The sequence below is a fragment of the Streptomyces sp. NPDC012888 genome, assembly GCF_042900645.1.
GTDB lineage: Bacteria > Actinomycetota > Actinomycetes > Streptomycetales > Streptomycetaceae > Streptomyces.
This window is the reverse complement of the sequence record NZ_JBIBBM010000004.1, coordinates 331202-376473: the sequence shown is the minus strand read 5'-3', so window position 1 is coordinate 376473 and position 45272 is coordinate 331202. Positions and strand designations below refer to the sequence as shown.

The 45272-nt window shown below is 74.1% G+C and carries 49 protein-coding genes; 28 read left to right on the top strand and 21 right to left on the bottom strand.

Annotation, left to right across the window (positions count from 1 at the left end; translation table 11 throughout):
* The first annotated feature begins 384 nt into the window (after positions 1–384).
* On the top strand, positions 385–1815 hold the full coding sequence (locus tag ACFY61_RS09150) for a peptidoglycan binding domain-containing protein (RefSeq protein ID WP_389468979.1): 1431 nt from the start codon (positions 385–387) through the stop codon (positions 1813–1815).
* A 181-nt stretch (positions 1816–1996) separates the two neighbouring features.
* On the opposite strand, the gene ACFY61_RS09145 is transcribed toward ACFY61_RS09150, so the two are convergent.
* Positions 1997–2809: a tetratricopeptide repeat protein gene (locus tag ACFY61_RS09145; RefSeq protein ID WP_389468978.1), complete on the bottom strand. Its 813-nt coding sequence runs from the start codon at positions 2807–2809 to the stop codon at positions 1997–1999.
* On the bottom strand, positions 2806–3762 hold the full coding sequence (locus ACFY61_RS09140; RefSeq protein ID WP_389468975.1) for a GNAT family N-acetyltransferase: 957 nt from the start codon (positions 3760–3762) through the stop codon (positions 2806–2808). The genes ACFY61_RS09145 and ACFY61_RS09140 overlap by 4 nt, the downstream gene beginning before the upstream one ends.
* Positions 3763–3902: 140 nt before the next feature.
* Here ACFY61_RS09140 and fdxA point away from each other — a divergent pair, with 140 nt between their 5' ends.
* Positions 3903–4232 (top strand): ferredoxin, encoded by a 330-nt coding sequence (gene fdxA / locus ACFY61_RS09135; RefSeq protein ID WP_214935234.1) that lies wholly within the window; start codon positions 3903–3905, stop codon positions 4230–4232.
* Between the two features lie 93 nt (positions 4233–4325).
* The gene (gene dapC / locus ACFY61_RS09130) at positions 4326–5420 is read left to right on the top strand and encodes a succinyldiaminopimelate transaminase (RefSeq protein WP_389468973.1); all 1095 of its coding nucleotides are present in this window, start codon (positions 4326–4328) and stop codon (positions 5418–5420) included.
* A 119-nt stretch (positions 5421–5539) separates the two neighbouring features.
* Here dapC and ACFY61_RS09125 read toward each other — a convergent pair whose 3' ends face one another.
* Both ACFY61_RS09125 and ACFY61_RS09120 read right to left on the bottom strand, forming a co-directional pair.
* The gene (locus ACFY61_RS09125; RefSeq protein WP_389468971.1) at positions 5540–5815 is read right to left on the bottom strand and encodes an ATP-binding protein; all 276 of its coding nucleotides are present in this window, start codon (positions 5813–5815) and stop codon (positions 5540–5542) included.
* Between the two features lie 165 nt (positions 5816–5980).
* Positions 5981–6940, bottom strand: a complete 960-nt coding sequence (locus tag ACFY61_RS09120) for a hypothetical protein (protein WP_389469314.1) — start codon at positions 6938–6940, stop codon at positions 5981–5983.
* Between the two features lie 77 nt (positions 6941–7017).
* Here ACFY61_RS09120 and dapE point away from each other — a divergent pair, with 77 nt between their 5' ends.
* Both dapE and ACFY61_RS09110 read left to right on the top strand, forming a co-directional pair.
* Complete coding sequence (gene dapE, locus ACFY61_RS09115; RefSeq protein ID WP_389468969.1) at positions 7018–8097, top strand: succinyl-diaminopimelate desuccinylase; 1080 nt, start codon at positions 7018–7020, stop codon at positions 8095–8097.
* A gap of 64 nt (positions 8098–8161) precedes the next feature.
* Positions 8162–8917 (top strand): TIGR00730 family Rossman fold protein, encoded by a 756-nt coding sequence (locus tag ACFY61_RS09110; RefSeq protein ID WP_389468967.1) that lies wholly within the window; start codon positions 8162–8164, stop codon positions 8915–8917.
* Between the two features lie 25 nt (positions 8918–8942).
* Here the strand turns inward: ACFY61_RS09110 and folP are convergent, their stop codons facing one another.
* Positions 8943–9803, bottom strand: a complete 861-nt coding sequence (folP, locus tag ACFY61_RS09105; RefSeq protein WP_389468964.1) for a dihydropteroate synthase — start codon at positions 9801–9803, stop codon at positions 8943–8945.
* A 100-nt stretch (positions 9804–9903) separates the two neighbouring features.
* On the opposite strand from folP, the gene ACFY61_RS09100 reads away from it, so the two are divergent.
* Genes ACFY61_RS09100 through ACFY61_RS09090 form a run of 3 tightly spaced genes read left to right on the top strand, consistent with a single transcriptional unit; the run spans position 9904 to position 11452 of the window.
* Positions 9904–10260 (top strand): DivIVA domain-containing protein, encoded by a 357-nt coding sequence (locus ACFY61_RS09100; protein WP_389469312.1) that lies wholly within the window; start codon positions 9904–9906, stop codon positions 10258–10260.
* A gap of 17 nt (positions 10261–10277) precedes the next feature.
* On the top strand, positions 10278–10901 hold the full coding sequence (locus tag ACFY61_RS09095) for a DNA-3-methyladenine glycosylase I (protein WP_389469309.1): 624 nt from the start codon (positions 10278–10280) through the stop codon (positions 10899–10901).
* Positions 10892–11452, top strand: a complete 561-nt coding sequence (locus tag ACFY61_RS09090; RefSeq protein ID WP_389468962.1) for a 1,4-alpha-glucan branching protein — start codon at positions 10892–10894, stop codon at positions 11450–11452. Before ACFY61_RS09095 ends, ACFY61_RS09090 begins: the two co-directional genes overlap by 10 nt.
* A gap of 69 nt (positions 11453–11521) precedes the next feature.
* Here the strand turns inward: ACFY61_RS09090 and ACFY61_RS09085 are convergent, their stop codons facing one another.
* Positions 11522–12325, bottom strand: a complete 804-nt coding sequence (locus ACFY61_RS09085; RefSeq protein ID WP_389468959.1) for an enoyl-CoA hydratase/isomerase family protein — start codon at positions 12323–12325, stop codon at positions 11522–11524.
* Between the two features lie 307 nt (positions 12326–12632).
* Between ACFY61_RS09085 and ACFY61_RS09080 the strand changes: the two genes are divergently transcribed.
* On the top strand, positions 12633–12800 hold the full coding sequence (locus tag ACFY61_RS09080; protein ID WP_003966491.1) for a DUF3117 domain-containing protein: 168 nt from the start codon (positions 12633–12635) through the stop codon (positions 12798–12800).
* 164 nt (positions 12801–12964) lie between these two features.
* On the opposite strand, the gene ACFY61_RS09075 is transcribed toward ACFY61_RS09080, so the two are convergent.
* Positions 12965–13627, bottom strand: a complete 663-nt coding sequence (locus tag ACFY61_RS09075; RefSeq protein WP_389468957.1) for an O-methyltransferase — start codon at positions 13625–13627, stop codon at positions 12965–12967.
* Between the two features lie 156 nt (positions 13628–13783).
* Between ACFY61_RS09075 and sigE the strand changes: the two genes are divergently transcribed.
* From sigE to ACFY61_RS09050, 5 genes are all read left to right on the top strand, one after another.
* On the top strand, positions 13784–14530 hold the full coding sequence (gene sigE / locus ACFY61_RS09070) for an RNA polymerase sigma factor SigE (RefSeq protein WP_389468954.1): 747 nt from the start codon (positions 13784–13786) through the stop codon (positions 14528–14530).
* A complete protein-coding gene (locus ACFY61_RS09065; protein WP_389468953.1) occupies positions 14527–15249 on the top strand; it encodes an anti-sigma factor family protein in 723 nt (240 codons plus the stop codon). The genes sigE and ACFY61_RS09065 overlap by 4 nt, the downstream gene beginning before the upstream one ends.
* Before the next feature lie 98 nt (positions 15250–15347).
* Positions 15348–16643 (top strand): S1C family serine protease, encoded by a 1296-nt coding sequence (locus tag ACFY61_RS09060; RefSeq protein ID WP_389468951.1) that lies wholly within the window; start codon positions 15348–15350, stop codon positions 16641–16643.
* Positions 16644–16736: 93 nt separating this feature from the next.
* Positions 16737–17147, top strand: a complete 411-nt coding sequence (locus tag ACFY61_RS09055) for a sec-independent translocase (RefSeq protein ID WP_389468950.1) — start codon at positions 16737–16739, stop codon at positions 17145–17147.
* A 110-nt stretch (positions 17148–17257) separates the two neighbouring features.
* Positions 17258–17932: a hypothetical protein gene (locus tag ACFY61_RS09050; protein WP_389468947.1), complete on the top strand. Its 675-nt coding sequence runs from the start codon at positions 17258–17260 to the stop codon at positions 17930–17932.
* A gap of 99 nt (positions 17933–18031) precedes the next feature.
* Here ACFY61_RS09050 and ACFY61_RS09045 read toward each other — a convergent pair whose 3' ends face one another.
* From ACFY61_RS09045 to ACFY61_RS09035, 3 genes are all read right to left on the bottom strand, one after another.
* Positions 18032–19192, bottom strand: coding sequence for an Mrp/NBP35 family ATP-binding protein (locus ACFY61_RS09045; RefSeq protein WP_389468944.1), 1161 nt, complete (start codon positions 19190–19192; stop codon positions 18032–18034).
* Positions 19193–19235: 43 nt separating this feature from the next.
* Positions 19236–19742 carry a DUF1003 domain-containing protein gene (locus ACFY61_RS09040; RefSeq protein WP_389469308.1) on the bottom strand — a complete coding sequence of 169 codons (507 nt, stop codon included), beginning with the start codon at positions 19740–19742 and terminating at the stop codon, positions 19236–19238.
* A gap of 205 nt (positions 19743–19947) precedes the next feature.
* Positions 19948–21219, bottom strand: coding sequence for a magnesium transporter MgtE N-terminal domain-containing protein (locus tag ACFY61_RS09035; protein ID WP_389468941.1), 1272 nt, complete (start codon positions 21217–21219; stop codon positions 19948–19950).
* A 202-nt stretch (positions 21220–21421) separates the two neighbouring features.
* Here ACFY61_RS09035 and ACFY61_RS09030 point away from each other — a divergent pair, with 202 nt between their 5' ends.
* Positions 21422–22192 carry a hypothetical protein gene (locus ACFY61_RS09030; protein ID WP_389468939.1) on the top strand — a complete coding sequence of 257 codons (771 nt, stop codon included), beginning with the start codon at positions 21422–21424 and terminating at the stop codon, positions 22190–22192.
* 259 nt (positions 22193–22451) lie between these two features.
* On the opposite strand, the gene ACFY61_RS09025 is transcribed toward ACFY61_RS09030, so the two are convergent.
* On the bottom strand, positions 22452–22964 hold the full coding sequence (locus ACFY61_RS09025; protein ID WP_389468936.1) for a hypothetical protein: 513 nt from the start codon (positions 22962–22964) through the stop codon (positions 22452–22454).
* A gap of 18 nt (positions 22965–22982) precedes the next feature.
* Positions 22983–24101 (bottom strand): magnesium and cobalt transport protein CorA, encoded by a 1119-nt coding sequence (locus tag ACFY61_RS09020; RefSeq protein WP_389468934.1) that lies wholly within the window; start codon positions 24099–24101, stop codon positions 22983–22985.
* 268 nt (positions 24102–24369) lie between these two features.
* Between ACFY61_RS09020 and ACFY61_RS09015 the strand changes: the two genes are divergently transcribed.
* From ACFY61_RS09015 to ACFY61_RS09000, 4 genes are all read left to right on the top strand, one after another.
* Entirely contained in the window at positions 24370–24966 is a 597-nt protein-coding gene (locus ACFY61_RS09015; protein WP_389468933.1) for a suppressor of fused domain protein, read from the top strand.
* Positions 24967–25107: 141 nt separating this feature from the next.
* Entirely contained in the window at positions 25108–25743 is a 636-nt protein-coding gene (locus tag ACFY61_RS09010) for a DUF6758 family protein (RefSeq protein WP_389468930.1), read from the top strand.
* A gap of 85 nt (positions 25744–25828) precedes the next feature.
* Complete coding sequence (locus tag ACFY61_RS09005; protein WP_389468927.1) at positions 25829–26695, top strand: PHP domain-containing protein; 867 nt, start codon at positions 25829–25831, stop codon at positions 26693–26695.
* Positions 26696–26824: 129 nt separating this feature from the next.
* Positions 26825–27430 (top strand): MarC family protein, encoded by a 606-nt coding sequence (locus ACFY61_RS09000; protein WP_389468925.1) that lies wholly within the window; start codon positions 26825–26827, stop codon positions 27428–27430.
* A gap of 78 nt (positions 27431–27508) precedes the next feature.
* Here the strand turns inward: ACFY61_RS09000 and ACFY61_RS08995 are convergent, their stop codons facing one another.
* The 3 genes from ACFY61_RS08995 to ACFY61_RS08985 form a co-directional block, all read right to left on the bottom strand.
* Positions 27509–27661, bottom strand: coding sequence for a hypothetical protein (locus ACFY61_RS08995; protein ID WP_389468922.1), 153 nt, complete (start codon positions 27659–27661; stop codon positions 27509–27511).
* Between the two features lie 93 nt (positions 27662–27754).
* On the bottom strand, positions 27755–28612 hold the full coding sequence (locus ACFY61_RS08990; RefSeq protein WP_389468920.1) for an alpha/beta fold hydrolase: 858 nt from the start codon (positions 28610–28612) through the stop codon (positions 27755–27757).
* A 201-nt stretch (positions 28613–28813) separates the two neighbouring features.
* Complete coding sequence (locus ACFY61_RS08985) at positions 28814–30805, bottom strand: DEAD/DEAH box helicase (RefSeq protein WP_389468918.1); 1992 nt, start codon at positions 30803–30805, stop codon at positions 28814–28816.
* A gap of 460 nt (positions 30806–31265) precedes the next feature.
* On the opposite strand from ACFY61_RS08985, the gene ACFY61_RS08980 reads away from it, so the two are divergent.
* Entirely contained in the window at positions 31266–32027 is a 762-nt protein-coding gene (locus ACFY61_RS08980) for a ferritin-like fold-containing protein (protein WP_389468915.1), read from the top strand.
* A gap of 38 nt (positions 32028–32065) precedes the next feature.
* Here ACFY61_RS08980 and ACFY61_RS08975 read toward each other — a convergent pair whose 3' ends face one another.
* From ACFY61_RS08975 to ACFY61_RS08960, 4 genes are all read right to left on the bottom strand, one after another.
* On the bottom strand, positions 32066–32359 hold the full coding sequence (locus ACFY61_RS08975; protein WP_389469305.1) for a hypothetical protein: 294 nt from the start codon (positions 32357–32359) through the stop codon (positions 32066–32068).
* A gap of 129 nt (positions 32360–32488) precedes the next feature.
* Positions 32489–32716 carry a DUF3107 domain-containing protein gene (locus ACFY61_RS08970; RefSeq protein ID WP_389468914.1) on the bottom strand — a complete coding sequence of 76 codons (228 nt, stop codon included), beginning with the start codon at positions 32714–32716 and terminating at the stop codon, positions 32489–32491.
* A gap of 112 nt (positions 32717–32828) precedes the next feature.
* A complete protein-coding gene (locus ACFY61_RS08965; RefSeq protein WP_389468912.1) occupies positions 32829–33470 on the bottom strand; it encodes a TetR/AcrR family transcriptional regulator in 642 nt (213 codons plus the stop codon).
* 159 nt (positions 33471–33629) lie between these two features.
* Positions 33630–33848: a hypothetical protein gene (locus tag ACFY61_RS08960; protein ID WP_389468910.1), complete on the bottom strand. Its 219-nt coding sequence runs from the start codon at positions 33846–33848 to the stop codon at positions 33630–33632.
* 119 nt (positions 33849–33967) lie between these two features.
* On the opposite strand from ACFY61_RS08960, the gene ACFY61_RS08955 reads away from it, so the two are divergent.
* The 7 genes from ACFY61_RS08955 to moeZ all read left to right on the top strand — a co-directional run bounded on the left by ACFY61_RS08955 (position 33968) and on the right by moeZ (position 42062).
* Positions 33968–35002 carry an alpha/beta fold hydrolase gene (locus ACFY61_RS08955; protein WP_389468908.1) on the top strand — a complete coding sequence of 345 codons (1035 nt, stop codon included), beginning with the start codon at positions 33968–33970 and terminating at the stop codon, positions 35000–35002.
* Positions 35003–35009: 7 nt separating this feature from the next.
* Positions 35010–36299, top strand: coding sequence for a DUF3152 domain-containing protein (locus tag ACFY61_RS08950; RefSeq protein WP_389468905.1), 1290 nt, complete (start codon positions 35010–35012; stop codon positions 36297–36299).
* Between the two features lie 174 nt (positions 36300–36473).
* Positions 36474–38018: a glycosyltransferase gene (locus ACFY61_RS08945; RefSeq protein ID WP_389468903.1), complete on the top strand. Its 1545-nt coding sequence runs from the start codon at positions 36474–36476 to the stop codon at positions 38016–38018.
* Complete coding sequence (locus ACFY61_RS08940) at positions 38015–39019, top strand: hypothetical protein (protein WP_389468901.1); 1005 nt, start codon at positions 38015–38017, stop codon at positions 39017–39019. Before ACFY61_RS08945 ends, ACFY61_RS08940 begins: the two co-directional genes overlap by 4 nt.
* Complete coding sequence (locus tag ACFY61_RS08935; RefSeq protein ID WP_389468899.1) at positions 39016–40056, top strand: NAD-dependent epimerase/dehydratase family protein; 1041 nt, start codon at positions 39016–39018, stop codon at positions 40054–40056. Before ACFY61_RS08940 ends, ACFY61_RS08935 begins: the two co-directional genes overlap by 4 nt.
* The gene (locus ACFY61_RS08930) at positions 40044–40799 is read left to right on the top strand and encodes a spherulation-specific family 4 protein (protein WP_389468896.1); all 756 of its coding nucleotides are present in this window, start codon (positions 40044–40046) and stop codon (positions 40797–40799) included. The genes ACFY61_RS08935 and ACFY61_RS08930 overlap by 13 nt, the downstream gene beginning before the upstream one ends.
* An 84-nt stretch (positions 40800–40883) precedes the next feature.
* A complete protein-coding gene (moeZ, locus tag ACFY61_RS08925; protein WP_389468894.1) occupies positions 40884–42062 on the top strand; it encodes an adenylyltransferase/sulfurtransferase MoeZ in 1179 nt (392 codons plus the stop codon).
* Positions 42063–42144: 82 nt separating this feature from the next.
* Here moeZ and ACFY61_RS08920 read toward each other — a convergent pair whose 3' ends face one another.
* Both ACFY61_RS08920 and ACFY61_RS08915 read right to left on the bottom strand, forming a co-directional pair.
* Positions 42145–43698: an alpha/beta hydrolase gene (locus ACFY61_RS08920; RefSeq protein ID WP_389468891.1), complete on the bottom strand. Its 1554-nt coding sequence runs from the start codon at positions 43696–43698 to the stop codon at positions 42145–42147.
* Positions 43699–43816: 118 nt separating this feature from the next.
* The gene (locus ACFY61_RS08915; RefSeq protein ID WP_389468888.1) at positions 43817–44410 is read right to left on the bottom strand and encodes a dihydrofolate reductase family protein; all 594 of its coding nucleotides are present in this window, start codon (positions 44408–44410) and stop codon (positions 43817–43819) included.
* A 68-nt stretch (positions 44411–44478) separates the two neighbouring features.
* On the opposite strand from ACFY61_RS08915, the gene ACFY61_RS08910 reads away from it, so the two are divergent.
* Entirely contained in the window at positions 44479–45072 is a 594-nt protein-coding gene (locus tag ACFY61_RS08910) for a TetR/AcrR family transcriptional regulator (RefSeq protein ID WP_389468885.1), read from the top strand.
* Positions 45073–45272: the final 200 nt, after the last annotated feature.

Below are 45272 nucleotides of genomic sequence, written 5' to 3'. Positions count from 1 at the left end.
GGCCGGGCCGCCCCGGCCCCGGGCCCGGCGGCCCCGGGGCCCGGCCCGGCCGCCCCGGGGGGGGGGCGGGCGCCCGCGCCGGCCCCGGCCCCCGCCGCGCCCCCGCCCCCGGCCCCCGCGGGGGCCCGCCCCGGTCTGCCCACCCGCCCGACCCCGCAGGGCCCCCCGCCCGGCCCGCAGGCCCCGCAGGCCTCCGCCGCGTACGGGCCCGGCCCCGGCGCGGGCGCCCCGGGCCGGCCCGGCGGCCCCGGCGTCGGCGCGCCCGGACGCCCGCCCGCCCCCGCTGCCGGCCCCGGCCCCCGCCCGGCCCCGGCTCCCATGGCCGGGCCCGCCGCCGGCCCCGGCCCCCGCCCGGCCCCGGCCCCGGCCCCCGGCCCGGCTCCCATGCCCGGGCCCGCCGCCGGCCCCGGCCCCGGCCCCCGCCCGAACCCGGCCCCGGCCGCCGCGCAGGCGGAGGAGCCCGCCCTCGGCCCGCGCACCGGAGCCCCCGCCCCGCCCGCGCCCGCCATCGGCGCCCCCGCTCCCGCCCCGGCTCCGGCCCCCGCCGGCCCGGCACAGGGCGGCGCGCCCACCCCGCCGCACGGCAACCCCCTGCCGCCCCCGCCGCCGGGCTCCCAGATCCCCGGCGGTCCCACCGGCGGCCCCGCGTTCGGCGCCATGCCGGTCACCGGCCCGCACACCGACGAGGACACCCGCGCCCTCGCCCCGCGCTGGCCCGGCCCTGAGATGCCGCCCGGCCCGGGCGTGCCCGGCGGCGCCCTCGCCGACCCCCTGGACGGCGTGCCCGCGCCCCGGCCGGTACCGCCGCAGCAGGCCGCCCCGGCACCGCGGCCGGCCCCGGCCGCCGACGCCAAGCCGGCCAAGCCCGCGAAGAAGGGCCGCAACAAGCTGGCCCTCGCCGGCGGCGCGATCGTCGCCCTCATCGGCGTGGCCTACGGCGCCGGGCTGCTGCTCAACCACTCCGAGGTCCCCAAGGGCACCACGGTGTTCGACGTCGACATCAGCGGGACCCGCGAGGAGGCCGTGGCCAAGCTGCAGACCGCGTTCGGCAACCGGGCGAACGCCCCGCTCCAGGTGACCGTCGGCGGCAAGCAGGCCGAGCTCAAGCCGGAGAAGGCCGGCCTGTCCCTGGACAGCCAGACCACCGTCCGCAACGCGGCGGGCAGCGACTACAACCCGGTCACCGTCATCGGCTCCCTCTTCGGCCAGGAGCGCCCTGCCACGCCGGTCATCCCGGTCGACGAGGAGAAGCTGCAGGTCGCCCTCCAGGAGCTGGCCGGCACCTCGGGCAGCGCGGTGGAGGGCACCATCAAGTTCGAACCGGGCAAGGCCGTCGCCGTCCCCGGCAAGGCCGGCACCTCCCTGGACGTGGACGCCTCCGTGGAGAAGGTCACCGAGGCGTACCGCGCCATGGTCGAGACCGGCAAGGCGGTGCCCGTCGAACTGCCGGTGACGGAGAAGGCCCCGACCATCACCCAGGCCGAACTGGACCGGGCGATGAACGAGTTCGCCAAGCCCGCGATGTCCGGGAACGTCACCGTCAAGGCGGGCGACCGGTCCATCCCGTTCGGCCCGGCCAAGTCCCTGCCCAAGATCCTGAGGATGGAGGCGGTCGACGGGAAGCTGGTCGAGAAGTACGACCTGGAGGCGCTGAAGGAGCTCTACGGGTCCGTGTTCGACGGCGTCCTGATCACCCGGGGCAACGGGGAGAAGACCGCGGTCACGCCGCAGGACGTGGCGGGAGTCCTGGGCAAGGCCCTGCGCGGCAAGACGGAGGCGGAGCGCACGGGAGTCATCGAGACCAACCCCAGCTGACCCGCCGCCCCCCGGTGTGGGCAGTCGTTCCGCAGGGGGACGGGGGTCCCCCCGGGCGGAGTCTGGGGGGACCCCCATCCGCCCTGCGGCACGACTGCCCACACGGCGGTGGCCTGGGCCGGGCCGTTGCGCACACGGCGGCGGCCCACGCGGCAGCGGGCCCGGGCCCCGGGCCGGGGGTCTAGTTGAGGAGGGCTCGGGAGGCGCGGGCTTCGGCGCGGATCCGCTCCGCCGCGCCCGAGTCCACCGCCCCCACCACCTCCGCGTACGCGTCGAGTTCCGCCGCCCCCGCCACGAACTCCCCCCGGTCCACCAGCAGCCTGGCCCGGTCGTACCGCAGCGTCGCCGGATGCGCGGGCAGCAGCAGCGACAGCTCCACCGCCCACAGCGCCACCGCCGACTGCTCCGGCCGCGCGGCGGCCCACGCCCGGATGTTGTTGAGGACGCGCAGCACGATGTCCAGCGTCCGGGCCGGCTCCAGCGGGGCGGACTCGGCCAGCGCCGCCGGACCCGTGCCCAGCGCGGCCCCGCCCGCGAACGGGTCCGCGTGGACCCGGTCCGCCGGGTCCCCGAAACCCACCACGAAGTGGCCCGGCAGCGCCAGCCCGTAGACCGGCGCACCGGCCCTCCGGGCCACCTCCATCCAGACCACCGACAGCAGGATCGGCAGCCCCCGCCGCCGACGCAGCACCTCGTGCAGGAGCGAGGAGGACAGCCGTTCGTAGTCCTTGGGGGTGCCGTGGAAGCCCGCCCGGCCGCCCAGCAGCGCGCCGACCGCCGCCGCCCACTCCCGCGGGTCGCGCAGCCCGTACGGGAGCATCCCGGCCAGCCGGTCCAGCTCGATGTCCGCCTCGTCCATGCCCCGTTCGTCCAGCTCGGGGTCGGCCTCCGCGGCCAGCAGCAGGCACAGCCGCGCCAGGTCCGGGCGTTCGGCCCTGGCCTCCGCGGCGAACTCGGCGCGGAAGCGGGAGCCCGGCCCCGGGCCGGCGCTCACGCGTCCGCCCGGAAGTGGTGGTAGGCGTGGTGCGCGGCGAAGCCCATGCCGCCGTACAGGCCGCGCGCGCCGGCGTTGTCGGTCTCCACCTGGAGCCAGGCCGCCGAGGCGCCCTCCTGGAGGGCCCGCCGGGCCATCGCCGCCATCACCGCGGTCGCACGGCCCTCCCGCCGGTGCGCCGGGTCGACCTCGACGGCGGTGAACCCCGCCCAGCGGCCGTCCACCACCACCCGCCCGATCGCCTTGCCCGGCACCGACGCGAACCACACCGAGGGGCCGGCCACCAGCACCCGGAGGGCCGCCTCCGGGTCCGCGACCCGCCCGTAGCCGCCCAGCCAGTCCGCGTCGCACTCCCGGGAGAGCCGTACGCCGGACACGTCCACGTCCGCGTCCGCCACCGGCGCCAGCCCGGCGGTCCACACCTCCGCGGAGAGCTCGCGCACCCAGCCGCGCTCCTCCAGCTCCGCGCAGAGCACCTCCTGGGTGCCGGCCGCGCCCGTGGCCGCCTGCGCGTACGCCGGAAGGTCACGTTCCGCGTACCAGGAGGTCACCCGGGCGAGTGCTTCGTCCAGCGGTATGCCCGGGTCGCCCAGCGGCAGCACCGAGTTGGCCCGGCGGGTGAAGCCGGCCGCGGCCCGCAGCGTCCACTCGCCCAGCGGCTCGCTCTCCAGCGGCTGCCAGGCCCGCGCGGTGACCCGCGCCAGCTCCTCGAAGGAGGCCGCCGGACCGCGCCGACGGGCCGGCGCGGCGGGCACGACCTTGCCCGCCACCAGGGAGGATTCCGGGATGCGGACGGTTTCCCCGCTCTTTCGTGTGATCACGAGCACACCGCCGGTCCATGATGTGAGAACCCCGACCACGTCGGTGAATACGGCGCCCTCGCCCCCGCCGCCCAGGACCCGCCGTACGGACACGCGTTTACCCACGTCAGCCGGGGTGATGCGGATTTCCATCAGCGCTCCAGCAGAGATGTCCACAGCTCTCTAGCCCCTCTTGTTCGGATCGTGGCCGGGAACGGCGATACTAGGTGTGGGCATCGACGACGCCGCGCTCCCGCGCGATATGGACAGCCCTACCGAGGAGGAACGAGAGCGTGACCTACGTCATCGCGGAGCCTTGTGTCGACGTCAAGGACAAGGCATGCATCGAAGAGTGCCCCGTCGACTGCATCTACGAGGGCCAGCGGTCCTTGTACATCCACCCGGACGAATGCGTCGACTGCGGCGCCTGTGAGCCGGTCTGCCCGGTCGAGGCGATCTTCTACGAGGACGACACCCCGGAGGAGTGGAAGGACTACTACAAGGCGAACGTGGAGTTCTTCGACGAGCTCGGCTCGCCCGGTGGTGCCTCCAAGCTCGGCCTGATCGAGCGCGACCACCCCTTCATCGCAGCGCTGCCGGCGGACATCAACCCGGCGCACTGACGTGACCCCTCCCGGTCCTGTACGGCTCCGCCCGCCGTGCAGGACCGGGGTGTTTTCCCCGCGCCGACGCGTCGAGAAAGTGAGCACAGCACCGTGGCCGCAGTATCGTCCCGCCTGCCCGTCTTCCCCTGGGACAAGCTGGAGCCCTACAAGGCGACCGCTGCCGCCCACCCGGACGGCATCGTCGACCTCTCCGTCGGCACCCCGGTCGATCCGGTGCCGGAGCTGGTCCAGCGCGCCCTGACGGCGGCCGCCGACTCGCCGGGCTATCCGACGGTCTGGGGCACCCCCGCGCTGCGCGACGCGATCAGCGGCTGGGTGCGGCGCCGGCTCGGGGCCGCCTCCGCGGAGCACCGCAACGTGCTGCCGGTGGTGGGCTCCAAGGAGCTGGTGGCCTGGCTGCCGACCCAGCTCGGACTCGGCCCGGGCGACAAGGTCGCATACCCGCGGCTCGCCTACCCGACGTACGAGGTCGGCGCCCGGCTGTGCGGTGCCGAACCGGTGGTCTACGACGACCCGACCGAGCTGGACCCGGCGGGCCTGAAGCTGCTGTGGCTCAACTCCCCGTCGAACCCGACCGGCAGGGTCCTCCCCAAGGAGGAGCTGGTCCGGATCGTGGCCTGGGCCCGCGGTCACGGGATCCTGGTCTTCAGCGACGAGTGCTACCTGGAGCTCGGCTGGGAGGCCGAGCCGGTCTCGGTGCTGCACGAGGACGTGTGCGGCGGCTCGTTCGACGGCCTGGTGGCGGTCCACTCGCTGTCCAAGCGGTCCAACCTGGCCGGCTACCGGGCGGCCTTCCTGGCCGGCGACGCGGCCGTCCTCGGTGAGCTGCTGGAGATCCGCAAGCACGGCGGCATGATGACCCCCGCCCCGGTGCAGGCCGCCACCGTCGCCGCGCTCGGCGACGACGCCCACGTCCAGGAGCAGCGGGGCCGCTACGCCGCCCGCCGGGACGCCCTGCGCGCGGCCCTGGAGGGGCACGGCTTCCGGATCGAGCACAGCGAGGCCAGCCTGTACCTGTGGGCCACGCGGGACGAGCCCTGCTGGGACACCGTCGCCGCCCTCGCCGAGCTCGGCATCCTGGTCGCGCCCGGGGACTTCTACGGCGAGGCGGGCGCGAACTTCGTCCGGGTCGCGTTCACGGCGACCGACGAGCGGGTCGCGGCGGCGGTCAAGCGCCTCGGCTGAGCCGGCGCCGCCCGCCGGCGGGGTGCGACGCCGCCCCCGAACGGCCCGAGGGCCCGGAACGTGCGTTCCGGGCCCTCGGTCTCCGTACGCCCGGGGCGCACGGACACGGATCGGCGCGCTCAGCCGCCCAGCGCCGGCAGGGTGTCGGCGACCGGGAGGGTCTGCGCGGCCGGCGGCAGACCGCCGAGCAGCTGGTCGGTCGGCAGACCGCCCGCCGGGTCGGTCACCCCACCGACCAGGCCGGTGGTGCTGTCCAGGGCGCTGACCGAGCCCACGGCCGGCAGGGACTCGACGCCCGCGGCGCTCGCCGAGCCGGCCGCACCGACCACGGGGGCTGCACCGGCCGCGAGCAGCAGCGCGGCACGGGCGATCCGACGGGTCTTGGGGAGGGACATGGTGCGTGCTCCTAGCGTTTGCTTGCTGAGTACGCCGTGAACAACCGCCCGAGGGCGGGGGGAGGTTGCGGAACTGCCGGGTAAAGACCTGGCAATGCGTCGTTTTATCGGCTTCGTCGCCGCATTCGTCACCCCTTGATCACCCCCTGCGGGGGACCGTGGGGACTAGCGTGCGAGGAAGATCCGGACCGTGCCGTCGTCCCCGTTGCGCCCGTCGGCGTCCGCCGACTTCCCCGACCCGCCGGCCGCCTTCCAGGCGCCCCCGGTCTTGCCCGCGGTCCAGGACCGGCCGGCGTACGACACCCGCTCGATACCCAGCTCCGCGGCGTGCGCCACCGCCCAGTGGGCCATCTCCCAGCCCCGACGCCCGTCCCCGTCCCCGGCTCCGCCGCCGCGGGCCGACCGAGCCGGCACCGAGACGACGCCCCCGTCCCCGCCGGCGGTCTCCGGCTTCGCGCCGGGGCCGAACACCCGCTCCAGCCGTGCCGTCAGCGCGGCCCGGTCGCCGGCGGTCAGCGGGGCCGGCCCGGTGCAGGTCAGCGCCCCCGGGGCCCGGCCGGTCAGGGCCGCCGCCAGCAGCACCGCGTCCGGCTCGTGCTTGGCGTACGCCTGCGGGAACCCGCTGCGCTGCACCCGCTGCGCGGCCACCGTCAGCGGCAGCCGCGAGTAGCCGGGCACCTCGGCCAGCCGGTCGTAGAAGATCCCGGCCGAGTACACCGGGTCCATGATCTGCTCCGGAGTGCCCCAGCCCTGCGAGGGCCGCTGCTGGAACAGGCCCAGCGAATCCCGGTCGCCGTGGTCGAGGTTGCGCAGCGAGGACTCCTGCATGGCGGTGGCCATGGCGATGGTCACCGCCCGCTCCGGCAGGCCCTTGGCCGTCCCCACGGCGGCGATCGTCGACGCGTACCCGGCCTGCTCGGGCGTCAGCGAGTACGCCGAACCCTCGCCGGACTTGCCGTCCGCCGCCCGGACGGTGCAGCGCGGCGCGCCGCCACCCCCGGTCGAGTCGTACTGTACGACCAGATATCCACCCAGTCCGAGCAGCACGAGGAGGGCCGCCAGGCGAAGGGGCCGGCGGCGACGCCGTCGCGGGGCTTTTCGATCGGTCTCGGACACGCGGCCCACCGTACTTGAGCCGAATGACGCGTCCATCGTGCGGACGGACCGGGACCGGCCCAAGGACGGAGGGTTAGGGTCACTTCATGACCGAATCCGAGCTCGACCTCACCCTGGACGCCGCCGAGCTGACCGCCCGGCTCGTCGACATCCCGTCCGTGAGCGGCGACGAAAAGGTCCTCGCCGACGCCGTCGAGGCAGCCCTGCGGGCCCTGCCCCACCTCACCGTGGACCGCTACGGCAACAACGTCGTCGCCCGTACCCACCTCGGGCGGGCCGAGCGCGTCGTCCTCGCCGGCCACCTGGACACCGTCCCGATCGCCGACAACGTCCCCTCCCGCCTGGACGAGAACGGCGTGCTCTGGGGCTGCGGCACCACGGACATGAAGTCCGGGGTCGCCGTGCAGCTGCGCATCGCCGCCACCGTCCCCGAACCCAACCGCGACCTGACCTTCGTCTTCTACGACCAGGAGGAGGTCGCCGCCGACCTCAACGGCCTGGGCAAGGTCGCCGAAGCCCACCCCGACTGGCTGGCCGGGGACTTCGCCGTCCTCCTCGAACCCTCCGACGCCGAGGTCGAGGGCGGCTGCCAGGGCACCCTGCGGGTGCTGCTGCGCACCACGGGGGAGCGCGCCCACTCCGCGCGCAGCTGGATGGGCTCCAACGCCATCCACACCGCCGCCCCCATCCTGGCGAGGCTGGCCGCCTACGAGCCGCGCAAGCCCGTGATCGACGGCCTGGAGTACCACGAGGGCCTCAACGCGGTCCGGATCGAGGGCGGCGTCGCCAACAACGTCATCCCCGACGCCTGCACGGTCACCGTGAACTTCCGCTACGCCCCTGACCGCAGCGAGGAGGAGGCCCTGGCCCACGTCCGCGAGGTCTTCGCCGACTGCCCCGTCGACGAGTTCGTGGTCGACGACTCCTCCGGCGGCGCCCTGCCCGGCCTCTCCCACCCGGCGGCCGCGGCCTTCATGGAGGCGGTGGGCGGCCGCGCCATGCCGAAGTTCGGCTGGACCGACGTCTCCCGCTTCAGCGCGCTCGGCGTGCCCGCGGTCAACTACGGCCCGGGCGACGCCCTGCTCGCCCACAAGGTCGACGAACGGGTGGAGACCAAGGCCATCCTGCACTGCGAGGAACGACTCCGCGCCTGGCTGACCTCCTGAATTCCGCTTGCCGTCACCTTCGTGCGCCTACCCTGGCCGGACGATCGTCAGGAGGGAGCACATGATGGCCAACCCTGAAGGGATTCGACCGAAGCCCGCGGAGCAGCAGCTCGGCCCGGTCCTGCGCAGGCGGAACCAGGTGCAGGCGGGCAGTACCACCGACCAGCGGCTGCTGGACTCGGCCGGCCCCACGGAATGGGTGCACACCGACCCCTGGCGGGTGCTGCGCATCCAGTCGGAGTTCATCGAGGGGTTCGGCACGCTCGCGGAGCTGCCGCCCGCGATCAGCGTGTTCGGCTCGGCCCGTACTCCGGCGGACTCGCCGGAGTACGACGCCGGCGTACGGATCGGCCGCGCCCTCGTCGACGCCGGGTTCGCCGTGATCACCGGCGGCGGACCCGGCGCCATGGAGGCGGCCAACCGCGGCGCCCGCGAGGCCAACGGCATCTCGGTGGGCCTGGGCATCGAGCTGCCCTTCGAACAGGGCCTCAACCAGCACGTCGACCTGGGCCTGAACTTCCGGTACTTCTTCGTCCGCAAGACGATGTTCGTGAAGTACAGCCAGGGCTTCGTGGTGCTGCCCGGGGGCCTGGGCACCCTCGACGAGCTGTTCGAGGCGCTCACCCTGGTCCAGACCCAGAAGATCACCCGGTTCCCGATCGTGCTCTTCGGCACGGACTACTGGAGCGGGCTGGTCGACTGGCTGCGCGGCACCGTCGTCGCCCAGGGCAAGGCCTCCGAGAAGGACCTCTACCTCTTCCACGTCACGGACGACGTGGACGAGGCGATCGCCCTGGTGACCAAGGAGGTCGGCAAGTAGCCGGCCCGTCCCCCCGCACGCCGTCCTAGGCCAGGCCCCGGCGGGCGACCGCCGGGGGCCGGTGGCCCTGGATGGAACGCACCATCTCCAGGACCTGCCGGGTCTCCTCCACCTCGTGGACCCGGTAGACCTGGGCGCCCAGCCAGGCCGAGACGGCCGTGGTCGCCAGGGTCCCCAGCAGGCGCTCCTTGACGGGCTTGTCGAGGGTCTCGCCCACGAAGTCCTTGTTCGACAGGGAGACCAGCACCGGCCAGCCCGTGTCGGTCATCTCCCCCAGGCGCCGGGTGGCCTCCAGCGAATGCCTGGTGTTCTTCCCGAAGTCGTGCCCCGGGTCGATCAGGATGGCGTCCCGCCGCACGCCCAGCGCGGCCGCCCGCTCGGCGAGGCCCACGGTGACCCGCAGGATGTCGGCCATCACGTCCTCGTACTCGGTCCGGTGCGGCCGGGTGCGCGGCTCCACACCGCCCGCGTGCGTGCACACCAGGCCCGCGCCGTACCGGGCGGCCACCTCCGCCAGCTTGGGGTCCACGCCGCCCCAGGCGTCGTTGAGCAGGTCCGCGCCGGCCTCGCACACCGCCTCGCCGACCTCGTGCCGCCAGGTGTCCACGCTGATCACCACGTCCGGGTGACGGCGCCGCACCTCGGCCACGAACCCGACCGTACGGCGGGCCTCCTCGGCCGCGTCCACGTGTTCGCCCGGCCCCGCCTTGACCCCGCCGATGTCGATGATCGCCGCGCCCTCCGCGACCGCGCGCTCCACCCGGTCCAGGGCGGGCTCGTCGCGGAAGGTCGCGCCCTGGTCGTAGAAGGAGTCCGGGGTCCGGTTCACGATCGCCATGATCACCGGCTCGTGCGTGCCGAACTCGCGTCTGCCCAGTCGCAGCATCCCCTGTTTCCTCCCTCTAAGGTCCGCCTGCGACCTTAACCGCCGCACGGGCATGCGACGATCGGGGCCGGAAGGTGTCGGCGTGAAGGTCGTCAGGAGGGTGTTCGTGTTCTGGTTCTTGCTGATCGCGCTCGTCGTGGTCGTCACCGCGGTCACCCTGGCGGTCATCGGCGGCGGCACGGAGGCCGTCCTCCCCGAGGCGGAGCCGGAGCTGGTCGCCGACGGCCTCCCGGAAAACCGCGCGGTCGTACGGGCCGACGTGGACGCCCTGCGGCTGCCGGTCGCGCTGCGCGGGTACCGGATGGCGGAGGTCGACGAGGCCCTGGGCCGGCTGGGCGAGGAACTCGCCGCCCGGGACGCCCGGATCGCCGAGCTTGAGGCCGGGCGGACCCCGGCGGCCGGTCCCGCCCCGGCGGCCGGTCCCGCCCCGGCCGACCTGGTCAAGGAGGACCGTTGAGCGGGACCGCGGGCCCGGTGGAGGCGGAAGGCCCCGCGGGCGTCGCGGAGGGCACCCCGGGCATCGCGCTCCCCGGCCCGGACGGCAGGCTGCGCTGCCCCTGGGCGCTGGCCACCGAGGACTACGTCGCCTACCACGACCAGGAGTGGGGCCGCCCCGTGCACGGCGACGACGCCCTGTACGAACGGCTCTGCCTGGAGGCCTTCCAGTCCGGCCTGTCCTGGCTGACGATCCTGCGCCGCCGGGAGGGCTTCCGCACCGCCTTCGCCGGCTTCGAGATCGCCCGGGTCGCCGAGTTCGGACCGGACGACCGGGAGCGGCTCCTCGCCGACCCGGGGATCATCCGCAACCGGGCCAAGATCGACGCCACCCTCGCCAACGCCAGGGTGCTGGCCGGCTGGGAACCCGGCGAACTCGACGAGCTGATCTGGTCCCACGCCCCGGCCGAGCCGGCTCCGGCACCGGTCAGCACCGCCCAGGTCCCGGCCGTCACCCCGGAGTCCACCGCCCTGGCGAAGGCGCTCAAGAAGGCCGGGATCCGCTTCGTCGGCCCGACCACCGCGTACGCACTGATGCAAGCCTGCGGTCTGGTGGACGACCACCTGGCCGCCTGCACCCGAAGGGGAACCGCATGGCAGTGATCCACCGCACCACGATGACCCCCGGCAAGCTGGAGCTCCTGACGTCCTGGCTGCCCGGCCGGCCCTGGTACGAGGGGGACGGCACCCCCGACCTGGCCAGGGCGGGCGGCTTCCGGCTGGACGACCCGGCGGGCGAGGTGGGCATCGAGTTCATGGTGGTCACGGACGCCTCCGGCGGGACCCCGGTCGCCTACCACGTGCCGCTGACCTACCGCGGCGCGCCGCTGCCCGGCGCGGAGGACGCCCTGGTGGGAACCTCCGAGCACGGGGTGCTGGGGCGCCGGTGGATCTACGACGGCACCCGGGACCCGGTGCTGACCGCGCAGCTGGCGGAGCTCCTGCGGGGGCGGGCCCAGCCGCAGATGCAGAGCGAGTCGGACGTGCCGGACACCTCCGTGCACGTCACCGCGGGCGGGACCGGCACCCCGGAGGTGGTGCGGGTCCTCACCGCCGGCGCGGCGCCGGCCGGTGCCGCCGGCTCCGTCACCGCCACCTGGCGCCTGCCCGACGGCACGGAACACCGCGGCGTGTACGTCCTGGTCCGCGCGTAGCGCCCGGACGCAGCCGGGCGGGGATACCCGGCGGGGACACCCGCCGGGACCCGCCGCGGCCCGCCCGGGTCAGCGGCCCAGGTACTTCGGCGGCTGCTTCGCCAGGAACGCGTCCACGGCGATCCCGTGGTCCTCGGAGGCCCCGGCCAGGGTCTGCAGCGCGTCCTCCTTCTCCAGCGAGTCCGCCAGGGAGTGCGAGGCCCCGTACGCGAGGGAGGCCTTGATCGCCGCGTAGGCGACGGTCGGGCCGTCGGCCAGGGTCCGGGCCACCGCCGCGGCCTCCGCGGCCAGCGACTGCGCGGGCACCAGCCGGTTGGCGATGCCCAGCTCGAACGCCTCCTGCGCCTTCACCGAGCGCGGGAAGAGCAGCAGGTCCGAGGCCCGGGAGGCGCCGATCAGGCGGGGCAGGGTCCAGGACACCCCGGAGTCGGCGGTCAGGGCGACCCCGGCGAAGGAGGTGTTGAAGGAGGCGGTGTCGGCGACCACCCGGAAGTCCGCGGCCAGGGCGAAACCGAAGCCGGCGCCGGCCGCCACGCCGTTGACGCCCGCCACGACCGGCTTGGGCATCTCGGTGATGGCCCGCACGATCGGGTTGTAGTGCTCCGAGACGGTGGACATGGTCAGCGAGGAGCCGTGCTCCCGGTCCGCCGCCAGGTTCCCGACGTGCTCCTTCAGGTCCTGGCCCACGCAGAACGCGCGGTCGCCGGCGGCGGTCAGCAGCACGGCCCGGATCCCGTCGTCCTCACCGGCCGTCCGCAGCGCGTCCCGCAGAGCCACCTTCGCCTCGGTGTTCATCGCGTTCATCGCGTCCGGGCGGTTGATGGTGATCGTGGCGAGGCCGTCGGTCACGTCGTAGAGCACGCTGTCGGACATGGATGGGGTCCCCCTTCGTCGCGGGTGTTCAGGGGTCAGCATGGCGGACCCGGAGGCGCGGGGACATGTGATGTGCGTCAAAGAATTCCGCCGCTCCGACGGCGTGGCGAAGGCGAAGTATCGCAGGCGGATCCCCGAAATGAGTGGTTTTGGACGAGCGCGTTGCCCAAGCGTTCCCGGCCGAGGTTGGTCATCGGGTCCTGACATGCGGGATAATGGCTGGGAAGCAATGTGTTCGATGCCGGTATGGGGCGCCTGAATGGGGCCGTCGGCTGACGATGAGCTGGTTTCAGGAAGGGGAACGAGCATGGCGGCCATGAAGCCGCGGACGGGCGACGGCCCGCTCGAGGTGACCAAGGAGGGGCGGGGCATCGTCATGCGCGTACCGCTCGAAGGCGGCGGTCGGCTCGTGGTCGAGCTCACGCCTGACGAGGCCGACGCCCTCGGTGACGCCCTCAAGAAGGTCGTCGGCTGACGCCGGCGCTCATTCTCTCTGCATTCCTACAGCGCTGCCCCGGTCGCTCCGTGCGACCGGGGCAGCGCCGTACGTGTTCTCCGGACCCGACGTGCCGGTGACCTCCGTGAGGGTGCGGGCGGCGCCCGGCCGGGAGCACGCCCTCGCCGCGGCCCCCGGCGGACTCAGCGCCGTACCGCGCAGAGCAGCCCGTCGCCCACCGGGAGCAGCGCCGCCTGGAGGGCCGGGCTCTCGCGGACCGTGCGCAGCAGCTCGCGGACCCGCAGCACCTCGGCCGGCTGGGCCGCGGAGTCGACCGTGCGGCCGTCCGCGAACATCCCCTCGAAGCACACGAGCCCACCGGGCCGCAGCAGGCGCAACGATTCGGCGAGGTAGTCCAGGGACTCGCAGGGATCCCCGTCGCAGAACACCAGGTCGTACCCGCCGTCGGCGAGCCGGGGGAGCACGTCGAGGGCCCTGCCGGGGATGAACCGGGCGCGGTTGCCGGCGAACCCGGCGGCACGGAAGGCCTGCCGGGCGAAGGCCTGGCGGTCGGGTTCGGGGTCCACCGTGGTCAGCACCCCGTCAGGCCGCATCCCGTGCAGCAGGTGGATGCCGGAGACCCCGGTACCGGTGCCGATCTCCGCGACCGCCTTGGCGTCGGCGGTGGCGGCGAGCAGGCGCAGCGCGGCGCCGGTGCCGGGGGAGACGGAGCGCAGGCCCGCCTCCCTCGCCCGGTCGCGGGCCCACCGCAGAGCGTCGTCCTCGGCGACAAACGCGTCGGCGAACGCCCAGCTCGTCTGCCGGTTGCCGGTAATGACCCTCTCCTGTCCCCTTAGTTGGCGCAACGGTGACTGTATCCGCTGGGCGCGGGAACCCGCAGATGGGACCGGGCGTTATGGGGGATGAGGCGGGACGATGGCAGCCGATTCGGACCCCCGCCCCGACCGCCCGGGCAAAGAACGGGCAAAAATGCTTATCCAGAGCTGACGGAGGGGGTGGCTATGGTAGGGGCTCCACTGGACACCACCAGAGCCGATAGGGGAGGTGCGGCTGCGCCTGTGGATCGTGGGGGCGTCCTCAGACGCCTCTTCTGGTCGGCGGGTGAGCCGAAATCCGTGACCGACAACGCTGACCGTCTCCACACCGCAGCCGCGACCACCGCGACCTTCGCCGCCGATGCGGGCTCCCAGGCGTGGACCCCTCCCAGCTGGGAGGAGATCGTCAGCACGCACAGTGCACGGGTCTACCGCCTCGCCTACCGCCTGACGGGCAACCAGCACGACGCCGAGGACCTCACCCAGGAGGTCTTCGTCCGGGTCTTCCGCTCGCTGTCGACCTACACGCCCGGCACCTTCGAGGGCTGGCTGCACCGCATCACCACCAACCTCTTCCTCGACATGGTCCGCCGCAAGCAGCGGATCCGGTTCGACGCGCTCGCCGACGACGCCGCCGAGCGGCTGCCAAGCCGCGAGCCCTCCCCCCAGCAGGTCCTGCACGACACGCACTTCGACGCGGACGTGCAGCAGGCGCTGGACACCCTGGCGCCCGAGTTCCGCGCCGCCGTGGTCCTCTGTGACATCGAGGGCCTTTCGTACGAGGAGATCGCCGCCACCCTGGGGGTGAAGCTCGGGACGGTACGGAGCCGGATCCACCGGGGCCGCTCGCACCTGCGCAAGGCGCTCAAGCACCGGTCGCCGGAGGCTCGGGCCGAGCAGCGCGCACTGGCGGGAGTGGGGATGACCGAGTGAGCGGAGCCAGCCCCTCGCCTTCACCGGCCGAACAGCACCTCGGCGACCGGCTGGCCGCCCTGGTGGACGGCGAGCTGAGCCACGACGCCCGGGAACGGGTCCTCGCCCACCTGGCGACCTGTGCCCGCTGCAAGGCGGAGGCGGACGCCCAGCGGCGCCTGAAGAGCCTGTTCGTGGAGAGCGCCCCGCCCGCTCCGTCGGCCGGCCTGCTGGCCCGGTTGCAGGGCCTGCCCGGGCAGCCGGGCGGACCGGGCGCCGCCCCGGGCCATCCCGCCCCCGACGCCTTCCGGTCCGGGCCGGGCGGCACCCACCACGGCGGCCTGCCCGGAGGCGACCCTTTCGTGTTCGCGATGCCCGGAGCGGGACCCTCGCGGGGCCGCCGGGGCTTCCCCATCCATGAAGTGGGCCGTCCCAGGCGCCGGTTCGCCTTCGTCGCGGCCGGGGCGGTCTCGCTCGCGGCCATCGCCCTCGGCGGGGCCCTCCCCGTCGAGCCGGGCATCGATCGCAACGCCCGCGGTGAGGGCGGCGCCAGCGCCACCCCCTCCATCCGGCCCGGCATGACCGGCGGAGCCGTCTCCGTGGCGGACGCGGCCGTCCGCGACCGGCTGCCCAGCCCCGGCGGCGTATCCGTACCGCTGCGGCTGGTTGGTTCCAGCCCCTCCCCGCTGCCGCCGGTCTCCCCGTCCCCCTCGCCGCCCAGGATTTCCCTGACGCGGTAGCCGACTGTTGCCGCCGCCCCGCGCGGGCGGCGGCAACCTGGTTGAATCCTCCGCAGACGCGCCGCCAAGCGGCTCGCGACGCACGCGGGGAGCACGAGATGTCCGACACCGAAACGACCGGCCCGGCCGAGAGCCGCACCCCGGCCGCGGCACCTCCCGCCCCCGTGTGGTGGAGCCGGCCCGCCGGCCCGCAACCCGCGGCCGGTCCCCAGCCCGCGCCCGGCCCGGACGCCGCGGCCCCACCGGCCGTCACCCCGACCATCCCAGGCCCCCGCTACGACCCGTGGGGCGCTCCGCTGCACGTCGCCGACGCGGGCCGCCCCCGGCCCGTCCGCCGTTGGACCCTGGTGGCCGGCGGCGTCGCCATCGCCGTCCTCGCCGGCGGTGTCGGCGGTTACGCCGGCGTCCTCGCCGAACGCCAGGCGTCCACCCGGCTGGAGCTGCCGCAGGCCGGCCCCGAGAGCGGGCACCGGGAGCCCGGAAGCGTCGCCGGCATCGCGGCCACCGCGCTGCCCGGCGTGGTCACCCTGCACGTCAGCGGCGGCTCCGGCGGCGGCACCGGAACCGGATTCGTCCTCGACCACACGGGCCACATCCTCACCAACAACCACGTGATCGCCGGAGCCAAGCGGATATACGTCACCTTCAGCACCGGCGAGAGCGTCTCCGCCGAGCTGATCGGCCACGACACCGGATACGACCTGGCCGTGGTCAAGGTGGAAGGGGTCCGGGGCCTCAAGCCGCTGGCACTCGGCAACTCCGGCAACGTCCGGGTCGGCGACCCCGTGGTGGCGATCGGTGCGCCCTTCGACCTGTCCAACACCGTCACCGCCGGGATCATCAGCGCCACCGGCCGCCCCATCACCGCGGGCGGGGACAAGGGCGACGGCAGCGACGTCAGCTACGTGGACGCCCTGCAGACCGACGCCCCCATCAACCCCGGCAACTCGGGCGGCCCGCTGCTCGACGCCCGGGCCCGCGTCATCGGCATCAACAGCGCCATCCGCGGGGCCGAGAAGTCCGGCTCCGACGGCCAGAGCGGCAGCATCGGCCTCGGCTTCGCCATCCCGATCAACCAGGGCAAGCGGGTCGCCGAGGAGATCATCCACACCGGGCGAGCCACCCACCCGGTCATCGGGGTCACCCTCGACATGCGCTACCAGGGCGACGGGGCGCGCGTCGAGAGCCAGACCGAGGGCGGGCCGGCCGCCAAGGCGGGCATCCGCCCCGGCGACGTGATCACCAAGGTGGACGGGCAGCGGGTCCACGGCGGCGACGAGCTGATCATCAAGATCCGCGCCCACCGCCCCGGTGACCCGCTCACCCTGACCGTGCAGCGCGGGACCCGCGAACACACCCTGGAACTCGTGCTCGGCTCGGCGAACGGATCGTGACGGCCGGATGAATGACGCGGTGAGGTGTCGACCCGCCGCGAACGCCGGGTACCGTTGTCGGGGCCCGAAGGACGAGAGCCGAGGAGCGGCAAGGTGTTCAACGACATAGGCGGCCTGGAGCTGGTCACCATCGTGGTGCTCGCCATCCTCGTCTTCGGCCCGGAGAAGCTGCCCAAGGTCATCCAGGACGTCACCGGCGTCATCCGCAAGATCCGGGCGTTCTCGGACAGCGCGAAGCAGGACATCCGCTCGGAACTCGGCCCCGAGTTCAAGGACTTCGAGTTCGAGGACCTGAACCCGAAGACCTTCATCCGCAAGCAGCTCGCCGAGAACGAGGACCTCCAGGAGATCCGCGGCACCTTCGACCTGCGCAAGGAACTGGGCGAGGTCACCGACGCCGTGAACGGCCGCGAGCCGGAGCCGGCACCCGGCCCCGACCTGGTCAAGAAGTCCGCCGAGCCGGCCGCCGACCAGCGCGCCCGCTTCGACGCCGACGCCACCTGAGCCGCGGCCTGCCGGGTGTGCGCCGACAAGATGGCTATTCTCTCCATCTGTCCGGACGCAGGACGCCCGAGGGGGCCGTTCCGGATCCCCTGGAACGAGAGGCCGCGCAGATGGAGACCACCAGCAGTAGCAGGGTAGGGACGCAGCCCGCCGTGGAAGCGGCCGCCCCCGCCCCATCACAGCCCGTGCCCGCCGCCCGGCGTGCCGCCGCGGGTTACCTCAGCGCCGACTTCCCCTGGTACGGGCTGGACGAGGCGTTCACCGGCCCGCGCTGGCTGATGCAGGTCGGCACCGCCGCCGACGGCACGGTCGAGCACGGTTCCGTCGGGCACGGCGACGAGCCGTCCGTGCGCGGGGAGATCGCCACCGGTGAGAAGGAGCGGTTCGCGGTGGTCGTCACCGTCGCGAGCAACCCGCTGCGGCGCAGCGGAGACGGCACCGGCGTCCTGGAGGCCACCTCGGTCTCCTCGGCGGCCTGGCTGGCCGGCTCCGGGCTGCTCGCCTTCACCTGGCCCGGCCAGATGGACCACAACCTGCGCAACGACTGGCTGGAGCAGCAGACCGAGGCCGCGTGGGAGCTGGCGGACGACCTGGAGGGGCCCGACTGGTCCACGCTGTCCCTGCCGGTGGACGGCGAGCCGACGCCCTTCCACTACCGCGAGTCCGAGTTCGGGTGGGTCCTGGCGGGGTCGACGCGGGCGGGGGTGCACGTGGGGGCGTACGGGCGGGGCCTCAGCGCCTACGGCCTGGCCTTCGCCCAGACCGACCTCTCCACGTACGAGTAGCCCCGCCCGGCCCCGCGCCGTGTGGGCAGTCGTTCCGCCCTGCGGAAGGACTGCCCACACCGGGGGCGGCGGGCCAGTGCGGCCCGGCGGGGCGGGGGGTCAGAACTTGTTGCGGGGGGTGATGCCCAGCGAGAGGCCCGCGAGGCCGCGCTGGCGGCCACCGAGCTTGCCCGCGATCGCCCGCAGCGCAGCCCCCGCCGGCGAGTCCGGGTCCGCGAGGACCACCGGCTTGCCGTTGTCGCCGCCCTCCCGCAGCCGCACGTCGATCGGGATCTGACCGAGGACCGGCACCGTCGCGCCCGTCGTCCGTGTCAGGCCGTCGGCGACCAGCTGCCCGCCGCCCGTGCCGAACACGTCCACCATCTCGTCGCAGTGCGGGCACGGCAGCCCGGACATGTTCTCGACCACACCGACGATCTTCTGGTGCGTCTGCACGGCGATGGAGCCGGCCCGCTCCGCCACCTCCGCCGCGGCCTGCTGCGGAGTGGTCACGACCAGGATCTCCGCGTTCGGGACCAGCTGCGCCACCGAGATCGCGATGTCACCCGTGCCCGGCGGCAGGTCCAGCAGCAGCACGTCCAGGTCGCCCCAGAAGACGTCCGCCAGGAACTGCTGCAGCGCGCGGTGTAGCATCGGGCCGCGCCACACCACCGGCGCGTTGCCCGGGGTGAACATGCCGATGGAGATGACCTTCACGCCGTTCGCCGACGGCGGCATGATCATGTTCTCGACCTGGGTCGGCTTGCCGTCCACACCCAGCATCCGCGGCACGCTGTGACCGTAGATGTCCGCGTCCACCACGCCGACCTTGAGGCCGTCCGCCGCCATCGCCGCGGCCAGGTTGACCGTCACCGAGGACTTGCCGACGCCGCCCTTGCCGGAGGCCACCGCGTACACGCGGGTCAGCGAGCCCGGCTTCGCGAACGGGACCTCGCGCTCGGCGGTGCCGCCGCGCAGCGCCGCCGCCAGCTCCTTGCGCTGCTCGTCGCTCATCACGTCCAGGGACACGTCCACCGAGGTCACCCCGGCGACCTTCAGCACCGCCTCGGAGACGTTCTTCGTGATGGTCTCGCGCATCGGGCAGCCGGACACCGTGAGGTAGACGGTGACGGCGACCGCGCCCCCGTCACCGACCTCGACCGATTTGACCATGCCGAGCTCGGTGATCGGCCGGTGGATCTCGGGGTCGTTGACCGTCGCCAGCGCGTCCAGGATCGCGTCCTGATCGGGCACGGCGGCGGAGGGTGTCTCGGTAGCCATGTCCTCGATGGTACGGCCCGGTAGCACGCCTGAGGTAAGCCCGTCAGCGGTCGCCTTCGTCACTCTCCGCCGGGAACAGCCGCCGTTCGTCCATCTCCTTCATCAGGTCCTGGAACTCCGACCTGATCCAGTCACGGGTCGCCACCTCGCCCAGACCCATCCGGAGCGCCGCGATCTCCCGGGTCAGGTACTCGGTGTCGGCGATGGACCGCTCGTTCTGCTTGCGGTCCTGCTCCAGGTTGACGCGGTCCCGGTCGTCCTGCCGGTTCTGCGCCAGCAGGATCAGCGGGGCCGCGTAGGAGGCCTGGAGGGACAGCATCAGCGTCAGGAAGATGAACGGGTACTCGTCGAACCGCAGGTGGGCGGGGGCGAACACGTTCCACAGCACCCACAGGATGATGACCAGGGTCATCCACACGATGAACCGGCCGGTGCCGAGGAACCGGGCGACCCGCTCGGACAGCCGCCCGAACGCCTCCGGGTCGTACTCCGGCAGCAGCCGCGGCCGGGCCGGCCGCGGCAGGTCCAGCCGCACCCGCGAACGCGTCAGGGCGCTCGACCCGGTGCGCTCGGCCGCCGCGGCCTTCGCCCGGTCGGCGCGCTCCGCGGCCCGTTCCGCCGCCCGCTCGGCCCGGCCGCCCCGCTCGCCCGTCTCCTCGGCGCGCACCGCCGGGCCGTGCGCGCGGGCGTGCTGGCGCGCCTGTTCCCGGCGCTGCTGGATCTGCCGGCGGCGCCGCTCGTGCGCGTCCTCCCGTTCAGCTCCCACCGAAGGCCTCCTCGGACTGGAACTCCGTCTCCCGCCAGTCGTCCGGCAGCAGGTGGTCCAGCACGTCGTCCACCGTGACCGCCCCCAGCAGCGATCCGCTCTCGTCGACCACCGGCACCGCCACCATGTTGTACGCGGCGAGGTAGCTGGTCACCGCGGGCAGCGACGCGTCCGGCCGCAGCGGCGGGAGGTCGGTGTCCACGATCGAGCTGACCAGCGTGAACGGGGGGTCCCGCAGCAGCCGCTGGAAGTGCACCGTGCCCAGGTACTTGCCGGTCGGCGTCTCGTCGGGGGGCCGGCACACGTACACCTGCGCGGCCAGGGCCGGCGACAGGTCGGCCTGCCGGACCCGGGCCAGGGCGTCCGCGACGGTGGCGTCCGGCCGCAGCACGATCGGCTCGGTGGTCATCAGACCGCCCGCGGTGTTCTCCTCGTACGACAGCAGGCGGCGCACGTCCGCGGCGTCCTCCGGCTGCATCAGCGTCAGCAGCCGCTCCTGGTCGACCTCGGGCAGCTCGGACAGCAGGTCGGCCGCGTCGTCCGGGTCCATGGCCTCCAGGACGTCGGCCGCCCGCTCCTCCTTCAGCTTGCCGAGGATCTCGATCTGGTCGTCCTCGGGCAGCTCCTCCAGCACGTCGGCGAGCCGGTCGTCGTCGAGGGCGTTGGCCACCTCGGCCCGCCGCTTCGGCGTCAGGTGGTGCAGCACGTTCGCCAGGTCCGCCGGGCGCATCTGCTCGAACGTGGCGACCAGGCTCTCGGCGCCCTGCCCGTGCTCCTCCAGCGAGAAACCGGTGACCGCCGACCACTCCACCGTCAGCGTCTCGCCGCGCCGGCGCAGCGCGCCGCCCTTGCCCTTCCGCACGAAGATCCGGTCGATCTCCCAGTCGCGGCGGGCCGGGAGCTGCTGGATGGCCACGTCCAGGACGGTGACCTCCTCGCCGGTGCCGACCAGGGTGACCCGCCGGTCCAGCAGCTCGCCCAGCACCAGCCGCTCGGTGGGGCGCTGCTCGAAGCGCCGCATGTTGACCACACCGGTCGTGATGACCTGGCCCGACTCCACGCCGGTCACCCGGGTCATCGGAAGGAAGATCCGGCGGCGGCTGACCACCTCGACCACCAGGCCGAGCAGACGCGGCGGGCGGCCGCCGACGCGGAGCATCGCCACGAGGTCGCGGACGCGGCCGACCTGGTCGCCGTTGGGGTCGAAGACGGGCACACCCGACAGATGGGAGACGAAGATCCGCGGGGCGCCTGCAACCATCCGAGCGCCTCCTTACGCGATCACGCCGTCCTGTCCTGTTCCGAGCCTCAGGCTATCCGCTGCCGGGGCAAACCGCGCTGGTGGGGCGGTCCGCCCGGGCCGAAGGCACCGCCGGGCGCCGGGGTACGCTGCCTGCTGCTCCCCCGGCCGACGCCGGGTGGGGGAGCCCCCGCCCGCCCGCGACGACGAGAGGCACGCGCCCGTGACCGCCTACTTCCCCGCCGCGAGGCTGCGCCGGGCCGCCCTCGCCGGTGCCCTGTGCGCAGGCCTCGCCGTCACCGGCACGGGCTGCGGGGAGGATCCCGACAAGGGCACCAACGGGGTCGGGAAGCTGGCCGCCGACCAGATCGAGGACAAGGCGCGCACGGCCGCGGCCGCCGCCGACTCCGTCCGGCTGTCCGGGACCGTCGTCAGCGGCGGGAAGTCCTACACCCTGGACATGCGGCTGAAGTCGGACGCGGGGTCCGGCGAGGTGAAGTCGCAGGACAGCACCTTCCAGCTGCTGCGGGTGGGGGAGCAGCTCTACCTGAAGGCGGACGCGGCCTTCTGGGGCAAGTCGGAGGCGGCGGGGAAGCTCGGCGACAAGTTCGTGAAGGTCCCGGAGGGCGACCCCTCGTACAAGCAGCTGCGCGGCTTCACGGACATGGACGTGCTGCTGGACGGGCTGCTGGGGCTCCAGGGCAAGATCGCCAAGGCGGAGGAGTACACGAAGGTCGGTACGACGCGCACGGTGCTGCTGACCGCGGACAAGGGCGCGGGCGGCAAGCTCGCGGTCTCGCTGGAGGGCACGCCGTACCCGCTGCGGCTGGAGCGGGCCGGCGGGGCGGGGGCGGTGGAGCTGGCGGACTGGGGGACGACGTTCCAGATCGAGCCGCCGCCGAAGGAGCAGACGGTGGACTACGGGTCGGAGCTCCCGACGGAGCCGGCGGCGAAGCCGGGCGGCACGGGCCAGGGCGCCAACCCCAACGGCTAGCCGGGGGTGTGGCCCTGCGGGCCGGTTCGGGCGGGGCACTTCCAGCCCCTCCGGCGTTTGAGGAGCGGGGTTCGGGGCGGAGCCCCGTGTGGTGGGGCGGAGCGTTGCCTGCGGGGCTGTGGCTTCGCCGGGGCCCGCTCGATCGCCGCTCGGGCTTGAAGTGCGGCCCGGCTGCGCCGCGTGCCTCGGGGGCTTCGCCGGGGCCCGCTCAAGCGCCGGCCGGGCACGGGGCCGGCGGGGTGTTGCCCGGCCCGGGTGGTCAGGTTCGCTTGGGCTTGCGGCGCAGGAGGAGCGCCGGCAGCGACGGCGGGATCTCGCGGCGGGTGATGCCCGGCGAGGGCAGCGGTACGGCCGCCAGCGACCCGCCCGGCAGGGCGGACCGCACCTCCACCGGCTCCAGCCGCAGCAGCCGGCACTCCCGCGCCCACCGCGCCGGCATGTCCTCCGAGTCGGGCGCGTTCAGCCGCTTCCCCTTGAGCTCGGCGACCGCCGCCTCCCACGCCTCGCTGCCCGGCGCCAGCTCGGACACCCTGGCCGTCCAGGCCACCAGCCGTCCGCCCTTGTCCTTGCTGCGGACCGTGACCTCCGCGGTGGACCCGGCCACCAGCCCCGGGAACGGCTGCTCGCCGGGCCCGTCGCCCACGACGTGCGCGGCGCCGTCCACCCAGGCGTGCCACAGCGCCCGGTCGGGTCCGGTGCCCCGGACCCAGATGAGGCCGGACTTCTTGGTGGCCTCCTCGACGAGGGCCAGATCGAGCGTGGCGATAGTCATGGCCGACAGCCTAGGCGGCTACAGCCAGCCGTTGCGCCGCAGGGCCCGGTGGATGGTGAAGCAGATGCCGACGATGGAGCACATGACCATCGGGTAGCCGTACTCCCACTTCAGCTCGGGCATGTGCTCGAAGTTCATTCCGTACACGCCGCAGATCATGGTCGGCACCGCGATGATCGCCGCCCACGACGTGATCTTGCGCATGTCCTCGTTCTGGGCGACCGTCGCCTGCGCCAGGTTGGCCTGGAGGATGGAGTTCAGCAGCTCGTCGAAGCCCATCACCTGCTCGTGCACCCGGGCCAGGTGGTCGGCCACGTCCCGGAAGTACTTCTGGATGTCCGGGTCCACCAGCCGCATCGGCCGCTCGCTCAGCAGTTCCATCGGCCGCAGCAGCGGCGCCACCGCACGCTTGAACTCCAGTACCTCGCGCTTGAGCTGGTAGATGCGCCCCGCGTCCGAGCCGCGCGGGCCGCCCTTCCCCGCCGGCGCGGCGAAGACCTCGCTCTCCACCAGGTCGATGTCGTCCTGTACGGCCGCCGCCACCGCGATGTAGCCGTCCACCACGTGGTCGGCGATCGAGTGCAGCACCGCTGACGGCCCCTTGGCCAGCAGTTCGGGCTCGTCCTCCAGCCGGTGCCGGAGTCCCTTCAGCGAACCCTGGCCGCCGTGCCGGACGGTGATGACGAAGTCGGGGCCGGTGAAGCACATGACCTCGCCCGTCTCCACCACCTCGCTGGTGGCGGTCAGTTCGGCGTGCTCGACGTAGTGGATGGTCTTGAACACGGCGAACAGGGTGTCGTCGTACCGCTCCAGCTTCGGCCGCTGGTGCGCGTGCACGGCGTCCTCCACCGCCAGCGGGTGGAGCCCGAACTCGGCGGCGATGCCGGCGAATTCGGCTTCGGTCGGCTCGTGCAGCCCGATCCAGGTGAAGCCGCCGTCCCGGCGCGCCTCGCGCATCGCGGCACGCGGGGTGGGGCAGGCCGACGCGGGCAGCCGGCGCCCGTCGCGGTACACCGCGCAGTCGACGACCGCACTGCTCGACGAGGGGTCACGCGTGGTGTCGTACCCGGGCTGTACGGGGGTGGACTTGCGCAGCGAGGGACGGACGACTGCGCGCAGGTCACGGATCATCGACATGACGGGCTCCTTCGCACGCGCGGCTGCGGACCGCACGGGTGGAGGCCTTCCGCGGGCTCGAACGGTGGTTACCGGAGGCGGGCGGAAGGAACAGGGCGACGGGAGGGATGGTGACTGGTACTGCACGATCGACTTCGATCCACCGCAGCCCCACCTCCTCCGGCCGGTCCCCCGTGGGGGATGTCCATGTCCAGCGGTCAACACTATCAGCCGACAGATGGTCAAAACCCTGCCTTTACCCACCCCATATGAGTTCTATGCTCGCCGCATGTCAGAAATTCTCGCTCTGGTCGAGGCCCGGCTGCGCACGGCGCTCGGCGAACCCGACGCCCGCGCCGCGGTCACCTTCCTCGGTACCGACCGCATCGAGGTGCTCCGCTTCCGCGCCTCCGACGAGGGTGGCCCGCTGGTGCGGTACGCCACCCTCGGCATGTCCGCGCAGCCCATGGCCGACCCGACCGTCGTGGTCGCCGACCCGGTGCGCGGGCCGCGCGCCGAGCTGGTGCTGACCGTACGGGCCGGGAACGCCGAGACCGACAAGGTGCTGCGGCCGCTCGCGGTGCTGGCCGCCACCCCGCAGGTGGAGGGACTGGTCGTGTCCCCCGGCGCTTCGCTGGACCTGGGCGAACCCCTGTGGCCCGGGGCGCCGTTCGGCTCGGTGCTGGTGGCGGAGCCGGGCGGACTCGTCGAAGACCTGGAACTGGACGAGCCGATGGACCCGGTCCGCTTCCTGCCGCTGCTGCCGATGACGGCGAACGAGGCCGCGTGGAAGCGGGTGCACGGAGCCGCGGCCCTCCAGGAGCGCTGGCTGGCCCGCGGGACGGACCTGCGCGACCCGCTGCGCTCGGCCGTGGCGCTGGACTGAGCCCCGCCGGTCTCCCGCCGGGCCCGCCGCCGACCCGCGCCGCGCCGTGGCCGGCGACGGCGGCCACGGGGAGCACCCGGAACATCCGGACGGGTGATCGTCCCTTGACGCAGCGACGGCCGGGGAGGAGCGTGGCTTCTTATGAGGGGCGAACCGAGTTGCCCGAAGTGCGGTGGCCGGGTCAGGGCGCCCGGTCTTTTCGTCGACTCCTGGCAGTGCGCGGTGCACGGCACCGTCCACCCCCTGCAACCGGTCATGCCGCCCAGCGTCGACGCCCTCGGCGTCGTCGTGGGACGGGCCAAGGTGCCGGTGTGGATGCCCTGGCCGCTGCCGCTCGGCTGGCTGTTCACCGGCGTGACGGCGGCGGGTGACGACCGCAGCGGGGGCCGGGCCACCGCCGTGGCCTGCTCGGGCCCGGGCCCGCTGGGCGGGCCGGGCGAGCTGCTGCTCGTCGCGGAGGAACTCGGCGTGGGCCTCGGCGCCCGGTACGCGGGCATCGACGGCCCCGACCCCGGACCCCAGTTCGACGTCGCCGCGCCGCCGCAGGTCAAGGTGGTCGCCGGCGGCCGGCCCACACCGCTGTGGCACGTCCGCGGGGCCCCCGACGACCGCGCGGTGTTCGCCGGCGAGGCCCGGGGGATGTGGCTGTGGGCGATCGTCTGGCCGGAGAAGTCGGGGCTGCTCATGTACGACGAACTCGTCCTGGCGGACCTGCGCGACGCCGGAGCGGAGATCGAGCTGGTGCCCTGCGGGGCCCTCAGCCCGCAGCTGCTGTAGTCCGGGATGTCCCGGGTGTCCGGGGTGGGGCCGGTGCCGGTTATCCTGGAGCGTCCCCCGTCCGCCCGACCCCTGGAGCCGTGCCGTGCGCATCGACCTGCACGCCCACTCCACGGCCTCGGACGGTACGGACACCCCCGCCGAGCTGGTCCGGGGCGCGGCCGCCGCTGGGCTCGACGTCGTCGCCCTGACCGACCACGACACGGTCGGCGGGTACGCCGAGGCCCTCGCCGCCCTTCCGGACGGACTCACGCTGGTCACCGGCGCCGAGCTGTCCTGCCGCCTCGACGGCGTCGGGGTGCACATGCTGGCCTACCTCTTCGACCCCCGCGAGCCCGAGTTCGCCCGCGAGCGGGAGCTGGTCCGCGACGACCGGACCCCGCGCGCCCAGGCGATGATCGGCAAGCTCCGGGAGCTGGGCGTCCCGGTCACCTGGGAGCAGGTCTCCCGGATCGCCGGGGACGGCTCCGTGGGCCGGCCGCACATCGCGACCGCCCTGGTCGAGCTGGGCGTCGTACCGACCGTCTCGGACGCCTTCACCCCCGACTGGCTTGCCGACGGCGGCCGCGCCTACGCGGAGAAGCACGAGCTGGACCCCTTCGACGCCGTCCGCCTGGTCAAGGCGGCCGGCGGGGTGACCGTCTTCGCGCACCCCGGCGCGGTCAAGCGCGGCCGGTGCGTCCCGGAGGACGTGATAGCCGAGCTGGCGGCCGCGGGCCTGGACGGCATCGAGGTCGACCACATGGACCACGACGCCGACACCCGCGCCCGGCTGCGCGGCCTCGCCGGCGACCTGGGTCTGCTCACCACCGGCTCCAGTGACTACCACGGCAGCAGGAAGACCTGCCGCCTCGGCGAGTACACGACCGACCCCGAGATCTACGGCGAGATCACGCGCCGCGCGACCGGCGCGTTCCCGGTCATGGGCACCGGCGGAACCGCCACCCTCTGACGGCCCGGCCCAGGTCCGACCGCCCGCGTGCGGCGGACCGCTGCCGCCGCCCGCTTTCCCCCCGCGCCGGCGCGCGCCACGCGCGCCCGCGCCCCCGTTCTCGTACGACCACTCCTGCAAGGCATCTTCGTGTTCGACTTCGCGGTCTTCGGATCCCTCTTTCTCACCCTTTTTGTGATTATGGACCCCCCGGGGATCACGCCGATCTTCCTGGCGCTCACCTCGGGGCGTCCCGTCAAGGTCCAGCGCCGGATGGCCTTCCAGGCGGTCTGCGTGGCCTTCGGCGTCATCGCCGTCTTCGGTATCTGCGGTCAGCAGATCCTCGACTACCTGCACGTCTCGGTGCCCGCGCTGATGATCGCGGGCGGACTGCTTCTGCTCCTGATCGCGCTCGACCTGCTCACCGGCAAGACCGACGAGCCCAAGCAGACCAAGGACGTGAACGTCGCGCTGGTCCCGCTCGGCATGCCGCTGCTCGCCGGGCCGGGCGCGATCGTCTCGGTGATCCTGGCCGTGCAGAAGGCCGACGGCGTCGGCGGCCAGGTCTCGGTGTGGTCGGCGATCATCGCGATGCACGTGGTGCTGTGGCTGGTCATGCGCTACTCGCTGGTGATCATCCGGGTGATCCGTGACGGCGGCGTGGTCCTCGTGACCAGGCTCGCCGGCATGATGCTGTCGGCCATCGCCGTCCAGCAGATCATCAACGGCGTGCTCCAGGTGGTCCAGGCCGCCTGACCTCGGCGGATCCGCGTATGCGAAGGCCCCCGCGCCGGCTTGCCGGAGCGGGGGCCTCGTCTTGGGCGGGTGCGGAGGTCAGGCTGACGCGGACTCGGCCGGCCGGATCAGGATCCGCTGGCCGACCGCTGCGGCCTGCTGCACGATCCGGCTGACGGAGGCCGCGTCGACGACGGTGCTGTCCACGGCGTTCCCGTCGACGTCGTCCAGGCGCAGAATCTCGAAGCGCACGGGCTTCTCCCTTCGTCAGTGTTCTCCTTGCTACGGGTGTTAACGAAGTGTAAGCGGCAAACATTCCCTACGCTAAGGAAATTTTTTCACTGGCTAAATATTGGCTGGGACGGAGGACCAGAAACCGGCCAGGGCGGCCGCCGTCGCGGGCGGGTCCTCGGCGTTCGGGGAGTGCTCGGTCCCCGGCACCACCAGCCGGGCCGCCCCCAGCCGGCGGGCCATCGCGTCCATCCACGGCACCGGCCAGGCGTAGTCCACGGCCCCGGACAGCACCAGCTTCGGCAGGGCCACGGCCGCCAGCTCCTCGACCCGGTCGGGCTCCGAGATCAGCACCCGGCCCGTGCCGATCAGCTGCTCGGGGACGGTGGCCAGCCAGCGCTCGCGCAGGAACGCGGCCAGCTCGGGGGCGTCGGGGACGGCGTCCTCCGGGTCCGCGGCCCGCATGGCCGCCCACACGCCGGGCATGTCCTCCCGCATCGCCTCCAGGGCGGCGACCAGCAGCTTCGTCCGGGCCTGCTGCTCCTCGGAGATGGCGGCGGGGCCACTGCTCATCAGGGTCAGGCTGCGGAAGGGAGCCGGGTCGCGGATCACCGCGGCGCGGGAGATCAGCCCGCCGAGCGAGTGCCCGACCAGGTGCACCGGGCCGCCCAGGGCGGCGGCCTGCGCCAGCAGGTCGCGGGCCAGCTCGTCCAGGGTGTACGCGGCCTCGTCGCGCGGGCCGGGGCTCTCGTACTGGCCGCGGCCGTCCACCGCGACCACGCGGTAGCCGGCCTCGGCGAGGGGTTCCAGCAGCCCGATGAAGTCCTCCTTGCTGCCGGTGAACCCGGGGACCAGCAGGGCGGTGCCGTGGGCCGGCTCGCCGGCCTCGTGCACGGCGAAGTCGCCACGGGTGGTGTGGAGGCGGGTGGCTCGGGCCCCGGCGGGCAGCGAAAGACGCGGCGGCTTGCTCATGCCCGGAGGTTACCGCCGAGTCCACCCCGGTGCCCGGCCGCATGCGCCGGCCCCCGCGCCGCATGCCGAGCTGCCCCGCGCCGGGCCGCCGCCGTGTGGGGGCGGGCCCCGGCCGGGGTACGGCGACGGCCACCGCCCTGGGGCGGTGGCCGTCGGTGCGCTGTGCGGGCCGTGTGGGCCGTGTGGGCCGGCCCGCGCCGGTTACGCGCGGCGGGAGCGGGTGCGCTTCGGTTCGGTCGGCGGGGCCATCTGGAACTCCGTCACCGGGGTCGCCTCGGCGATCGGCGCGACCGCCGCCTTGCGCGTCCGCGTCCGCTTCGGTGCGGCCGGAGCCTCCTCGGCGGCGACCGCCGCCTTGCGGGCACGGGTCCGCTTCGGGGTCTCCTCGGTGGCCGGGGCCTCCGTGGCGACCGTGGCCTTGCGGGTGCGGGTGCGCTTCGGGGCGGCCGGGGCCTCCTCGGTGGCCGGGGCCTCGACCACGGTGGCGGTCTCGACCGGGACCGCGACCTTGCGGGTGCGGGTGCGCTTCGGCGCCGCCGGGGTCTCCTCGGCGGCCGGGGCCTCCGTGGCGACCGTGGCCTTGCGGGTGCGGGTGCGCTTCGGGGCGGCCGGGGCCTCTTCCGTCGCCGGGACCTCGACCACGGTGGCGGTCTCGACCGGCACCGCGACCTTGCGGGTGCGGGTGCGCTTCGGCGCCGCCGGGGCCTCCTCGGCGGCCGGGGCCGCGGCAGGGGCCGGGGCCTCCGCCACCGCCGTCTCGACGGCCGCGGTACGGGTGACCCGGGTCCGGCGGCGGCGCGGCTTGCGCGGCTCCGCCGAAGCCTCCTCGACCGCCTCGACCGCCTCGACTGCCTCGGCCGTGGCGGCCGACTCCGTCTCCACGGCCGCGGAGAGCTCCTCGCCGCCCCGGGTCCGCCGCCGCTGGCGCGGCGTACGGGGGGTCCGGGCCGGCCGCTCCGCGGGCGCCGCCGCGGCGGGGGCGCCCCGGCGGCCGCGGCCGCCGGTCTCGCCCAGGTCCTCGATCTCCTCGGCGCCCAGACCCGCCCGGGTCCGCTCGGCCCGGGGCAGGACGCCCTTGGTGCCGGCCGGGATGTTCAGCAGCTCGAACAGGTGCGGGGACGTGGAGTACGTCTCCTCGGGCTCGTGGAAGTCCAGCCCCAGCGCCTTGTTGATCAGCTGCCAGCGCGGGATGTCGTCCCAGTCGACCAGGGTGACGGCGGTGCCCTTCGCGCCCGCGCGGCCGGTGCGGCCGACGCGGTGCAGGAAGGTCTTCTCGTCCTCGGGGGACTGGTAGTTGATGACGTGCGTGACGCCCTCGACGTCGATGCCGCGGGCCGCGACGTCGGTGCAGACCAGCACGTCGACCTTGCCGTTGCGGAAGGCCCGCAGGGCCTGCTCGCGGGCGCCCTGGCCCAGGTCGCCGTGGACCGCGCCGGAGGCGAAACCGCGGCGCTCCAGCTGCTCGGCGATGTCCGCGGCCGTCCGCTTGGTCCGGCAGAAGATCATCGCCAGACCGCGGCCCTCGGCCTGCAGGATGCGGGCGACCATCTCCGCCTTGTCCATCGAGTGGGCGCGGAAGACGTGCTGGGTGATGTTGGCGACGGTCGCGCCCTCGTCGTCCGGCGCGGTGGCGCGGATGTGCGTGGGCTGCGACATGTAGCGGCGGGCCAGGCCGATGACCGCGCCCGGCATGGTCGCCGAGAACAGCATGGTCTGGCGCTTCGCCGGAAGCAGGTTGATGATCTTCTCGACGTCGGGCAGGAAGCCCAGGTCGAGCATTTCGTCGGCCTCGTCCAGGACCAGCGCCTTGACGCGCGACAGGTCCAGCTTCCGCTGCCCCGCGAGGTCGAGCAGGCGGCCCGGGGTGCCGACGATCACGTCGACGCCCTTCCTGAGCGCCTCGACCTGGGGCTCGTAGGCCCGGCCGCCGTATATGGCGAGGACCCGGACGTTGCGGACCTTGCCCGCGGTCAGCAGGTCGTTGGTGACCTGGGTGCACAGCTCGCGCGTCGGGACGACGACGAGGGCCTGCGGGGAGTCGGTCAGCTGCTCGGGGCGGGCCCGGCCGGCCTCGACGTCCGCCGGGACGACGACCCGCTCCAGGAGGGGGAGGCCGAAGCCCAGCGTCTTGCCGGTACCGGTCTTCGCCTGGCCGATGACGTCCGAGCCGGAAAGGGCGACGGGAAGGGTCATCTCCTGGATGGGGAAGGGGGACACGATGCCGACGGCTTCGAGGGCTTCGGCGGTCTCGGGAAAGATCCCGAGGTCTCGGAACGTAGTCAGGGTGCTGCCTCTTCTGTGAGACGCGGCCTGAGGCGGCGAATGGGGGTCGTACCGTGCCTGGCTGTGCCGTACCGCTACGTACGGAGCTGCGCGGGACCACTGCCTTCGCTCAAGCGCTCTTGCCGCTGAGGGGGCCCCTCATGAGAAGCGGCACGCATGGGCGTGCCACCACATCGAGGGCGGTCGGTTGGAGCCGATCGGGCCACCGACCGGGCATCCTCATTCGGATGGCCCGCCGAGTATCCGGCAGGCGCATTACCACTGTACCCCCAAATCGCGCAGGAGTGTCGGGTGAATTCACCGGATCAGCATCTTTGAGCAGGTCGGGCAGGTGGTTCCGGCGGCCGTCCGGCGGGCTATTGTGCGGAGCATGTCGACCGAAGAAAACGCCCAGCACGAAGTCCAGCCGTCCGCCGACGAGGCCGCGACGGGCATCGCCGCCCAGAGCTGGGTCGAGGCCTCCGCCTCCCCGCAGTACCGGGCCGCCGTGGTGGACCTGCTCGGCGCGCTCGCGTACGGGGAGCTCGCGGCCTTCGAGCGGCTGGCGGAGGACGCGAAGATGGCGCCCACCCTGGCCGACAAGGCGGAGCTCGCGAAGATGGCCTCGGCCGAGTTCCACCACTTCGAGCAACTGCGCGACCGGCTCGCGGCGGTCGACGCCGAGCCGACGGCCGCGATGGAGCCCTTCGCCAAGGGCGTCGACGACTTCCACCGCCAGACGGCGCCCTCGGACTGGCTGGAGGGCCTGGTCAAGGCGTACGTCGGCGACTCCATCGCCAGCGACTTCTACCGCGAGGTGGCCACCCACCTGGACTCCGACACCCGCGCCCTGGTGCTCGGCGTGCTCGACGACACCGGCCACGGCAACTTCGCCGTGGAGAAGGTGCGCGCCGCGATCGAGGCCGACCCGAGGGTCGGCGGCCGGCTCGCGCTGTGGGCCCGCCGGCTGATGGGCGAGGCCCTCTCGCAGGCCCAGCGGGTGGTCGCCGAGCGCGACGCCCTCTCGACCATGCTGGTCGGCGGGGTCGACGGGATGGCGGCGGGCTTCGACCTCGCCGCGGTCGGCGAGATGTTCGCCCGCATCACCAAGGCGCACACCAAGCGGATGGCGGCGCTGGGCCTCGCCGCCTAGCCGGCACCGGACCCGCGCCCCGCGCGGGCGGTCAGGGCCTACGACGGGACCGAAAACGGAGCCCGCCGGCGGGCCGGGCCGCCGCGCGGCGCCGGACGCAGCAGCAGGGACAGCACGACCGCCGACACCAGCACCGCGCCGACCAGCGTCGCAGCCGGCGTGCCGTGCCCGGGGCCCAGCGCGAACCGCGTCAGGTACGCCCCGAACAGCGCCCCCAGCACCCCGCTGACCAGCACCAGCCAGGGCGTCGGCAGGCGCCCGGCGAGGAATCTCACCGCGGCCGAGGACAGTGCGAGACCCAGCAGAGCCGAGCCGAGCGCTTCCAGCAGCAGCATGGTTCCTCCCGCGTGACAGGGGCCTTGGGGGCGGTGGCCGGTCGCAGCCGTCCTACCCGAAGCGGAAGTAAAGGAAACGGCCCGGTGGGGATCCCACCGGGCCGTTTGTCAGCTCGCCCGCACGCCTCAGAGGGCGCCGAAACCGACCTTGCGGATGCTCGGCTCGCCGATGTCGACGTACGACAGCCGGTCCGTCGGCACCAGGACCTTGCGGCCCTTGGTGTCCGTCAGCGACAGCAGCTGCGTCTTGCCGGTGAGCGCGTCACTGACGGCCTTCTCGAGTTCCTCGGCGCTCAGTTCGGTCTCCAGCACGAGCTCCCGGGGTGCGTGCTGCACGCCGATCTTGACCTCCACGGCTTGTCCCTCCGACGTCTCCGGGTCGCGCGATCACCGCGCCGTACACCGACACATTAGCCCGGCGGAACAGCCCGGACGGACGACCCGGGCACGCTCGCAGCGAACAGCGTCAGTGCTGCTCGCTGCCGTGCAGCGGGAAGCCGGCGATGCCGCGCCAGGCCAGCGAGGTCAGCAGGCCGACCGCCTTGTCCCGGGCCACCGGGCTCTCGCTGGACAGCCAGTACCGCGCCACCACCTGGGACACCCCGCCCAGGCCCACGGCCAGCAGCATCGACTCGTCCTTGGACAGGCCGGTGTCCTCGGCGATCACGTCCGAGATGGCCTCGGCGCACTGCAGCGACACCCGGTCGACCCGCTCGCGCACCGCCGGCTCGTTGGTCAGGTCGGACTCGAAGACCAGCCGGAAGGCCCCGCCCTCGTCCTCCACGTACGCGAAGTACGCGTCCATGGTCGCCGCGACGCGCTGCTTGTTGTCGGTGGTCGAGGCCAGCGCCCCGCGCACCGCCTGGAGCAGGTTCTCGCAGTGCTGGTCCAGCAGGGCCAGGTACAGGTCGAGCTTCCCGGGGAAGTGCTGGTACAGCACCGGCTTGCTCACTCCCGCGCGCTCGGCGATGTCGTCCATCGCCGCCGCGTGATACCCCTGCGCCACGAACACCTCCTGGGCCGCGCCCAGGAGCTGGTTGCGTCGGGCTCGGCGCGGCAGTCGCGTGCCCCGCGGGCGCGCCGCCTCGGTCTGCTCGATGGCTGTCACGCCGCCTCCCACTTTCTCTAAGAACACAGTGCGCTCTGCGCCGCGCCCGCCATCGTACTTTTCGGTAACCGAATCCGGGGGGTCCGGACCGAGATTTCTCGCGGTACGGACGCCCTCAGGTGCTGGTCAGGCGCCGCTCAGACGCCGGTCGGGCGCCGGTCAGCGGTACTCCTCCTCGTCGAGGGCCACCACCCGGGCCTGCTCGGCGGCGTCGCCGTCCGCGGCCTCGGCCCGCCGCTCCTGCCCTGCGAGCGGCTCGTCCTCGCGGGGGCTGAGCTCGGTGTGCTGTTCCGCCGCGTCCGCCTCCGGCGCCTCCGCGTCGGGCGCGTCCCGGAACTGGTCACGGAAGCTGTCCGGCTCCGCTGGGTCCACAGTCATGGGGCTCCCCTCTTTCCCTCGCTCACTACGAGACTAGGAGAGTCACCCGTGCGCCGCTAGGCGGATCTGTGACCGCGGACACACGGAAGCCGGTGTGATCGTCTCGTAACATTGGGCGCATGTCTTCGACCGAGCTGCCGGGCGTACGGTCCACCGCCGAGCCCTCCGCACCGGTGCGGACGGTCCGTGTGGGTGAAGGGGAACGACTGCGCACCGTGGCCCTCCCCGGGCTGTCGCTGACCGTCCGCTCCCGGCCGCCGGCCCGCCAGGGACTGCCCACCGCGCTGTACGTGCACGGGCTCGGCGGTTCCTCGCAGAACTGGTCCGCTCTTATGGAGCTGCTGGAGGACACCGTCGACGGCGAGGCCCTCGACCTCCCCGGCTTCGGCGCCTCCCCGCCCCCCGCCGACCGCGACTACTCCGTCACCGGCCTGGCCCGCGCGGTGATCCGGCACCTCGACGCGGCCGGCCGCGGCCCCGTCCACCTCTTCGGCAACTCCCTCGGCGGCGCCGTCGTCACGCGCGTCGCCGCGGTGCGGCCCGACCTGGTCCGCACGCTCACGCTGGTCTCGCCGGCCCTGCCCGAGCTCCGCGTCCAGCGCTCCGCCATCCCCACCGCGCTGCTCGCCGTGCCGGGCGCGGCCGCCGCGCTCGGCCGGCTCACCCGCGACCTCACGGCCGAACAGCGCACCCGGGGGGTGATGGGCCTCTGTTACGGAGACCCCTCACGGGTGACGCCCGAGGGCTTCCGCAACGCCGTCGAGGAGATGGAGCGGAGAATGGCGCTCCCCTACTTCTGGGAGGCGATGGCCCGTTCCTCCCGCGGGATCGTCGACGCGTACACCCTGGGCGGGCAGCACGGACTGTGGCGGCAGGCCCAGCGCGTGCTCGCCCCGACCCTGCTCGTCTACGGCGGGCGCGACCGGCTCGTCTCGTACCGTTTGGCGCACAAGGCGGCCGCCGCCTTCCGCGGCTCGCGGCTGCTGTGCCTGCCCGAGGCCGGACACGTGGCGATGATGGAGTACCCGGAGGTGGTCGCGTCCGCCTTCCGGGACCTGCTCCGGGACTCCGGCGGCGACGGCCCGCCGGGACCCGCGGCCACGGCCGGCGCGGGCGGGGGCGGCGAAGAAGACAAGAGCGACGGCAGAGGCTGAGGGAATCGTGGGACGACATAGTCGCAAGGCCCCCGACCCCGTCTCCGGTGCCGCCCCGGCGCCGCCACCCTCCGTCACGACCGGGATACCGTCCGCCGGATCCGGCCGCCGCCGCAGGACCGAGCCCGCCGTCGTCCACCAGGCCCCCGGCCGTCAGACCGACGCCGCCGCCCGGGCCGGTCACCCCCAGCTGCACGAGCCCGGCGGGGGCTGGGGCGCGGCCGGGGCCGGCACCGTCTACGGCGACTGGCTCGGCACGCCGCGCGCCCGGACCACCCCCGCCGCCGTACTGGACACCGACACCCCCGCCTTCGGGACCCCGGCCGTGGGCTTCCCCCGGCTGACCGTCCCCGGGCCGGTCCCGGCGGCCGCCCCGGAGCGGGAGGACGCGTACGCGGCCACGGCGCCCGAACGCGCCCCCGAGCCGCGGGCGGTGGCACCGGAGTCAGGGCGCGGGGCCAAGGTGCGCACGTACACCGGGATGGCCGCCGCGGCCGTCACCGTCGTGCTCGCCGTGGTCGTGGCCGGGCAGGTGGTCACCGAGGACGAGGGCCGGCGCACCGGCGCCCGGGCCTCGGGCGACGACGCCGCCAACCGGGGCGCCGCCGGCCGGTCCGCGGCCTCCCGCTCCGACGGGCGCCCCACCCCGGCCGCCCCCTCCGCCGCGCCCCCGCAGCCGGTGGTGGCGCCGGAGAAGACGTACGAGCAGAAGATGGCGGAGCAGCTGCCCATCGACCCGGCGCTGGCCGGACCGGGCACCTTCGAGACCGTCCCGGGGCTCGCCAAGGCACCCGGCAAGGGGCGGCTCACCCGCTACCGGGTGGACATCGAGCACGGACTCGGCCTGGACGGGCAGCTGTTCGCCGAGGCAGTGCACCGCACCCTCAACGACGACCGCAGCTGGGCGCACAACGGCGCCCGCGCCTTCGAACGGGTGCCCTCCGGCGAGGTGGACTTCGTCATCACCCTCGCCAGCCCCGGCACCACCGGCACCTGGTGCGCCAAGTCCGGCCTGGACACCACCATCGACAACGTGTCCTGCGACTCGGCCTCCACCGACCGCGTCATGATCAACGCGTTCCGCTGGGCGCAGGGCTCGCCCACGTACGGGCCGCACGCGATGTTCGAGTACCGGCAGATGCTCATCAACCACGAGGTGGGCCACCGGCTGGGGAACGGCCACGTCAGCTGCCGCACCCCGGGCGCCCCCGCGCCGATCATGCAGCAGCAGACCAAGTCCCTCATCATCGACGGGATCCCCTGCAAGCCCAACCCGTGGGTCTACCCCGGCGGCTGACCCGAGCCGCCCGGCCCGACGACCTAGCGCGGTCGAACGCGAACCGTACGGGAAAGTTACGACTCTTCACCCCTTCCGGTGGCGCGACGGACAACCGTCCGTCGCTCCGGCGGCGCATCCGCTTGAGTTTCCCCGCGGCGGAGCGCCGCGAACGGGAGAACGGGGGTGCCACGCGTGCGGATCGCATTACTCACCGACGGTGGCTCGAAGCTGTGGTGCGACCGGCTCGTGCGCGGTCTCCCGCAGCACGAGTTCGAGCTGTACACCCAGCCCGCGCCGGCCCCCGAGGACCGGCACGGCCTCGGCCGCCGGGACCGCCGTCGCTTCGCCGCCGCCTTCGCCGAACTCGCCGCCGGGACCTGCGCCGCCGACGGCGCGGCCTTCGCCACCGGCCTCCACGGCCTCGCCGAACTCGCCCGCGAGCGGCCCGGGACCGAGCGCGCCCTGCGCTCCGAGCAGGCCCTGCGGATCCTGGAGGCCGCCTGCCGGTCCGCCCCGGCCGACCACCACCGCACCCTCCGCACCGCCACCGTCCCCGACCTGGTCCACACCGCGGACGGACTGGCCCGCGCCCTGCGCCCGCTCCGGCTGGACTGGTACGCGGACCGCGGCCGCCTGGCCTCCGCCGACGTGGTGCACGCGGCGGCCGGCGGGACGGCGGCCCTGCCCGGCCTGCTGGCCAAACGCTTCTTCGGGGTCCCGCTGCTGGTCACCGAATACGGCAGCTGGCTCCGCGCGCACTACCTCGACGGCACTGTCACCGGCACCGGGACGGAGCCCGGCCGTCCGCCCGCCGCACGGGCCCTGCTCGCCGCCTTCCACCTCCGGCTGGCCGCCGAACTGTACGCCCGCGCCGACCGGCTGACGCCCGGCAACGCCCACACCCGCCGCTGGCAGGAGCACTGCGGCGCGCCCCGGGCACGGCTGCGCACCGTCTACCCCGGGATGGAGGCGGACCGATTCGCCACCGTGGGGGAGGCGGCCGAAGCCGCGGCCGTCGGTGGGAGCGCCGGCCACCCCGACGAGGACGCCACCCTGGTCTGGGTCGGGCGCGTCGAACCCGCCAAGGACCTGATCGGCCTGCTGCACGCCTTCGCCGAGGTCCGCCGGGCCGAGCCGCGCGCCCGGCTGAGGATCTTCGCCACCGGCGCCGGCTCGCCGGCCTACCTGAAGGACTGCCGCGCCCTCGCCGCCCAGCTCTTCCCCGACGAGGCCGCGGACGCCGTGTCGGCCGGCGAGAACCCCGTCGCCTTCGAGGAGGTGGGCGGCCCCGAGGCGCCCACCCCGGCGGACGCCTACGCGGCCGGCCGGGTCGTGCTGTCCTCCTCCGTGGTGGAGGGGTTCCCGATCACCCTGGTCGAGGCGATGTTCTGCGGGCGCGCCACCGTCTCCACCGACGTCGGCGCCGTCTTCGAGGTCATCGGCGGCACCGGCCTGGTGGTCCCGCCCCGCAACCCGCGGGCCCTCGCCGAAGCCTGCACCTCCCTGCTCCGCGATCCCGAGCGGGCCGCCCGGCTGGGGTCCGCCGCCCGGGCCCGGGCGCTGGAGCTGTTCACCGTGGAACAGAACACGGCCGCCTTCGGCGAGATCTACCTGGACCTGATCGCGACCCGCGGCCCCGCCCCGGCCCCACCCGGGATCCCCTTCGCCCTGCCCGCCGAGGCCCGGGTCCCGGGCAACTGGACCGCTCCCACCCGGCCCGCGGAGGTGACCGCGTGAACCCGGACACCGCAGCCGCGCCCTCCGCCGCCGAGGCCATGGCACCGGCCCGGCGGAGGTCCGCCGGGGACCCGGTCAAGCTGCTGATGCAGCGCAACCGCGAGCTGTGCGAGCAGGCCGTCGACCCGCTGGAGATCGCCGCCGGGCTCGAAGCCCTCGGCCTCACCGACCGGACCGCCGCCCGCTTCCGGCACCGGGACGTGTTCGCCCTGGCCGAGGAGATCTGGGCCCGGGCGCCCCACCCCGGCCCGGCCGGAGCCGCCCGGCCCCCGGCCGCGGGCTCCCCCGACCGCCCGGCCCGGGGCGTGCTGTCCGGCTGCGCGCTCGCCCTGCTGCCCGGCGCGCTGGTCCTGCTGATCGGGGCCGCGACCGGCTCCGGCCGGGCGGAGCCGCCGGTGTGGGCGGCCGCCCTGACCGGGCTGGTCATCGCCGCCGGCCTGCTCCTGCCCGTCCCGCCCGGACCGCGCCCGGCGGGCCCGCTCCGGCGGGTGCCCTGGCCCGCGCTCGCCGTCGCCGCCCTCGGGTACGCCTGGGCCGCGCACCGGTACGGGCCCGCCGCCGGGGCCGGCCTGGCCGCCGCCCTCGCGCCGGCGCACTGGCTCGGCGCCGGCTACGCCGCCCGGGCCCGGCGCCGGCTCGCCCTGAGCCGGACCCTGGACGAGTTCCGGGGTGCGGCCCGGCCGCTGGTGCCCCTCGCCCTCGGGCTGTTCGGCCTGGCCGTCCTGCCGGGGTTCCGGCTGCTCGGCGTCCCGCTCGGCGCCGTACTGCCGCTCGCCCTGCTGCTGTTCCTCGCCCGGCTGTGCCTCGGTCACGCGGTGCCCGTCACCGCGGCCCTCGCCGTGGGCCTGCTGCCGCTGCCCGGAGCCGCGCCGCTGGCCGTCGCCGGGCTCCTCGTACACGCCACGTTCGCGCTGTCCCGCGCATCCGCACACACCCCTACCCATCACACCAAGGAGAAGGACATGACCGGCCAGGCACACGAGCAAGGGGCCGCGCGATGAGGGTGCTGCTGATCGGAGCCAACGGATACCTCGGCCGCTACGTCGCCGACCGGCTGCTCGCCGACCCCGCCGTACAGCTCACCGCGCTCGGCCGCGGCGACGACGCCGACGTACGGTTCGACCTCGCCACCGGCAGCCCCGGCGCCCTCACCCGGTTCCTGGACGCCGTGCACCCCGGCGTGGTCGTCAACTGCGCAGGCACGACCCGCGGCGGAGCCCGCGAACTGACCCGGCACAACACCGTCGCCGTCGCCACCATCTGCGAGTCGCTGCGCCGCAGCGGGTGCGGGGCGCGCCTGGTCCAGCTCGGCTGCGCGGCCGAGTACGGGCCCAGCCAGCCCGGCTCCTCCACCGCCGAGGACGCCGTCCCGAGACCCGGCGGGCCGTACGGGGTCAGCAAGCTCGCCGCCACGGAGCTGGTGCTCGGCTCCGGCCTGGACGCCGTGGTGCTCCGGGTGTTCTCGCCCGTCGGCCCCGGCACCCCGGCCGGGTCCCCCCTCGGCCGGCTCGCCGAGGCCATGCGCCGGGCCATGCAGTCCGGCGACAGCGAGCTGAAGCTGAGCGGGCTCGGGGTGCAGCGCGACTTCGTCGACGTGCGGGACGTGGCCCGGGCCGTGCACGCGGCCTCGCTCTCCGCCGCCCAGGGCGTGGTCAACATCGGCACCGGGCGCGCCGTCCGGCTCCGGGACGCCGCCGCGGTCCTGGCCCGGGTCGCCGGCTACGGCGGGGCCCTGCACGAGCTGGACGTACCGGACCGGGGAGCCCCCGGACACGTCGCACACGCCGGCCACCCCGGGCACGCCGGGCACCCGGGTCACCCCGGACGGACGCTGGGCATCGGCGCCCCCCGTTCCGAGGTCACCCCGGAACAGCTCGCCGCGGCCGCCGCCCCGCCGCAGTACCCCTACCCCGACGGGTGCGGGGCCTGGCAGCAGGCCGACGTGCGCACCGCCCGGGACCGGCTCGGCTGGCGGCCCCGGATCAACCTGGAGGAGTCCCTGGCCGACATCTGGATGGAGGCGGCGTGCCGCATCTGACCACCCCGCCCGGTGCCGCGCCCGCGGCCACCGGGGCCGGCCGGCTGGGCCTGGGCGTCCCCGGCTACGCGCACCCGCTGGTCGCCCCGGTCGAATGGGGCGAACTGGCCCGCCCCGGGACCCCGCTGCACTGGGCCGTGCTGAACGTCACGGACGGGCCCGGGCAGCGGCCCGACCCGCACTGCTCGGAGGCCGCCCACCGGCTGCGGGAGGCGGGCGGCACCGTCCTCGGCCATCTCGACATGCGGGACGGCACGCGGACGTTCGGGGAGCTGGTCTCGGACGCCCACCGCTACACGGACTGGTACCGGGTCGGCGGCTTCTACCTGGCCGGGGCCCCCGCCGGCCGCGAGGAACTGCCGGCCGTGCGCCGCATCGCGGACACCCTGCGGACGCTCGGCGACTCTCTGCGGATCGTGCTGGGCCACGGCACCCACCCCTACGTCGGGTACGCCGAGACGGCCGACCAGCTGGTCACGTTCTCCGGGGCGTGGGCGGACTACCGCTGGTCGCAGGTGGCCGAGTGGACCGCCGAGCACCCGCCGGAGCGGTTCTGCCACTTCGTCCACGGGGTGCCGCGCACGCACCTGGAGGAGGCGGTGCGGATCGCGCGCTGGCAGGGCGCGGGCACGATCTGGTTCACCGACCGCTCCGGCGGCCGGGGCGGGGCGGACCCGTGGGCGGGGATGCCCGCGTACTGGGACGAAATCGTCTCGCGTATCGGACAGGGTGTCTCGGAATGAAGTAGGGCGTGGCACTGTTACGGAAGGAACAACCGTTCAGATACTCCCCGCGCGTGCTGCGGGGATGACCCGCCAGGAGTCCCCGTGTCGTTGCCACCCCTGGTCGAGCCTGCTGCCGAGCTCACCGTCGACGAGGTACGTCGGTACTCCCGTCACCTCATCATCCCCGACGTCGGGATGGACGGGCAGAAGCGCCTGAAGAACGCCAAGGTGCTCTGTGTGGGCGCCGGCGGCCTCGGCTCCCCTGCCCTGATGTACCTGGCGGCGGCCGGCGTCGGCACTCTGGGCATCGTCGAGTTCGACGAGGTCGACGAGTCGAACCTGCAGCGCCAGATCATCCACAGCCAGGCGGACATCGGCCGCTCCAAGGCCGAGTCGGCGCGCGACTCGGTGCTGGGCATCAACCCGTACGTGAACGTGGTCCTGCACGAGGAGCGGCTCGAAGCCGACAACGTGATGGACATCTTCTCCCAGTACGACCTGATCGTCGACGGCACGGACAACTTCGCCACCCGCTACCTGGTCAACGACGCCTGCGTGCTGCTGAACAAGCCGTACGTGTGGGGCTCGATCTACCGCTTCGACGGCCAGGCCTCGGTCTTCTGGTCCGAGCACGGCCCCTGCTACCGCTGCCTCTACCCGGAGCCCCCGCCGCCGGGCATGGTCCCCTCCTGCGCCGAGGGCGGCGTGCTGGGCGTGCTCTGCGCGTCCATCGGCTCCATCCAGGTCACCGAGGCCATCAAGGTCCTCACCGGCACCGGCGAGCCGCTGGTCGGCCGCCTGATGATCTACGACGCCCTGGAGATGCAGTACCGCCAGGTCAAGGTCCGCAAGGACCCCGACTGCGCGGTCTGCGGCGAGAACCCCACCGTCACGGAGCTCATCGACTACGAGGCCTTCTGCGGCGTCGTGTCCGAGGAGGCCCAGGAGGCGGCGCTGGGCTCGACGATCACTCCCAAGCAGCTCAAGGAGTGGATCGACGAGGGCGAGAACATCGAGATCATCGACGTCCGCGAGATCAACGAGTACGAGATCGTCTCGATCCCCGGCGCCAAGCTGATCCCCAAGGGCGAGTTCCTGATGGGCAACGCCCTCCAGGACCTGCCGCAGGACAAGAAGATCGTCCTGCACTGCAAGACGGGCGTCCGCAGCGCGGAGGTCCTCGCGGTGCTGAAGTCCGCGGGCTTCGCGGACGCCGTGCACGTCGGCGGCGGCGTGATCGGCTGGGTCAACCAGATCGAGCCGAGCAAGCCGGTCTACTAGGCACGACCAGGCACGGGCCTGTCACGCGTACGGGCCGCACCCGGCATTGCCGGATGCGGCCCGTACGCGCGTCCGCGCGCCGTCAGGCGGCGGTGCAGACCGTGTTCGCGGGCGGCACGGTGCCGTCGAGCAGGTAGCCGTCCACGGCCTTCTGCACGCACGCGTCCCCGCTGTTGTACGCGCCGTGCCCCTCGCCCTTGTACGTCAGCTCCACGCCGACGCCCTCGCCGAGCCGCTCCGCCATCCTGCGGGCCCCCTCGTACGGGGTGGCCGGGTCACCGGTGTTGCCGATGACCAGGATCGGGGCCGAGCCGGGGGCGCTGACGTCCGGGGTGTCCCAGGCGCCGTTCACCGGCCAGTCGGTGCAGCCCAGCAGGCCCCAGCCGAGGAACTCGCCGAAGACCGGTGAGGCGGCACGGAACTGCGGCAGCCTGGCCTTGGTCTGCTCCAGGGTGTAGCGCTCCTTGGAGTCGGCGCAGTTGATGGCCGTGTTGGCCGCGCCGATGTTGCTGTAGTTGCCGTTGGGGTCACGCCCGTTGAGGGCGTCGGAGAGGGCCATGAGCAACTGGCCCTGGCCGCCCTCCGCTTCGTCCAGGCCCTGTTCCAGCAGGGGCCAGAGCTCCTCGGAGTACAGGGCCTGCGCGATGCCGTTGGTCGCCTGGGCCTGGGTGAGCTCGCGGTCGCCGATGCCGGGGATCGGCTGCTTGTCCAGCCGCTGCTGCAGCTTGATGATGTTCTGCTCGATCTCCTTGGCGGTGCTGCCCTGGAGCCGGCATTCGTCGCCGCGGTCGACGCAGTCCTGGGCGAAGTTGCCGAGGGCCAGCTGGAAGCCCTTGGCCTGGCCCAGGGAGCTCTGCTCGGCGGTCTTCGTCGGGTCCACGACCGCGTCGAACACCGCCCGGCCCACGTTCTTCGGGAAGAGGTGGGCGTAGACCCCGCCGAGTTCGGTGCCGTAGCTGATCCCGAAGTAGTTCAGCTTCTCGTCGCCGAGGGCCTGGCGGAGCACGTCCATGTCCCGGGCCGCGTTCTCCGTGCCCACGTGCGGCAGGACCTTCGCGGACTTCGCCTCGCAGGCCTCGGCGTAGGAGCGGATGCGGTCGACGTACTCCTTCTCCTCGGCGGGCGTGGTGGGGGTGTTGTCCTGGGCGTAGTACGCGTCCAGCCGCCGGTCGTCCTCGCAGCGCACCGGAGCGCTGCGGCCCACCCCGCGGGGGTCGAAGCTGACCAGGTCGTAGCGGTCCCGCAGGCTCGCGTACTCCTGGGCCGCGCCGGGCAGGGTGGTGACGCCGGAACCGCCCGGGCCGCCGAAGTTGAACACGAGCGAGCCGATGCGGCGGTCCTTGTCACGGGCCTGCGACCGGATCACGGCGAGTTCGATCTGCTCCCCGCCGGGGTCGGCGTAGTCCAGCGGCACCTTGAGGGTGGCGCACTGCCACTCCTTCGACGGAGCCTCGCCGCCACCCTGGGCGGGGGAGGGGGTGGGACAGTCGCCCCAGTCGAGTTTCTGCGGCCCGGGGAGGGCGGTGGGACTGCGGCCGCTGGCGCCGCCGCCGTTCCCGCCGGTGCAGGCGCCGGCGAGGAGGGTGGTCGCGGCGAGGGCGGCGGCAGCGGTGGCCCGCAGGGCGTGGCTCGGCATGTCCCCATCCTGTGCCCCGCCCGCCCCGCCCGCCCGCGCCGTGGGCCATCCGGGTCACGGCCCAGGCCCGGCCGAGGGCGCGGGCGCGAGCGGCGAGCCGCGAGCCGTGAGCCGCGGGTCAGCGGCGGGTGAGCCGGGTGAGGGTGACGCCGTGCGGGAAGGAGGTGCGCTCGGCGACGTCGAACACCGTCGGGTCGAAGGCCCCGTCGAAGACGGGGATCCCGGCTCCGGCGACCACCGGGTAGGTCTTGATCACCAGTTCGTCGATCTCGGGCAGGAGCGCGCCGGCCAGCTTGCCGCCGCCGCAGAGCCAGATGTCGAGGTCGCTCTCCTCCCGCTTCAGCTCGCGGACGAGGCCGAGCGGGTCGCCCGGCACGACCGTGACGGCCGGGTCGGTGTCGGGCTTGAGGGTGCTCGACACCACGTACTGGCGGAGGTGGGCGTACGGGCTGGTGAAGCCGGCGTCGAGGCCGGGCCGGTAGCTGCCCAGCCCCATCAGCACCGTGTCGAAGTGCCGGTTGGGGGCGTCGGCGAGGCCGGCGGCGGCACGGAAGGCCGTCGGGACGGTGTCGGGGTGGACGGCGTTGGTCCACGCGGCGTACGCCGCCTCCTGCCGCTCGTCACCGAGCCCGAAGAAGAACTCGTACTCGCCGCCGGGGCCCGCGATGCGGCCGTCGAGGGAGACGCCCACGTAGTACACGAGCTTTCGCATCTGGAACTCCTTGCGTAGTACTCTGTCTGTAGTGGTTGGAATGTAGTACTACAGATGGAGTGGTGTCAATGGCAAGACGGAACGACCAGCGGCGCGCCGCCCTCGTCGACGCCGCGATCGAGGTGCTGGCCAGGGACGGGGCGCGGGGGCTGACCTTCCGGGCGGTGGACAAGGAGGCCGCCGTGCCCACCGGCACCGCCTCCAACTACTTCACCGACCGGGACGACCTGCTCACCCAGGCCGGAGCCCGCGTCTACGAACGGCTCCAGCCCGACGATGCCGAGAGCCGCCGGGTCGAGACGGCCGGCCGCGACCGGGAGACGTACGCCCAGCTGATGCGCGAGCTCGTCGGCCGGGTGTCCTCCTTCCGCACCGGATACCTGGCCCTGCTCGAACTCCGCCTGGAGGCCACCCGCCGCCCCGAGCTGCGCAGGGTCCTCACCGGGCGGGTGCGGGAGGACGTCGACGCCAACGTCGCCTATCACGTGGCCTCCGGGTTCCCCGGCGACGCCACGGCCGTGAAGCTGCTGATGCTGACGCTGAACTGGCTGATCGTGGAGCAGCTGACGCTCCCGGACGTCTTCTCCGAGGCGGAGCGGGACGCGCTGGTGGACGCGGCGGTCGCCCGCATCGTGGCGGAGCCGGAGCCGGAGCCGCGGTAGGAGGAGCGCGGTAGCCGGAGCCGAGGCAGCCGGGCCGCGGTAGCCGCCTCGCGGCCCGTACGACGGCGCGGCGGGGCCCCGGGGTGGCCGGGGCCCCCCCCCCCCCCGGGGCGGGGCCCCCCCCCCCGGGGGCCCCTTGGGCGTACCTGGGGGGGCGGCAGTTGTAAGGGCGACCCGCCCGGCGCACCCGCCGCCCCCAA

Excerpts from the sequence above, each read along its gene's own strand:
- dapE (WP_389468969.1), top strand. The coding sequence starts at position 7,018 with ATGACCGAATCCGAGCTCGACCTCACCCTGGACGCCGCCGAGCTGACC.
- ACFY61_RS09150 (WP_389468979.1), top strand. The coding sequence starts at position 385 with ATGCCCGGGCCCGCCGCCGGCCCCGGCCCCGGCCCCCGCCCGAACCCG.
- ACFY61_RS09025 (WP_389468936.1), bottom strand. The coding sequence starts at position 22,964 with ATGACTATCGCCACGCTCGATCTGGCCCTCGTCGAGGAGGCCACCAAG.
- ACFY61_RS09020 (WP_389468934.1), bottom strand. The coding sequence starts at position 24,101 with ATGTCGATGATCCGTGACCTGCGCGCAGTCGTCCGTCCCTCGCTGCGC.
- sigE (WP_389468954.1), top strand. The coding sequence starts at position 13,784 with ATGGTAGGGGCTCCACTGGACACCACCAGAGCCGATAGGGGAGGTGCG.
- ACFY61_RS09015 (WP_389468933.1), top strand. The coding sequence starts at position 24,370 with ATGTCAGAAATTCTCGCTCTGGTCGAGGCCCGGCTGCGCACGGCGCTC.
- ACFY61_RS08915 (WP_389468888.1), bottom strand. The coding sequence starts at position 44,410 with ATGCGAAAGCTCGTGTACTACGTGGGCGTCTCCCTCGACGGCCGCATC.
- ACFY61_RS08910 (WP_389468885.1), top strand. The coding sequence starts at position 44,479 with ATGGCAAGACGGAACGACCAGCGGCGCGCCGCCCTCGTCGACGCCGCG.
- ACFY61_RS08920 (WP_389468891.1), bottom strand. The coding sequence starts at position 43,698 with ATGCCGAGCCACGCCCTGCGGGCCACCGCTGCCGCCGCCCTCGCCGCG.
- ACFY61_RS09085 (WP_389468959.1), bottom strand. The coding sequence starts at position 12,325 with ATGTCCGACAGCGTGCTCTACGACGTGACCGACGGCCTCGCCACGATC.
- ACFY61_RS09045 (WP_389468944.1), bottom strand. The coding sequence starts at position 19,192 with ATGGCTACCGAGACACCCTCCGCCGCCGTGCCCGATCAGGACGCGATC.
- ACFY61_RS08935 (WP_389468899.1), top strand. The coding sequence starts at position 39,016 with ATGAGGGTGCTGCTGATCGGAGCCAACGGATACCTCGGCCGCTACGTC.
- ACFY61_RS09125 (WP_389468971.1), bottom strand. The coding sequence starts at position 5,815 with ATGTCCCTCCCCAAGACCCGTCGGATCGCCCGTGCCGCGCTGCTGCTC.
- ACFY61_RS08990 (WP_389468920.1), bottom strand. The coding sequence starts at position 28,612 with ATGAGCAAGCCGCCGCGTCTTTCGCTGCCCGCCGGGGCCCGAGCCACC.
- ACFY61_RS09035 (WP_389468941.1), bottom strand. The coding sequence starts at position 21,219 with ATGGTTGCAGGCGCCCCGCGGATCTTCGTCTCCCATCTGTCGGGTGTG.
- ACFY61_RS08955 (WP_389468908.1), top strand. The coding sequence starts at position 33,968 with ATGTCTTCGACCGAGCTGCCGGGCGTACGGTCCACCGCCGAGCCCTCC.
- ACFY61_RS09140 (WP_389468975.1), bottom strand. The coding sequence starts at position 3,762 with ATGGAAATCCGCATCACCCCGGCTGACGTGGGTAAACGCGTGTCCGTA.
- ACFY61_RS09060 (WP_389468951.1), top strand. The coding sequence starts at position 15,348 with ATGTCCGACACCGAAACGACCGGCCCGGCCGAGAGCCGCACCCCGGCC.
- ACFY61_RS08980 (WP_389468915.1), top strand. The coding sequence starts at position 31,266 with ATGTCGACCGAAGAAAACGCCCAGCACGAAGTCCAGCCGTCCGCCGAC.
- ACFY61_RS09110 (WP_389468967.1), top strand. The coding sequence starts at position 8,162 with ATGGCCAACCCTGAAGGGATTCGACCGAAGCCCGCGGAGCAGCAGCTC.
- ACFY61_RS09080 (WP_003966491.1), top strand. The coding sequence starts at position 12,633 with ATGGCGGCCATGAAGCCGCGGACGGGCGACGGCCCGCTCGAGGTGACC.
- ACFY61_RS08960 (WP_389468910.1), bottom strand. The coding sequence starts at position 33,848 with ATGACTGTGGACCCAGCGGAGCCGGACAGCTTCCGTGACCAGTTCCGG.
- ACFY61_RS09010 (WP_389468930.1), top strand. The coding sequence starts at position 25,108 with ATGAGGGGCGAACCGAGTTGCCCGAAGTGCGGTGGCCGGGTCAGGGCG.
- folP (WP_389468964.1), bottom strand. The coding sequence starts at position 9,803 with ATGCTGCGACTGGGCAGACGCGAGTTCGGCACGCACGAGCCGGTGATC.
- ACFY61_RS09090 (WP_389468962.1), top strand. The coding sequence starts at position 10,892 with ATGGCAGTGATCCACCGCACCACGATGACCCCCGGCAAGCTGGAGCTC.
- ACFY61_RS09050 (WP_389468947.1), top strand. The coding sequence starts at position 17,258 with ATGGAGACCACCAGCAGTAGCAGGGTAGGGACGCAGCCCGCCGTGGAA.
- ACFY61_RS08985 (WP_389468918.1), bottom strand. The coding sequence starts at position 30,805 with ATGACCCTTCCCGTCGCCCTTTCCGGCTCGGACGTCATCGGCCAGGCG.